At 40.1% G+C, this 57,671-nt stretch carries 46 protein-coding genes (2 of these 46 cut by a window edge); 39 read left to right on the forward strand and 7 right to left on the reverse strand.

Annotated elements, in window-relative coordinates; all coding sequences use genetic code 11:
- Positions 1 to 19, reverse strand: partial view of a hypothetical protein gene (locus E6139_RS09270; protein WP_316402781.1) — the 5' portion only. Its footprint begins 707 nt before the window's first position; the window shows 19 of its 726 coding nt (coding positions 1-19); it begins with the start codon at positions 17 to 19; its stop codon lies off the left edge, out of view.
- 562 nt (positions 20 to 581) lie between these two features.
- Here E6139_RS09270 and E6139_RS09275 point away from each other — a divergent pair.
- From E6139_RS09275 to E6139_RS09380, 22 genes are all read left to right on the forward strand, one after another.
- Positions 582 to 1,685, forward strand: coding sequence for a tyrosine-type recombinase/integrase (locus E6139_RS09275; protein ID WP_316402782.1), 1,104 nt, complete (start codon positions 582 to 584; stop codon positions 1,683 to 1,685).
- Positions 1,686 to 2,200: 515 nt separating this feature from the next.
- The gene (locus tag E6139_RS09280; protein WP_316402783.1) at positions 2,201 to 4,006 is read left to right on the forward strand and encodes a SpaH/EbpB family LPXTG-anchored major pilin; all 1,806 of its coding nucleotides are present in this window, start codon (positions 2,201 to 2,203) and stop codon (positions 4,004 to 4,006) included.
- 72 nt (positions 4,007 to 4,078) lie between these two features.
- The gene (locus E6139_RS09285) at positions 4,079 to 8,614 is read left to right on the forward strand and encodes a SpaA isopeptide-forming pilin-related protein (protein WP_316402784.1); all 4,536 of its coding nucleotides are present in this window, start codon (positions 4,079 to 4,081) and stop codon (positions 8,612 to 8,614) included.
- 1 nt (position 8,615) lies between these two features.
- Positions 8,616 to 9,323: a pilin N-terminal domain-containing protein gene (locus E6139_RS09290; protein ID WP_316402785.1), complete on the forward strand. Its 708-nt coding sequence runs from the start codon at positions 8,616 to 8,618 to the stop codon at positions 9,321 to 9,323.
- 109 nt (positions 9,324 to 9,432) lie between these two features.
- Positions 9,433 to 11,196, forward strand: coding sequence for a class C sortase (locus tag E6139_RS09295; protein ID WP_316402786.1), 1,764 nt, complete (start codon positions 9,433 to 9,435; stop codon positions 11,194 to 11,196).
- Positions 11,197 to 11,210: 14 nt separating this feature from the next.
- A complete protein-coding gene (locus E6139_RS09300; RefSeq protein WP_316402787.1) occupies positions 11,211 to 13,385 on the forward strand; it encodes a glucosaminidase domain-containing protein in 2,175 nt (724 codons plus the stop codon).
- A gap of 22 nt (positions 13,386 to 13,407) precedes the next feature.
- On the forward strand, positions 13,408 to 13,986 hold the full coding sequence (gene lepB, locus E6139_RS09305; RefSeq protein WP_316402788.1) for a signal peptidase I: 579 nt from the start codon (positions 13,408 to 13,410) through the stop codon (positions 13,984 to 13,986).
- 31 nt (positions 13,987 to 14,017) lie between these two features.
- On the forward strand, positions 14,018 to 14,791 hold the full coding sequence (locus E6139_RS09310; RefSeq protein WP_316402789.1) for a hypothetical protein: 774 nt from the start codon (positions 14,018 to 14,020) through the stop codon (positions 14,789 to 14,791).
- Positions 14,791 to 16,398: a hypothetical protein gene (locus tag E6139_RS09315; RefSeq protein ID WP_316402790.1), complete on the forward strand. Its 1,608-nt coding sequence runs from the start codon at positions 14,791 to 14,793 to the stop codon at positions 16,396 to 16,398. Before E6139_RS09310 ends, E6139_RS09315 begins: the two co-directional genes overlap by 1 nt.
- A 42-nt stretch (positions 16,399 to 16,440) precedes the next feature.
- Positions 16,441 to 17,181: a hypothetical protein gene (locus E6139_RS09320; RefSeq protein WP_316402791.1), complete on the forward strand. Its 741-nt coding sequence runs from the start codon at positions 16,441 to 16,443 to the stop codon at positions 17,179 to 17,181.
- A 109-nt stretch (positions 17,182 to 17,290) separates the two neighbouring features.
- Positions 17,291 to 18,397 carry a hypothetical protein gene (locus E6139_RS09325; RefSeq protein WP_316402792.1) on the forward strand — a complete coding sequence of 369 codons (1,107 nt, stop codon included), beginning with the start codon at positions 17,291 to 17,293 and terminating at the stop codon, positions 18,395 to 18,397.
- 117 nt (positions 18,398 to 18,514) lie between these two features.
- Entirely contained in the window at positions 18,515 to 19,309 is a 795-nt protein-coding gene (locus E6139_RS09330; protein WP_316402793.1) for a helix-turn-helix domain-containing protein, read from the forward strand.
- A 338-nt stretch (positions 19,310 to 19,647) separates the two neighbouring features.
- Positions 19,648 to 22,653 carry a 5'-nucleotidase C-terminal domain-containing protein gene (locus E6139_RS09335; protein WP_316402854.1) on the forward strand — a complete coding sequence of 1,002 codons (3,006 nt, stop codon included), beginning with the start codon at positions 19,648 to 19,650 and terminating at the stop codon, positions 22,651 to 22,653.
- 130 nt (positions 22,654 to 22,783) lie between these two features.
- Complete coding sequence (locus E6139_RS09340) at positions 22,784 to 23,989, forward strand: MFS transporter (RefSeq protein WP_316402794.1); 1,206 nt, start codon at positions 22,784 to 22,786, stop codon at positions 23,987 to 23,989.
- A gap of 127 nt (positions 23,990 to 24,116) precedes the next feature.
- The gene (locus tag E6139_RS09345) at positions 24,117 to 25,763 is read left to right on the forward strand and encodes a hypothetical protein (RefSeq protein WP_316402795.1); all 1,647 of its coding nucleotides are present in this window, start codon (positions 24,117 to 24,119) and stop codon (positions 25,761 to 25,763) included.
- A gap of 60 nt (positions 25,764 to 25,823) precedes the next feature.
- The gene (locus E6139_RS09350) at positions 25,824 to 26,090 is read left to right on the forward strand and encodes an rRNA processing protein (protein ID WP_316402796.1); all 267 of its coding nucleotides are present in this window, start codon (positions 25,824 to 25,826) and stop codon (positions 26,088 to 26,090) included.
- 14 nt (positions 26,091 to 26,104) lie between these two features.
- Complete coding sequence (locus E6139_RS09355) at positions 26,105 to 27,181, forward strand: hypothetical protein (RefSeq protein ID WP_316402797.1); 1,077 nt, start codon at positions 26,105 to 26,107, stop codon at positions 27,179 to 27,181.
- A gap of 214 nt (positions 27,182 to 27,395) precedes the next feature.
- Entirely contained in the window at positions 27,396 to 28,154 is a 759-nt protein-coding gene (locus E6139_RS09360; RefSeq protein WP_316402798.1) for a MurR/RpiR family transcriptional regulator, read from the forward strand.
- Positions 28,155 to 28,737: 583 nt separating this feature from the next.
- On the forward strand, positions 28,738 to 30,093 hold the full coding sequence (locus E6139_RS09365; RefSeq protein ID WP_316402799.1) for a PTS sugar transporter subunit IIC: 1,356 nt from the start codon (positions 28,738 to 28,740) through the stop codon (positions 30,091 to 30,093).
- A gap of 16 nt (positions 30,094 to 30,109) precedes the next feature.
- Positions 30,110 to 31,540, forward strand: a complete 1,431-nt coding sequence (locus tag E6139_RS09370) for a 6-phospho-beta-glucosidase (protein WP_316402800.1) — start codon at positions 30,110 to 30,112, stop codon at positions 31,538 to 31,540.
- Between the two features lie 31 nt (positions 31,541 to 31,571).
- Complete coding sequence (locus tag E6139_RS09375) at positions 31,572 to 31,892, forward strand: PTS sugar transporter subunit IIB (RefSeq protein ID WP_316402801.1); 321 nt, start codon at positions 31,572 to 31,574, stop codon at positions 31,890 to 31,892.
- A gap of 32 nt (positions 31,893 to 31,924) precedes the next feature.
- The gene (locus tag E6139_RS09380; protein WP_316402802.1) at positions 31,925 to 32,239 is read left to right on the forward strand and encodes a PTS lactose/cellobiose transporter subunit IIA; all 315 of its coding nucleotides are present in this window, start codon (positions 31,925 to 31,927) and stop codon (positions 32,237 to 32,239) included.
- A gap of 212 nt (positions 32,240 to 32,451) precedes the next feature.
- Here E6139_RS09380 and E6139_RS09385 read toward each other — a convergent pair whose 3' ends face one another.
- The 3 genes from E6139_RS09385 to E6139_RS09395 are packed head-to-tail and all read right to left on the reverse strand — an operon-like array spanning position 32,452 to position 33,287.
- Complete coding sequence (locus E6139_RS09385; protein WP_316402803.1) at positions 32,452 to 32,658, reverse strand: hypothetical protein; 207 nt, start codon at positions 32,656 to 32,658, stop codon at positions 32,452 to 32,454.
- A 44-nt stretch (positions 32,659 to 32,702) separates the two neighbouring features.
- Entirely contained in the window at positions 32,703 to 33,017 is a 315-nt protein-coding gene (locus E6139_RS09390; protein WP_316402804.1) for a DsrE family protein, read from the reverse strand.
- A 9-nt stretch (positions 33,018 to 33,026) separates the two neighbouring features.
- Positions 33,027 to 33,287 (reverse strand): metal-sensitive transcriptional regulator, encoded by a 261-nt coding sequence (locus E6139_RS09395; protein WP_316402805.1) that lies wholly within the window; start codon positions 33,285 to 33,287, stop codon positions 33,027 to 33,029.
- Positions 33,288 to 33,468: 181 nt separating this feature from the next.
- Between E6139_RS09395 and E6139_RS09400 the strand changes: the two genes are divergently transcribed.
- The 9 genes from E6139_RS09400 to E6139_RS09440 all read left to right on the forward strand — a co-directional run bounded on the left by E6139_RS09400 (position 33,469) and on the right by E6139_RS09440 (position 41,357).
- The gene (locus E6139_RS09400) at positions 33,469 to 33,780 is read left to right on the forward strand and encodes a rhodanese-like domain-containing protein (RefSeq protein WP_316402806.1); all 312 of its coding nucleotides are present in this window, start codon (positions 33,469 to 33,471) and stop codon (positions 33,778 to 33,780) included.
- Between the two features lies 1 nt (position 33,781).
- A complete protein-coding gene (locus tag E6139_RS09405; RefSeq protein ID WP_316402807.1) occupies positions 33,782 to 35,431 on the forward strand; it encodes an FAD-dependent oxidoreductase in 1,650 nt (549 codons plus the stop codon).
- Positions 35,424 to 35,723 carry a rhodanese-like domain-containing protein gene (locus tag E6139_RS09410; RefSeq protein WP_316402808.1) on the forward strand — a complete coding sequence of 100 codons (300 nt, stop codon included), beginning with the start codon at positions 35,424 to 35,426 and terminating at the stop codon, positions 35,721 to 35,723. The genes E6139_RS09405 and E6139_RS09410 overlap by 8 nt, the downstream gene beginning before the upstream one ends.
- Before the next feature lie 190 nt (positions 35,724 to 35,913).
- Positions 35,914 to 36,591: a deoxyribose-phosphate aldolase gene (deoC, locus tag E6139_RS09415; protein WP_316402809.1), complete on the forward strand. Its 678-nt coding sequence runs from the start codon at positions 35,914 to 35,916 to the stop codon at positions 36,589 to 36,591.
- Positions 36,592 to 36,595: 4 nt separating this feature from the next.
- Complete coding sequence (locus tag E6139_RS09420; RefSeq protein WP_316402810.1) at positions 36,596 to 37,042, forward strand: PTS sugar transporter subunit IIA; 447 nt, start codon at positions 36,596 to 36,598, stop codon at positions 37,040 to 37,042.
- A gap of 15 nt (positions 37,043 to 37,057) precedes the next feature.
- A complete protein-coding gene (locus tag E6139_RS09425; RefSeq protein ID WP_316402811.1) occupies positions 37,058 to 38,434 on the forward strand; it encodes a fructose-specific PTS transporter subunit EIIC in 1,377 nt (458 codons plus the stop codon).
- Between the two features lie 8 nt (positions 38,435 to 38,442).
- Entirely contained in the window at positions 38,443 to 39,465 is a 1,023-nt protein-coding gene (locus E6139_RS09430) for a Gfo/Idh/MocA family oxidoreductase (RefSeq protein ID WP_316402812.1), read from the forward strand.
- Positions 39,466 to 40,512, forward strand: coding sequence for an alcohol dehydrogenase catalytic domain-containing protein (locus E6139_RS09435; protein WP_316402813.1), 1,047 nt, complete (start codon positions 39,466 to 39,468; stop codon positions 40,510 to 40,512).
- A gap of 68 nt (positions 40,513 to 40,580) precedes the next feature.
- Positions 40,581 to 41,357, forward strand: coding sequence for a DeoR/GlpR family DNA-binding transcription regulator (locus tag E6139_RS09440; RefSeq protein WP_316402814.1), 777 nt, complete (start codon positions 40,581 to 40,583; stop codon positions 41,355 to 41,357).
- Positions 41,358 to 41,563: 206 nt separating this feature from the next.
- Here the strand turns inward: E6139_RS09440 and E6139_RS09445 are convergent, their stop codons facing one another.
- Entirely contained in the window at positions 41,564 to 42,475 is a 912-nt protein-coding gene (locus E6139_RS09445; RefSeq protein ID WP_316402815.1) for a UbiA family prenyltransferase, read from the reverse strand.
- 247 nt (positions 42,476 to 42,722) lie between these two features.
- Here E6139_RS09445 and E6139_RS09450 point away from each other — a divergent pair, with 247 nt between their 5' ends.
- From E6139_RS09450 to E6139_RS09475, 6 genes are all read left to right on the forward strand, one after another.
- On the forward strand, positions 42,723 to 44,036 hold the full coding sequence (locus tag E6139_RS09450; protein ID WP_316402816.1) for an NCS2 family permease: 1,314 nt from the start codon (positions 42,723 to 42,725) through the stop codon (positions 44,034 to 44,036).
- A gap of 445 nt (positions 44,037 to 44,481) precedes the next feature.
- On the forward strand, positions 44,482 to 45,186 hold the full coding sequence (locus E6139_RS09455) for a helix-turn-helix domain-containing protein (protein ID WP_316402817.1): 705 nt from the start codon (positions 44,482 to 44,484) through the stop codon (positions 45,184 to 45,186).
- Positions 45,187 to 46,554: 1,368 nt separating this feature from the next.
- Positions 46,555 to 47,202 carry a hypothetical protein gene (locus tag E6139_RS09460; protein ID WP_316402818.1) on the forward strand — a complete coding sequence of 216 codons (648 nt, stop codon included), beginning with the start codon at positions 46,555 to 46,557 and terminating at the stop codon, positions 47,200 to 47,202.
- Between the two features lie 68 nt (positions 47,203 to 47,270).
- The gene (locus E6139_RS09465; protein WP_316402819.1) at positions 47,271 to 47,969 is read left to right on the forward strand and encodes a helix-turn-helix domain-containing protein; all 699 of its coding nucleotides are present in this window, start codon (positions 47,271 to 47,273) and stop codon (positions 47,967 to 47,969) included.
- 253 nt (positions 47,970 to 48,222) lie between these two features.
- Complete coding sequence (gene gadC / locus E6139_RS09470; protein ID WP_316402820.1) at positions 48,223 to 49,734, forward strand: glutamate:gamma-aminobutyrate antiporter; 1,512 nt, start codon at positions 48,223 to 48,225, stop codon at positions 49,732 to 49,734.
- A 32-nt stretch (positions 49,735 to 49,766) separates the two neighbouring features.
- Positions 49,767 to 51,167, forward strand: coding sequence for a glutamate decarboxylase (locus tag E6139_RS09475; protein WP_316402821.1), 1,401 nt, complete (start codon positions 49,767 to 49,769; stop codon positions 51,165 to 51,167).
- Positions 51,168 to 51,186: 19 nt separating this feature from the next.
- On the opposite strand, the gene E6139_RS09480 is transcribed toward E6139_RS09475, so the two are convergent.
- On the reverse strand, positions 51,187 to 52,650 hold the full coding sequence (locus E6139_RS09480; protein ID WP_316402822.1) for a helix-turn-helix domain-containing protein: 1,464 nt from the start codon (positions 52,648 to 52,650) through the stop codon (positions 51,187 to 51,189).
- Between the two features lie 645 nt (positions 52,651 to 53,295).
- Here E6139_RS09480 and pflB point away from each other — a divergent pair.
- Positions 53,296 to 55,593, forward strand: a complete 2,298-nt coding sequence (gene pflB, locus E6139_RS09485; RefSeq protein WP_316402823.1) for a formate C-acetyltransferase — start codon at positions 53,296 to 53,298, stop codon at positions 55,591 to 55,593.
- A gap of 202 nt (positions 55,594 to 55,795) precedes the next feature.
- Positions 55,796 to 57,184, forward strand: a complete 1,389-nt coding sequence (locus tag E6139_RS09490; RefSeq protein WP_316402824.1) for a L,D-transpeptidase — start codon at positions 55,796 to 55,798, stop codon at positions 57,182 to 57,184.
- Positions 57,185 to 57,223: 39 nt separating this feature from the next.
- On the opposite strand, the gene E6139_RS09495 is transcribed toward E6139_RS09490, so the two are convergent.
- Positions 57,224 to 57,671 carry the 3' portion of a Crp/Fnr family transcriptional regulator gene (locus E6139_RS09495; protein WP_316402825.1) on the reverse strand. 209 nt of this gene lie beyond the right edge of the window, so the window shows 448 of its 657 coding nt (coding positions 210-657); its start codon lies beyond the right edge, outside the window — the gene reads right to left on this strand; it ends in the stop codon at positions 57,224 to 57,226.

Consider the following 57,671-nt stretch of genomic DNA (forward strand, 5'->3'; position numbering starts at 1 on the left):
TCGTGTTGATCGTTCTCATAAAAACTCCTCCTAAATGATTATAATTTTGTTTCTACGATAAAAGATACTCGAAAAACAACGAAAATAATTTTGGAGGATGGACGAAATGTAATAAAAGAACAACTATACTGGTTGTTTGTAAGTTAGATAAAAGAATTTAATTGCATTTTATTATTAAAGTATCATATTAAATGACATAATAATTGTCTGAATGTATAATATAAAGGCATCTTTTCCATTTAACGGAAAAGATGCCTTTATTAATACTTATCATAAAAGTGAGTAATTAGAGATTTGTGTGTAAAAAAGTTACTTAGTCTTATAAAAAACTAGAAATATCATACAACTAAACCAAATATATTAACTTATTTGTGTGATATATAAAAACGTTTTGTAAGATAATTATATATTATTAATTATTAATAGGCAATACGCTTCATAAAAATAATTATTTTTAAGTAATTGGATAACGTAAAAACTAAGATACACCTACATTTTATTGATTTTTAAATAAGAATTTAGTGGAAAACATAGAAATAAGTGCCGTCAGTTAAGCCGTCAAATTTAGGAGGAATCTACGTATGCGTAAAGGCGAAAATATCTATTTGCGAAAAGATGGTCGTTGGGAAGGTCGTTATCCCAAAGGCAGGAAAATAAACGGAAGAATTAAGTATGGGTATGTATATGGGAAAAGCTATACAGAAGTCAAACAGAAGCTTTACCCTTTACGAATTCGTTACCAATCTCTGCAGCAAATTCAAGGGGTTTCTGCTGAAACCTTTGAGGAATGGGCATCAGCGTGGCTCGATGAAGTACGTGAAGAGGTAAAACCTTCTACACTTTCTAGTTATTATTACAAACTGACGAAGTATATTTTTCCATTAATTCAAGATATTCCATTAAATGAGCTTTCATTTGAAACAGGAAAGAAAATACTAGAAGTACTTCAGAAAAAGCTCGCACGGTCAACTGTTCAGGTGGTATTTCGAGTACTAAATAAATGCCTGAACCGAGCAAAAAAACGTGGAAAGCTTCATGCTAATCCCTTTTCAGAATTAAAAATACCTAAAGCAAAAAAAAGAAAAGTTCGTGCATTGACGCTATCCGAACAGAAGAAAGTGATGAATATTGCTACCAAAGAAAAGAAAGGACGTGGTATTCCAGCTTTATTGGCCTTATATTCAGGTATGCGAATCGGGGAAATAGCCGCTTTAAGATGGACAGATATTGATTTCAATACAAATTTAATATCTGTTCATCAAACCTATCAAAGAATCCCAACGATCGAGACTACGAAAAGAACTCAGTTGATCTTGGCAGACTCTAAAACGGAAGCTTCTGTCCGAGTGATTCCAATCAGTAAAACACTGAAAAAGCTATTATTAAAACATCGAAAGCAATCAAAAGGAAACTTTGTCTTTTCAACCAATGGGCATCCTTGTGAACCACGTTTATTAACGTATCATTTTCATCGTATTCGAAAAAAAGCTGAACTCGTGAAAATTCATTTCCATCAATTAAGACATACATTTGCGACACGATGCTTAGAAGCGAATAAAGATATCTCCTCTGTAAGCGCACTTTTAGGTCATTCATCAACACAGATGACACTAGATACGTATGTCGACGCGATGTTGGAACAGCGTTATCAAGTCATTAATGAGCTAGACACACTAATTACTTGAATGAATATGTAAATGTTTTCAAAAAATCGTAAAACACATTTTGGACAACTCTTTTTTTACCTTTAGAGAAAGCGCTTACTTATAATGGTTTTTTATTTCCAGATTCGATTTATTTCATAAAATTAATTTCTTTTAAATAAAAAGAGTTGGGTTATTTAAAAATAATAAAATAAGCCGTCAGTAATCGTCAAAAAGCTCTAGAAACCTTTTTAAATAAAGGTTTCTAGAGCTTTTCTAGTTTTTTATAAGACTAAGAAGAAATTATGCTCAATTAATATTGAAAACTAGAGCTTTTAACTAAAATGATTAACTTATTACGGATTTTGAAGGGAGGTATGTTTATCGAAGGACAGACATACTAATTTTTTTATTAATTCCCAATACCCAAAAGAGACAAAGAGCTCTTAGATAGGTATTGGAAAAATAAATAATTGAGAAAATGGCGGCAACCTCTTCTCACTTATTTATTTTATCTGATTTGGGAGTAAAAAACAAAATGAGCAAAGGAGTTTATTATGAAAAATAAGAGAAAATGGATAAGTAAAGCGGCAGTTAGTTTAGGTTTACTGACGATGTTTGGCGGAGTGGCGTTAAGCGCAGGGAGTGCGGTCTATGCAGCGCCTCCAACACAAAATATTAGTGGGAATGCTGTGTCTGATAATACCTCTGATCGATCAATCACGATTTGGAAATATGAAATAAATAGTGCATCAGAATTAGGCGAACGTGGAGATGGAGAGTCACTAGATCCAGCTGTGGCACCTGACTTAGCAGGTAAAAAAGTCATGCAAGATGTTAATTTTGAAATTATCAAAGTCGAGGCAATTGGCAATGCCAACTTAACAGACCCGTTACAACAAGTTGAAGGTACTCATTGGCAAGTGGTTTCTTCGTTTACTAGACAAACAGGAAAAACGGCTGCAGATGGAAGTTTAACCTTTGATGTCGGAACTGGAAAGGCTGCAGATGGAATTTATTTAGTTCGAGAGATTACGGATACCAACGGAGAATATACGTATACAGACCCAACAACCGGAGAAACAGGAATTAAAATCAACAAACCAATGGATCCATTCTTCGTTCATTTGCCACAAACAAAACGTGATGATACATCTAAACTAATTTATGATGTACATGTTCATCCGAAAAATATTGTGACAGACACTGAGTTAGATAAGACAGTTGAAAGCGGGAAAGGCTACTCTATCAAAGCGGGTCAAGATTTCCAATGGGAAGCAACCACAGCGTTACCTTCTGGTTTGTTAAGTATCATCGACGAACCGATGACTATTACAGGAATGCATGATCCAGTAACTGGATTGCCAGCTGCTAACTTAGAGATTACTGGACCGTTCCCATATGAGTTGTATGCAGATTACTTCCGCATCACCGATGATTTGAACGCCAGTTTATTACTGAAAGACATCGTTGTACAAGTAACGGATGATGACGGTGCTACTTGGACAGATTTAACCATTGGGACTCATTTTGAAGTTGAGATGAATGGATCAGCAGTCACTGCACATCCAGTGGCGAATATGACAGCTGGAGCTGCAAAAGAGGTCATGGTTAGTTTGAAAGAAGTTGGGATGAAGAAAGTAACTGAAGATGAAGATACACATATTCGTGTGATTTATGAAACAACCGTAGAAGAAGATTTCAACGGAAAAATCACGAATAAATATGACATTGATTACTTGATTCCTGGTCAAGAACCATTCAGTGACACTAGTGACGAACCTGAATACTACAATGGCGGATTTGATATTAAAAAGACTGATAAAGCTGGGAATGATTTATCGGGAGCAGAATTCCATATCGCCTTAACAGAAGACGATGCAAAAGCGAAGAAATATCTAGCATCAGATGGTAATTCTTATACCTTGAATGATGATGGTACCTCGACACCAGTATTGCCAACTGGAGTGACTTATCTAACTTCAACTTCAAATGCTTCAGGTGAAGCACATTTTGATGGATTGAAATTAGATTGGTTTACTGATTCTAATGGAAATGGTAAACAAGAACCTAGCATTCCTTCAGAAGCAACATGGGATGAAGAAGATATTCAAAAAGATTACTGGGTAGTGGAAACGAAATCACCATCTGGGTATGAGTTATTGAAGACACCACAAAAAGTTACCGTTACATTAACAACACACAGCAATACCGATCCAGAAGTGACAGTAGTCAATGAACCAGAAACCAAACTACCATTCACCGGTGGCACTGGCACGATGTTACTAGTGATCATCGCAATCGGAGCAATCACTATTGGTACAGCAGCAATCGCAATTGATAAAAAACGTCGCGCCGTTTAAAAAAAGCACTATTGTAGAGAGGACGAGAATATGAAGCAGAGAAAGAGAATACTAAAGAGGCTAATCATAATCTTGCTTCCAGTCATATTCCTACTAGGTATCTTTTTTAAGATATCTAGTAGTAGCCCTTTACAAGCAAATGATACGGCAAAGCAGGAGAAAACTGGTGAAAAGAAAACCGCGATTGAAGTTGAAACCAAAGAAGTAGATGGCAAAACCGTTATGGTGGTACCGACAGAAAAGACGGACAAAGAGATTTCTCGATTAAATAAAGAGAACTATGGTCCAGATGAGAGTTTGATTACTCCCGTTGTCGCATTATCAGATAGCTCAGTAGAAAAATCTAAGGAAACTAGGCGTGTTCCGAAAGATGGTGATGTCCAAATCCCGAAAGCAAATGTTAAGGTGATGGACGGAGCTGCTACATTTGATAATGACAATAATCCTGGTCATGATAAAGATAATTCCAATAATATTGTTCGTTCTTTCGACCAGATTTCTTATCTACTTGATTTTTCTGTCCAAAATATGAATGTAGATGTAACTTATACGAATATCAAGTATCAGGTAACTGCAACATTGCCGGATGCAATCACACTGATGGCGGATGACAAGACACCGCAAATAAATGCCGAAGTTGCGAATGGCAAATACTATCATCCGAATGGCACTCTTATGACAGATGATGACACTGGCCCCGGTTATTCTGAAGGGATCGTTGAGTCCTCTATCTCTGATACAGGACAAGTCTTTATTCCAATTGTCATCAATGTCTTTGGAGCTCCCCATGGACAAAAGCTACAGCCGACCTTCAAGATAACGATTATCAGTGCGGATCGTGTAAATAGTGATGGAACTACCGAAACTGTAGAGATCGATGATACCTATGATCATACCTATGATGAAGACGAATCATTTAAAAGTCTGGCACCAGCAGAGACGACTGTTTCTTCGAAGCCGAATATCATGGTGCAATTAAAACAAGGGAAAATTCAAAATTCATCAGAGGTTTTTGACCAAAATCCATCAACGATCAAATCAGATACGTATAATATTGGAGCTGTTACTACTTTAAAACCATTGGATGAACATTCCGAATTTGCTAACCCTTATGTTGGAGTTTGTTATCCTAAAGGAACGATCAGTTATACATTTAACCATACAGGATCGTATAGCGGAAATAAAAACGGAACGTTGTCTGGTAGCTCCCAAATAACTCCACCAGGAATAGGAGCTTATGCTCCAGCCGTTTTGAATCGAACAATGCCGTTTACTGATAATCTCAATGAAGGCTTGGATTTATCTGGCCTATCAGTCCTAAAAGTTCCTAATGCCAATACTGGAAAAACCGCTATGACTGTACCAGAAACAGATTTTAATGAAAGAGGTGTTTATAACTCAGGTACATTCACTGCTTCAAAATCTGGATCAGTGACAAACAGTGGTTATATTCCACTTCAAAGCAATTATATCTATGATATGGAAGGAAACGCTGTTAAAAAGGATTGGACGAATGCTTTCTCAAGCCTAGAATTGTTGATGTATTGGGATAGAACAGCAACAGAGAATTTTTTAGGGACTACTTTTGCAGGGCAGTATTCAGTTGGTATTTCGGTCAATACTGTTACCTTTGATGGAATAACTGTCGATAATACAAAAGATAATACTGCGAGTAAATTGATTTTTACAACGGCTAAAAACGACACACCAGGTAGTGGTTTTGGTGGAGTGAATTTCTTTCGTCGTAATCCACCAGATGATTCCCAAGCATTCAAAATCGGTAACCAAACTGTTGTGGGATGGGGAGCTGTTTTTCCTGCCTCTTCTGAAACTGCTTCTGTTGCTGATCCGATAGGTAACGAAAGACTAAACGCAGGAGATGATAAGGCATATCTCGGTTCGACCTTCGCTTTGAATAATAAGGAATTAGACAAATACACTGTATTGGACCAGATATTCATGTTTGATCCATCTACATTTCAATTTGACGAATCACGTTATGTCCTACTTGCGAATACTCAACCTAAGCAGGTCCACTATATGGGACGTGATATTGCCTTTGAATATGGTGTCGCCAAAACGGCGGATACACCCTGGAAATCTGGGACAACTAAAGTTTCGTTACCAATACCCGGAACCAGCCCTACTCAATACACACAAGGCGTTAAGACGCAGATATCGAATTACTCTAAAACATATAACGATCAATTTGTTTGGTTCGATAACCCGAAGCAAGCTCGAACTTATGCACTTGCCAACTCTACTCATGCGGGAATAGGAGGTAAATATGGAGAAAGCGATGGAATATCAGCAGTAAGGATACGTTTCGAATTTATGCATGAACCGGATGCGCCACCAGGAGCGCTATACAATGCTATTCCATTGAAAGTTCTTCAGAAAACTGAAGGAGTGGTATCTCCAGCAGGAAATACTATAGGGGGACTTGTGGTCGAAAAGGTGACTGATCCAAAGACTGGTGAAACGTTGGAGCCGGGAATCCATTTTCCAGCGAGTTCCCAAGAGTACAATAATGGACAATATCAGTACACAAATTACAACACTAATGGCTCTGATCAGCGAATGATGAAATATTGGAACTGGCTTGGTACTTCAGCGTATATCCGACCGTTTAACATCACAACAACGACAGAAGTCAAAGAAGCGCAATATTTGACCGATCAAGAGATTGATATTTCTGTTAGAGGCTACCTCGATGGGTCAGATTCACCAAGCTATGATACGGCATTGAATACAACATTACCAAAAGGAATATCCTATAAGGAAGGATCTTCAACAGATATAAGAGGAGCCCCATTACCTGATCCTGCTACTAAAGAGAATCCAGATGGGTCGACGACTTTGCGTTGGGTCTTTCCAAACTCTGATTTTGACCAAGGAGTAGAAGTAAAATTCAAAGCGACATCTGATATTTCCAATTTAGACTTTGATGATACGGGATTGACATCATCCCTTAATGTGAAAACAGTCGGTGAGATGTGGATTACTGGAAATCCGTCTAATAAGGATGAATCTAGTGAAGTAGGTCGTTCTTCTTCAGATACCTTTAGAGAAAAGTTGGATCAACAACTGGTACTTACTAAAAAGATCGATAAAGAAGCCATCGAAGTTGGAATAATCGATCCAGCAGACTCTAAGGCGACCAGCAGTACCGACTTTACTTACACAGTTACAGGGGAGAACAATTCCATCCAAGACCTTCCAACGCTGAAACTATTAGATGTCCTTCCTTATAACGGAGATGATCGGAAGACGAGTTTTAACGGAAGTTATAACGTGCAATCCGTGAAAGTAACTTTGGTTGACTCAAAAGGAAAAACACTACCTGCTCCAGCATCATCAAAACTCTACTATACGACGACTGCACCAGGGGGAACTTATAATGAAAAATCAGATCCTAATAAGATTACGGGCTGGACAGAGGCAACTTCGAGTATACCTGTACCAGATAATGCTAGAGGTCTTTTAGTAGAGGCAAACAACATACCAACTGGTGGGAAGATTCTATTAAAGATTACTCTTCGGCCGGATGGGGAACAACTGGCGGGAGATGTGTATCGAAACAATGCACGAATGAACTCCGTAATCGATAATCCTGTCACCTCGCAGGTGGTAGAGACTAAAGTTTATGGTCGGGATCTCACCGGATACGTTTGGTATGACGATAACTATAATGGACTGATTGATTCTACTGAAGCTCCTGTGGGGAATATTCCGGTGAAGCTGTATCGTACAAGCTATAAGAATAGTAGCTATACAGACAAGCTAGTGGAAGAGAGCCTGACGGGTGAGAAATTTGTCGATTCAACAGGGGAATCAAAGGTCAAAACAGATTCTAATGGGGAATATAGCTTTTCGAATCTGCCAGAAGGTGAATATATCGCAAAATTTATAGTAGAAGATATTGTTGTTACTAAGAAGATAGCGATTGTTACGAAGAAGAAGGTAGGTAGTGATGATACTCTTAATTCTAAGGCTGATCCAACAACCTTCAAAACGGATGAATATGATCTGCCAGAAATAGAAGAGCTGCCGACGAAGGTCGTTTCAGGCGAATCAATCCACCATACTAAGGACGTCAATGCTGGATTAACTCGTCTATCAAAGATTCGTCTCTTCAAGTATGAAGAAGGCACAGTCATTGATGCTGATAATGATGGTCATTTAAGCGATGCGGAGATCGAGGCTAGCACCACCAATGCTCTAGAAGGTGCCGAGTTCCAACTGTACAAAGGAAAGAAAGACGATCCTGATACGATCAAGGATGAAAATAAAATCGGTAGTCCTGTGGCTACAGGCAGCGATGGCTGGCTAGAGTTCGCTAGTCTGCCACCTGGCTTTTACACGATTGTTGAAACCAAAGCACCCGCTGGATTTGAATTACTTAAGAATCCGATTGAAGTGGAAGTTCCAACGTATAACTATATCGCAATTGTCCATGTTCCTGACAAAGGTCAAACCAAACTGCCGTTTACTGGTAGTACGAAAGCAGCGAGAATCATCTTGATTGTTTCTGCCTGTCTCTTAGTCATTGGTATGACCGGAGTATTCCTACATTTTCGACCAATCAAAGTAAGGGGAGGAAACTAAAATGAAAAGAGTACGTCGTTTGTTGTTCTGTTTGTTTGTTTTCTCTCTAAGCTTTGGCGGTGTGATCTCTGCTCATGCCGAAGCAGAAGCCACGGAAAATACGGGATACAACATCTACATTCAAAAGTATAAGATTCTCGACTTCGCAAAAATCGAGAGTACGTTGCCATTGGATGGAACGAAGGTCGATCAAGTGAAGGATGCGGATGGGAAAAATTTGGATCCCTTACCGGGCATGTCGTACGAGATTACTCGTGTGACTCCGATTCAAGGGGCATCAGGTTTTGAACCTGTTCAAGGGGACGGCGCTTTTACTACGACCGTCACCACCGATGAAAAAGGGCTTGCCCATGCGGGCAATCTCGTTCAAGGGATGTATCAAATTGTGGAGAAGGAGCACGCGCAGCTAAAAGATGTGATGGAACCCGTGATCGTCGAGCTGCCGTTTCCTCAACAGACCGGTGAACCGTTGAATGAAGTGTATATCTATCCGAAGTCCAGTGTGGTTGGCGACACCCCTAAGTTGCCAGTAACCAAAGGACCGGATGGGACACCGATCGAAGTAGATGAAAAAGGGGAAATTAAGAAGCTGCCGCAAACCAGTGGAAACATTGGCACGGCGCAGGTTCTACTATGGATCTTGGCGATGATCGTGGCTATGGGCGGCTTCGGGATGTTAAGCATCCATCGGAAGAAAGATGTTTTTTAAGAATTGATTGATGCATCATGACTGAAGAAAGAATCTGGGATGCGGAGCTAAGTGTATCCTTGATTCTTTCTTTCAAATTGTGACTCTCTATTGGAAAGAAGGACCCGCCATGAAGAAGCTGAAAAAGAATACGAAACCAAAAAGAAAGCATTCCTTTTTGAAAATCTTCGCGATCATTATGATCGTTGGCGGAATCTTAACGCTTCTTTATCCAATTGTCGGAAACTACTTAGCCAATCGTGAGCGTAGTCAGGCAGTCTCTGAATACGATGACACGATGAAGAAAATGTCGCAAAAGGAAAAAGATGAACAGTGGGCTTTAGCGAAAGCCTATAACGAGTACATCTACAACAAGCAAGAAGGATTACCGAAGGGTGATCCAGTGGTCTACAACAAGATCATGAAACAAGGGGATGTCATGGGCACCGTAGACATTCCGTCGATTGATATCAAACAAATGCCTTTTTTTCACGGCACGTCCTTTAAAACATTGGAAAAGGGTTTAGGTCATTTTGAACCCACCTCGATCCCGATCGGTGGGAAAAATACCCACTCCGTAATTACAGGACACAGTGGGGTGAAGAACCAAGTCTTGTTTACGGATATCCGTAATCTAAAAGAAGGCGATTTGTTTTTTATCAATATTTTAGGCAAACGCTTAGCGTATGAGATCGATTCCTTTGAGGAAATTCTGCCAAGCGATGTCGATAAGGTCAAGATACATAAAGGCAAAGATAAAGTGACACTACTTACTTGTACGCCGCCCGGGATTAACACTTTCCGGTTACTGGTAACGGGGCACCGTATCAGTTATAAAGCCGCTGTTAAAAAGAAAGTGAACAAGCGGAATACCTGGAGTTATCAAAATATTGTTCTGGCAACACTGGGGCTAAATGTCGCAATCTTCGCCTTATTGATGGGCTTGTATCGCCGCTTCATCAAACGCTTCCGCTCCGATGATCCGATCATTGCGGCGAAGGCCCGTAAGAATCTGAAACGTTTGTTTACCGTTACGAAAACATTATTCATTATCTTGTTCATCACGATGACCGCGGTATTGATTACCGCAATCTATGGCTACTTGCATATGGAACAGGAACCCGCTTCTGCGGCAGTCAATGTCGGAGCGACAGAGGAATTGAGCTCTTACAATATTGATAAGGTCCAAAAGGCGAACTACGGCGAGAAACAAATCGCAAGTGTAAAGATATCTGATTATGCTAAGGCAAAGTCCGTTGTTCAAAACACGACGAATAATTGGGGGATCGGCAAGATTGTGATCCCTGATGTCTCGATTGACCTGCCGATCTTGGCAGGGATGGCCAATGAAAACTTGTTGACTGGAGCGGCGACCTACCGCTCCGATCAACAATTAGGCAGAGGAAATTACGTCGTTTTAGCCCACAATATTTTCGATAAAGATGTGCTATTGCATCGCATTCAAGATTTAAAAAAAGGTCAGCTAATTTACACGACAGATTTCAAAAACGTCTATGTCTACGAGGTTTCTTTGAACAAGATTATCGAAGAGACCGAGGTTTCTTATGTGGAAAAAGAACCGAAGAATGGGATCGCGAAGATCACCCTTCTGCGTTGTGAAGGAGATATTGGCACGATTTATCGGCGTCTTGTTCAAGGGAATCTCAAGAGTGTGGAGCCGCTGCATGATGCCGAAGACGAGCTATTCAAACAAATGAAACTGAAGCGCGACGATGGAAAGATCGACGGCACGATTTTGAAAAAAGATCCGGTGACTGAATCCGAACGAATCAGTATGACGTTGGCTGCCAAAATCATCTCTGACCCTATGCAGACGGTCGTGCCATTGTTCTTACTATTCCTGTTACCAATACTATTTTTTAGTTTGATCTAGAAAGGAACAAATTCATGAAAAAGATAATGATAGCTGTTTGTGGAATTCTAGTTTTTATTGGTGGATTAGCCGGCTTGCGCAGTAGCGCATTAAAGGCGGACGAACTGACGAAAGACTCCTCCTTAATAGTAGAAACAGGAACGGTGGAAAGCGCAGTCTCTATTCCAGAAAGTCAAGAACCTTCTATTAATGAAGGGATTGTTCCAGAGTCTGAAGTTGCGGCACCCGTACAGGAGCAAGTGGAAGAACCTGTTCCAGAAACGTCTGAACCACCAGTGCCACCAGTTAGCTCAGAATCGGAAGCTTCTAGTTCATCAGAGCCTGTCTCTTCTGAGAGCAGCACGACAGATTCGTCCACCAGTACCAGCTCGACAGCGTCAAGCTCAACGACAGCAAGTTCGACGAGCTCAACAAACAGTTCGTCTACTTCAAGTACGACGAAGCCCAGCAACACGACATCGAGCAGCACAAAACCTAGCCATACGAAACCAAGTACAACGACTCCAAGCAGTTCGATGCCTACTCAACCATCGACAAGTCAGAGTCAGAAAGAGCCAAGCACATCGAGGCAGCCGGCGGGTTCAACACCAGTGCCTGTAGCGCCAAATGCACCAGCAGCGGTAACGCCGAATACGACGAGTGTTCAGTCCAGTTCATTTGTCGCACCAACCGCTCCGGATGCATTTTCAGAGACAAGTAATTTGAATTTACCAGCTGAGTTGAAAACAACAGAAGTAACCCAGTCAGATTTGAAAGGCTTTGAGCTGCCGCTGTTAAGCAGTTTTGAAAACAAAAATCATGCAGCGCTGATCTATGAAGGGATCAAAATGCTAGGTATAGAACAAGAAACAGCCTATAGCACTGAACAAATGGCGACCGAACTCTACCACAACTTATTAAATGTAGAAATCACCGATAAACTTGAAAAGCTGCCAGAGAAAATCACTGTCGGCAGTCTGATTTACCAAAAGGAAGAGGATAAAAAGACCTTGTTAGGTGTCTACATCGGAGAGGATTACTACTTAACCGTTGAGGATGTGGAGCTCGAAAAAGAGGAAAAAACGTCCGATACGGAAGAGCCTACAGCAACTGAAACAATCAATGAAGAAATAGAGACTCAACGTCAAGTGACAATCGAGACCTTAGATTTGGAAGAAGATTTATTCGTAAAGGAATTCCCAGAAGCAGAATTAACTGAGTATGGGAAACAAGTTCTTGAGGAGTATCCCGCTTCGATGAACTTCACCGAAAACGAGAGCGCGAAGAACTTTATTGAAAAAGTTGGAGAGGATGCACGGAAGTTAGGGCAGGAATACGACGTCTTTGCCTCTGTGATGATTGCGCAAGCCTTAATTGAAAGTGGCTCGGGAACCAGCACGTTATCCTTGTCGCCAAACCATAATCTATTTGGGATCAAAGGAACCTATCAAGGGCAATCTGTTTCAATGGCAACTCAAGAAGACCGGGGGAATGGCGAGCTATACTCAATCAGCTCCGCTTTCAGAAAGTATCCAAATTACGCTTCTTCACTTGGGGATTATGTGCAATTAATCCGTGGTGGCATTTCTGGCAACGACTCCTATTACAAGCAAGCATGGCGATCTGAGGCGAAGAACTATTTACGCACGACGAATGCGTTAACAGGCACGTATGCGACAGATACCACCTATGGACAAAAGCTGAACTCAATAATCGCGTTGTACCACCTGACGCAATACGATCAGGTCGATACATCCGATGAGAATTCTGGTGTATTCATCAAAGGGAAAGACGAGATTCCAGAAGAATATCGGAGTCGTATGAAATATCCTGATTACAACGGTGTGAACTACAACAGCTCTGGTTCTTACCCAGTTGGTCAATGTACCTGGTATGCCTTCAATCGTGTGAAGCAATTAGGCAAATCGGTCGATGATTACATGGGGAACGGTGGCGAATGGGCAACCAAAGGCAAGGCACTTGGCTATGAAGTCAGTCAAAAACCAAAGGCCGGATGGCTGATATCCTTCAAACCGGGAGTGGCAGGTTCTGATCCCCGCTATGGCCATGTGGCGTTTGTCGAAGTCGTTCGACCTGATGGGATTTTGATCTCAGAGGGAAATGTTTATGGCGGGACAGTGATTTCGTACCGTGTCATCGACACCGCGTTAGCGACTTCTGATCAGGTTTCATATATCAAAGCGAAGTAAGAAAAAAGGAGCACTGTAACTTATGGCAACTGTTCGATCGCGTCAAACGAAAAATGAAGGAAGCGCTCCTCAGCGATCCATCGGGAAAAGTCTCGTACTTACGATCTTGACCCTTCTATTATTAGTAGTGCTGTTTATCTCGGGACAATTAGTAAGAAGAGAATATAGCTTTCATCCAATCTCGGGAACTTCTATGAGTCCGACGTTGACGGAAAAAGACATGGTGTTGGTAAAGAAGCGCGATCCGATCCATCGTTATGATGTGATTGCTTTTTCAGTCAAGGGAGAAACTGGGAAGTTCGTCAAACGCGTGATTGGGATGCCGGGGGACACGATGTTTATCCGCAATGATCGGATGGTCTTGAACATCGGCGAGCATGGAGACTTTGAAACAACCTATACGTTTCAATTGTCTCCGGCTGTTGCGGAAGAGTTCCAAGAATTAACCAAGATTCCCGCCGGTCTGTACTTCACCACCGGTGATCATATCGATGTGTCGAAGGACAGCCGAACCTTTGGCTTTGTCCAGAAAAAGCAAGTCGAGGGCAAGGTTCAATTCCACCTTCCATCCTTGATCAGAAAGCAGGAGGAGAGCGAATGAAAAATAAAATCCTGCTAGAGGAGAAGTCGCAATGGTCATACTAGGAATAATCAGTGCTGTTTTCGTTGGTTTAGCAATTATTTTCGTACTGATCAGGCTGATGTTTGACCTACGGCTGACAGCGATTGAACGAGAACCCGATCAGTCTCCGCTGTTTCGACGAAAGACGAACCATCTAAGGAGAATCGAACAAGCCAGACACATTCGCTATTTGCTAGTTACATGCCTAGTCATCGGAATTGGATTAATCCTTTCGATTGGTTCTTTTCTAGCGTTGGCGGAGGACCAACAAAAGATGAAAGCACAAAATCAAAAGACCAATGAACGGATCACACAGCTAGAACAGCAACAGGAACAAGTACTCGCAAGCATTCCCTTAAAGAGCTACCCAAAAGAAGGGATCGGACTTGCTGGGTATGAATGGGAGAAATTGGCTGCGGAAAATAAGGATTCTAAGCTAGAGAAGCAGCTTGAAACAGCTATTTCCCAAAGAACCGGACAATACTTTGGCTCTTCTGATACAAAGGTTTCGTTGTCTGTGCCGAAAACGATCTCACTGCAGCTGAAGGGCTGGGCAGATGATGAAGCCAGTCAAGAGACGATCAAAAGGAACCTTGATGCATTTGCGAAAGAGGCGGAGAAAATAGCTGAGTTGACCGATATCCATGTTCGAATGATCACCACTGTTGGTAAAGAAAAGAAAATTGTTTACAGCGTCAATTATTCTCGCCAGAAAGGTGAGGATGGTTTTAACAAACAGAATGTCTCTGAGCAGAATCTAAAGAATGATGGTGGGAAAGGCTAATGGCAGAAAATAAGAAAAAACGTAAGTGGCTATCGACGCAAGCATTGAAGGAATTTATCAATGAGATCACTGAAGAAGAACTGAATGCGGAGGAGCTTTACAACGAGAAAAATCGTATCCAAGATTCCTATCATTCGATTGATGATCAGGAAGTTTCTCAGCCGGAAATGGGGGAGTTGATTCAGGAGAAAGAGAACCTTTCTGAACAAGATTCAGAAAGCACAGAGTCAGACAAACAGCCAGAGACTGACTATGCTGAGCAACAATCAGAGCTCCAACAAATTTATGAAGAATTGGTCGCCTTGAAAAAAGAGGCAGAAGTTCGTGTTAATGAGTTGGAGCAGGAAAATAAAGAGCTAAAAGAACGATTATCGCTTGAACAAATCAGAGCGGAAGATGAGTTGTCGGAGCGAGACGAAGATTGGCAGGCAAAGCTTGATGAGATCGAAGAAGAGAAGAAAGCAACAGAAGCAACGCTCATACAGCTTCAGGAGAAATTAGAGGAAAAGCAGAAGGAACTGGATGAGATTGCAGACAAAATCGAGAAAGAACAGGCTGCCAAAGAAGCAGCAAATGAAGCTGCGGCTGTCAATCTAAAGGAACTGACTCGACAGCTGAAGGAATATCAGAAAAACTACGAAGCTGTCCAAGAGGAAAATCGAAAAAAAGAAAAAAAGTTGGCTCAGATCAATGGGGAACGTGAAGAAGAAGCCGCCCAATTTGATCAATTAAAAAGTCAATACCATGATTTGGAACAGGATTATCAGCAGCTTCATGCGGTTCACCAAAAGAACGAAATAAAAGTCAGCGAGCTGCTGGAGGAGAATGAGACGCTGCTGGAATTGCTGGAGGAGAAAGATCAAGAGGTTGAAGCAGAATTAATCCGTCTCAAGGAAGACAATGCGAACTATCGCTCAACGATCAAACAGTTAAAGGAGCAGGTAGCTCAAAAGCTAAAAAATGCATTGGAGGAATCAGACATGGCAATCGAGGGACAAGGACAACTACCAGAAGAACAGGTGCAAGAAGAAACGGTTGAAGATATGGAACAGCTCGCGGCTGAAAAAGAAGCTCTCAACAGTGCCTTGTTTGATGCCCATGAAGAAATCGCAAAGCTGGAGGAACAAACCAGCCATCTAGAGGAACTGGAAGCCGAAAAGGAACGACTGGCGAGCCGCTTAGCGGATGCTCAAATCGAGTTAAGCAAGTTGAGAGAACAGAAGGCGAACGAAGAAAGCCTTGAACTGATTCAAGCGAAAAAACAAGTCGACGAATTGATTGAAAAAAATGAACAACTGAAAAAAGAAGTAGTTCAGTCCCAGCAGGAGATTGGTGAAGTCTTAATCTCCGCTAAAAAACAGGCGAATCGTACGATTGAAGAGGCACAAACAGAAGCCAAGCATTTAATCAGCTCCGCCGAATTGGAATTAGAAAACATCAGTAACCGAGCGAAAAAAATTCTGATCGAGGTCTCAGAATCGCGGAAAAATGTACTCTCGATCTACGATGATCTTGAATTTAAGGTCGAGGCGCTTTCGAACGGGACGCTGTTAAAAGAGATAAAGAAAAAGAAACAGGACCAGAAGTTAGCGGATTATTTTGATTGATCGCAAAACGAAACGAAAGAGAGAAAAGGGGATAGAGACATTTTGATCATAAATTGGATTAGCGTCACGCTGGTCATTTTGATACTCATTATTTGGTTTCGGCGAATCATCATTAAGGTGCAATTGCAACGGCTCAATGTTCCACCGAACACGCCGCTATCCTTTCAAAGGAAATTAGAGTACGTCAAACAAGCAGAACAGGGAAAACACGTTTCTGCCTTACTCTACTTGACGATTCTCTTAGCATTAGGACTATTGCTCACGACCTATGGGTTATTTCAAATGGAAGACCAGCTGCATGTCGTCACCGAACGAACCAATCAGTTAAAAGATGAGCTGTACACGTTGAAAAAAGAACAAAAGCAAATTATCAATAAGCTTCCCATCAAAGCCTACCCTAACAAGGGCATTGGTTTGAAGGACTATCCATGGGACGAGTTATTTTCCGATGAAAATCGTGAAAAGCAATATGAGATCGAAAGCGACATCTCTACGAAGGTCAGTCCATACTTTGGACTATCCACGACATTAATTGTGTTGGACATTCCGACACAAACCTTGAATATCGCTATGGCAGGTGATTCCGGCAGCGAAGAGAATCGCCAACAGATCAAAGACAATATCAAGGCCTTTGCGAAGGAAGCGAAGGACATTTCGAAATTAACACAGATTACTTTCCAGATGAACTTGATGAACGACAAAAACAAGAAAAAAACCTATAGCTGCACCTTCTCACGGGAAAAAGCAGACGAAGAATTTTCATTGATCCAAGAAGACGAGTAAGAAATTAATCCCTTAAAACGAATAAGGATTTCAGTTCTACTTCTTGCTTTTGCAAGATTAGCAGAATGATATACGGCATGAGAATCAGACGAAGGAAAGAGGAGAAAAAATGACTGCACAACAAAAGAAGAATGGTTGGTTTTTTAACAAGAACATCATTGATGAGATCAATTCTGTTCCAGAAGAAGAGGTGATGCTCGCGGAGCAGCCACCTGTAAAGCCAGTAGACAAACCTGTCGCAGTTGAGAACAACGAGGTGGCAGAATTAAAACGTCAATTAGCTGAGAAAGAGGACCAGCTGGAGCAGACACGCACAGAGAATGTCCTTGAAAAGCAGCGTTTAACCAAAGAAAATGAAAAATACAAACAAGCGCTTCTGCGTACTGGAGAGGAAAAGGCGGAGAATCGCCGACACATTCAGGAATTAGAAACTGAGGTTCGAAGAAGTCGTCAAGAAATCCAACGTCTACAAGACAACAAAGAGACCGGTTATTTGAAAGAGCAATTGGATCAAGCCGAAGAAGAGGTCGCCTCGTTAAAAGACGCGTTGAAAAATTATGAAGTATTGGAAAACGACCTGAAGGAAGCCAAACAGCAGGTGCGTGAACTGACAATGAATCAAAAAGAGGAGGAGCTTCAGCAGAACGAAGAACTCCAAAAATATGAACGTCAGATGAATCGCCTAATGAATGATCTACAGGAAAAAGAAGAACTAGTGGTACAGCTGGATCAATTAATAGAGGAAAAGGATCGGGCAATCCAAGAAAAAGAAGAGCTTGTCCAGCAATTGATTGAAGGTCAAAAGCATCAAAATTCTGTCGTAGAGAGTGAAGTTATCTCTGATTTACAGCACCAGCTAACGATGATGCAAAAAGAGAACGAGCAGTTGAAGCAAGAAGCCGTTCAATCTCAACACGAAATCGGAGAAGTCTTGATCTCAGCTCGCCGACAAGCCAATCGAATGGTGGAAAAAGCGAAATTAGATGCGCAACGCATCGTCAAGGATTCAGAAGCCGAGCTGCAAACAATCCATGATCGGGCCAAAGAAATTTCTTGCGAAGTCGATGAATCACGCCAGACGATCCTAAGCATTTATGAAGAACTGAAAAGCCGTGTGGATCAATTGGCACAGAGCAATGTCCCCGATTTAGAAGAAATCAAGGGACGATATGAATATCCGAAAGTTTCTGTGATCTCTCGCAAAGAGCTTCAATAATCAATAGAGAGCAATGTAAAGAGCTTGTCACTTCATTGTTCTTCTTCATGCACATAGTGATTCACTAAATAGGATGAATCATTATTAGTAGGTTTTAAACAAAAAGGGGAGATTATCATGAATCAAGTCTTGATTCTGACTAAGAATATATTAGCCGAACAGGAAATCCAGCAGAAGCTGCAGGCTTTAAACTATGAAGTGTATTGTTCAGCCAAGGTGCTAGAAAGTTGTGTCCGAGGATCAGATTCTTCAGAGCTCTTCAACCATTTTCAGTTCATTATTTTGAGTGAAACGATTTGCGAATCCGAAGTAATGGAAATCATTCAGCTCATCGGCGATCATTCTATCCGAATTATTCGTAAGGTCGAAGAAAAAGTGACCGAAATGGATCATCAGTATTTAGAAGAGGAGGTCCTGCACGCGATCATCTCAAATGAAGATTCCGTGGATGAGCTGCGGGAATGCTTGTACGCATTGAAAAAAAATCAAGAATCAAAAGGACACACCTATGAAACTAAAAAATACGTTCAATTATCTGATAAAGTTTCGTTGATCAAGCCAAATGTGTCGCAAAATAATACTGCTTCGCCTGAAGATAATTATCAGTTTTTAGAGGTATTGCATCATTTGTCTCAGACAGAAACAAAAATTTTATTCATTTTAGTTCAAGCGGGCAATAAAGTAGTGACTCGAGAAGCAATTTGCCACCTAATTTGGAATGAGGATGTCAATAAATCTCATTTGGCTTCGTTATCCAGTACAATTACTCGTATCAAGACGAAGTTTGAACAAACCAATTTAACACATAAAGCCATTCAAACTTTGTGGGGAAAAGGGTATCGCATTAATCCTGAGCTGCTAGATCGCATAAGAAAAAATGAAATGCTCAATACAGTAGTTTCGAATGGGTAGGATAAGGTACTTGTTTCTGCAAAATGCTCTAACTATAGATGCATAGTAGTTTCCTAAGATAAGTAATAATGAAATCATAATACTCTCAAGAAATAGAATCAGGACTGGCAGAAAGCTCCTGATTCTATTTTTTGTTGTATCAAGACTTAAGGTGAATACTGTCGAATCTTTTTATTAACAACGAAGAAATAACGTTGAATTTAATTTTGGCAAAAATATTTATGAGAAATGGCGAAAAATAAAAAGAAAATACGAAAAAAGTTTGAATATTCCGTGAATAATTGCTACTATCTTCTTTGAAAGCGTTTAATTCAAAGGAGATGAAATTTTTGAAAAAAATGGGTTTGATTAGAAGTACAGTAACATTATTCACCGTATTGGGTCTTACTTTACCCGCTGGATTAGCGACAGCAGAGACCATTAACAGTGAAGCGATCAGTAATCAAGTTAGCAGTGTTAGCAGTACATCAGCTAGTGAAACGAGCGGTGTAGTAAGCGATCAGACAACAGAAACAACCTCATCTGAGGCGACAGTTGAGAGTAGTGTTGTTGAAAAGAAAGAACCGAAAAGTTCATCCATTGTTCCTATCCAAATGTTGGGAATCAATGACTTTCATGGCGCATTGAGTACGACGGGCAGTTACTATGATGCCGCTGGGAATAAGACTTCGAATGCAGGAACCGCAGCATTATTAGCCGGATATTTTAATCAAGCCGAGGCTTCATTCAAACAACAGAACACTGAAGGTAAAACGATTCGGGTTCAATCAGGCGATATGGTCGGCGCAAGTCCAGCCAATTCAGGTCTATTGCAGGATCAGCCAACGATGCGTATTTTAAATCAAATGAACTTTGCGGTTGGTACGTTGGGGAACCATGAATTTGACGAAGGGTTAGGCGAGTTCAATCGCATTCTAACCGGAGCGAAACCAGGTGCGGATTCTGGTTTCTTGCCAATCGTGACTGAATATAATAATGCTATTCCTCAAGACGAGCTAAAGGGTGGATTTGATTTAGTTATCGCTAATGTTCATGAGAAGGGGACTGACAATATTCCTTATGGTTGGAAGCCTTACACAATAGAAAATGTGGGAACTGCTGCTGAGCCAATTAACATCGGCGTAATTGGAGTTGTTACTACAGAAATTCCGAATCTTGTACTAGCTGAACATCATAAAGATTATGAGTTCTCAGATCCGGCAACAGAGATAGCTAAATACTCTAAGGAACTTGTCGAGAACGAAAAGGTCAATGCTATTGTCGTTCTTGGACATACACCTTCTGTACAGGGAAATGGTGACAGTGCAACTGGTGAGTCAGCTGATATTATGAATAAAGTTAACGAAATTTATCCAGACAATAGTGTGGATGCTTTCTTTGCGGGACACAACCACGTGTACACGAATGGTGTAGTTGGAAATACTCGGATTGTACAATCGACATCGCAAGGTAAGGGCTATGTTGATCTGCAAGGGGAATATGATACAACGACAAAGGATTTTGTTTCAACACCAAAAGCAACAGTCGCTCCAGTAGATCCAAATGGCGGTGTTACCAAGGATACTGCTATAGAAGCAATCGTTACAGATGCTGATGCTCGAGTGGCACAAGTTACAGAAGAAAAAATCGGAACAGCCGATAAAGCGGAGGATATTTCGCGAACAGTTAATGAAATGGGTGAGTCGCCTGTAGGGAATCTTGTAACAGATGCCCAGGTCTATATGGCGAATAAAAATGGTGTTCCTGTTGATTTTGCGATGACCAATAATGGTGGGATTCGCGATGACCTGAAGGTGAAGTCTGATGCCTCGATTACTTGGGGAGCGGCGCAAGCTGTACAGCCGTTTGGTAATATCATGCAGATCGTGGAGATGACTGGACAACAAATCGAGAATGTTTTGAATCAGCAAACGTTCAAATTTGATCCAAATGATGGTAGAGGTAGTGGATATTTCCTTCAAGTTTCCGGATTGAAGTATACAGTCATTGAAAATCCAGATAAAGCTGACACGGAACATCAATACGTTGTTAATGAAATGAAAAAAGCTGATGGCACACCGATAGAAGCAGATGAGACGTATAAGCTGATCATCAATGATTTCTTGTATGGTGGCGGTGATGGCTTCTCTGAATTTACCAAAGCAACGCTTACAGGTGCCTTGGATCCTGATACAGAGACATTTATCGGTTATATTAAGGATTTAGAAACGAAGAGTGAAAAAGTTTCGGCAAAAATCGAAGGTCGCAAAACATTAGCAGCGACTGATCCAGCAAAAGAAGAGACTGAGAAAATTAAAGCAGAGACAAAACTGGATAAATACCGTGAAGGTGACAAGAACATTACCGGAAAAACAATTCCTAATGGCACGATAACAATTACTCCAGCTAAAGCCCGGGCCGTAGCTCAAGGAAAAGCTGATAAAGATGGAAACATCAATATTGCCGTTGATCAGCTAGGCCTAAAAGAAGGTCAAGTGGCGACTGTGTCCATTGAAGGTGAAAACGGCGGAAAAGCAGAATTTTCAGTGACTGTCTTACCAATGGAAACAACCAGTACAACAACAGAACCAACTACCTCGATTGATCCAATAGACGCAGAAGCAAAACGAATCAAAGAAGAAACCGAAGTAGATGATCTTTATGAGGGCGATCAGTTTCTGACTGGAAAAACCATTCCGAATGCGACGGTTGAGGTTGCTGTTGAGGAAACCGCTACTGACGAAAAAGTTGAAACGAACTCAACAGGAGAACCGAAAAAATCTGGTGCAGATGGTGAATTCAAGATCGATATCCAATCTTTAAATTTACGTGAGGGTGATACAGTTCACCTAATCATTACTGGGGAAAACGGCGGCCGTGGAGAATTCATAGTAGATGTTTTGGGCAATGCAGCGCTAAAAGAAACAGATTTGATTAAAAAGGAAACAAAAATCGATAATCTTTACCAAGGTGACCCAGCCTTAACTGGGAAGACGATTGCAAATGCAACGATTGATGTTTCCGTTACTGATAGTGGAAAATTTGCATTAGGTAAATCTGATGAAAAAGGTAACATCAATGTTGATGTTAAAGAATTGAACTTGATTAAAGATCAAAAAGTGATTATTACGATCACTGGATCGAATGGTGGGCGAGCTGCATTTTCGTTGACTGTTCTGAAGCATGAGATTGTATCGGGGAATAACGACGGACTTACTGGTGGTAATTCGACCGATCAAAACTGGATAGATCAGGTATGGAATAAGGTCTATCCGAATACAGGTGAAGGACAACAACCAATCTTCGTACTTCTAGGTGTGGTTGCTTTAGGAGCCAGTGGGTTGCTTTATTTTAAGAGAAGATAAATAATGTATGATCATATAGTCAAGTCCAATTATGGGCTTGGCTATTTTGTTACAGAAATCCATGATTTTCTTCTGATTTCAACTTTTTTATCAGGTATAATGAGTGAACAATACATCTTTTGGAGGGGCTATGGAGAAGACGAATCAGATCAAATTGAATCTACAATATATCAGTATGCAGGTTCCTTACTGGATGGGCTACTCGGTGCTGGGAACCTTCACTTCGGTTTTCTTATTGTCTCGTGACTTTACGAATGGTCAGATTGGGACGGTTTTATCGCTAGCAAATTTATTCGCTACGATAGCCCAACCTTTCTTAGCATCATTTGCTGATCGGATGACACGGATTCGACTGTCTCAGTTGGCAGCGGGGATGGCTTTGCTGCTGGTCTTATTCTCGGGGATATTGCTTGTACTGCCAAAAGCGTTCTTAATCATCGCGTTGATCTATATCCTGCTCTATAGCAGTTTGGTGCTCTTGCAGCCGCTGACGATTGCGATTGGAACCTTTTTTATCAGCCGCGGCTATGCCCTGAATTTTGGGGTAGCGCGTGGAATGGGCTCATTGGCTTTTGCAGTAGCGGCCTCAATGACGGGCGTCCTGATTGAACGGTTTTCTGCGACGATCATTTTGTATCTCTTGATTGGCTTTTTTCTTTTGTTTGCACTTGTAACTTTATCCATTGATACCCGTAAGGATGGCGGAAAATATTCAGAATCGATCGTACCGGAGCATCTTCAAGAGGTTCACACGGGAGAGCCGATCGGGCTGGTGGAATTTGCTAAAAAATATAAAAGGTTTATGTTTTTACTCGTGGGCGTGTCCTTCTTGTTTGTTTTCCATACGATCACGAATAGCTACATGTACCAGATTATGCAGCCATTAGGCGGAACAGAAGCGAATGTGGGTTCTTCCTTGTCTGTCGCGGCGTTGAGTGAGCTGCCGACGATGTTTTTCTTTTCATTCTTGCTGCGGCGTTTTAAGATTCATTCATTGATGCGTTTTGCGGCAGTCTTCTTTTCAGTCAAAGCACTGCTGGTTTTATTTGCCGGAAATATCTTTTTGATCAATGCGGGGCAAAGTCTGCAAATGCTGGGATTTGCGATGCACACGATGGCTTCTGTTTACTATACGAATCAAATCATTCCCCAGAAGGATCTGGTCAAAGGGCAGACCTTGATGGCGACCGCGAATTCGATCGGTGGAATCATCGGCGCCTTTGCCGGTGGACACATACTGAGTATGTTCTCTGTTTCAGCGATGCTTTTAATCGGAACGATTATTTCGCTAGCAGGGACGTTGATCGTTTTGCTGTCAGTGGAAAAAACGGAATAATTTATGCGTCTATTCCTAGTTAGGGAATAGGCGTTTTATTTCGTTTTCTTTAAAAAAAGCGATAGAGTGGAGCTTGTAGTAACCGATGAAGGATGTCAGTTCAATAGTACGAATAAGGAGGTCGTTTATGAAACGCTATCGCTACTATCTGATCATTTTTTTGATCGCCGGACTCTTTGTTCTTCCACAACTATGGACGCAAAAAATGATTTTAGGCGCGGATGCGCTGTTTCACTACAATCGTTTTTATGAGACGGCAGAGCAGATCAGAACGGGAAATTTCAGCTACTTTATTTCGCTCTTCGGTTTCCAGCAATCTGGACGGATCGTGAATGCGGTGTATGGGCCGTTGTTTTCCTATATTCAAGGTGGCCTGGTTTTACTGGCGGGCACGTGGTTTCGTTATCAGGTGTTATCGAATTTCCTAGTTTATTTATTAGCCGGTTGCTCGCTGTTCAAATTACTGACCTATGACAAGGTTAAAGAAAGCACAGCTTTGTTTACGGCAATTATTTTTATGACTACCTATAGTGTTAATTATTGGGTCTTGAATCAAGGCTTCACCAGCTGGGGCACAAGTTTGTTACCTCTGTGCTTGATTCCGCTGGTGGATCTGAAAAATCAGCATTTTCCGATTGTCAAAGTTGCTTTAAGTATGGCGCTGATGACGCAGGTTCACACGTTGACGGCAATGATGCTGGGGTTGATTTATTTTCCCTTTTTTGTTGTCTATGCACGAAAACGCTGGGGTGTGGCACTCATTGAGCTAGCCAAAACAATCGGCTTATATGCGTGTTTGTCAATCAATGTGTGGATCAGCTTATTCTTGATCAACACGGGAGATCAATTAAAAATGCCCTTTACCAATCCGCAAATGAGTGAAAAGGCGATCGATTTGGGCGGAGCCTACTGGCTGCATTATCCTAGGATTTTACGTTTGTTGCTGATCGTGGGCTTTCTTTTGTGTTTGATCAACTGGCACAAGGTTCAGCGATTTACGAAGCAATTATTGATTTTTAGTGGCATCTTCTTTTTCCTTTCAACCAGTCTGATTCCGTGGGATTGGTTCGTTGCCCATCAGGTGCCCTTGGTTTCGTTGATCCAGTTTCCGTTTCGTTTCTTTGCACCATTTACCGTGTTGTTTCTATTCTTTCTGGCTTCGTTAATCAATGATTTAGCTGAGAAAAAAGCGGTATATGCTCTGCTGCTGATGACTATAATCACAGTCGGGCAAAATTTACAGGTTATGACCCATGATTTGAATCAATGGGATCAACGTTCCTTAGTAAGTAAGCATACATTTGTGCGTACTTCCGAAAAAGCAGCACGGCAAAGCTTTTATGACTCTGATCTGGAAAAGGCTTTGAAGGCTGTAGAAAAATCCAGTCCAGATTATTTACCGATCTATCATGACGATGCGAAAAATAAATATGTCAGTTATGAGAAGCAAATTCTCGCAAACCAAACGAATTTCGCAAGAACTGTTAAAAACAATCAATTAGAGCTTACGTGGAATGCAAAAAAAGCGGGGACTGTCCAGCTGCCTGTGATCGTCTATCAGAACACAAAAATAGTAGAAAATAATCGAGAAGTCACACCCTCTGCGCTATCGAATATCGGTGTACCGACTGTTAAACAAAAAAGTGGAAAAAATACGGTGCGTGTTCATTATGATCCGCCGAATTATATCGTAGCCGTTTTCGTTCTCTGTGCTTTAAGCTGGCTTACGACATTCTTATGGTGTCTTTATCATTTTTTCACTAAGTTAGGATAACTTTGGCTTTCTGAGAAGCTATCAGGTAAAATACAAAAATAGAAACGGGGATGAAGCACAATGACAAACTATAATAATGAAAAGGATCGTCGCTTGCGCGGCTCCATGGCACCAAAAACGGAAGACGATGTGGCTCTCGCAGGAACAAACTCTAGTGAGACGGAAGATAAATCAGAAGCGTTAGCCGGCAGTAATTCGGGCGAACCCAAAGAAGTTGCCCGCTCTGGCTCAAACGCGGTAGAGGAAGAAGAACCGCATTCATCATTGAAGGATGGAGCGAAAAAAATCATCAAAGAGATCGAAGACAAGATTGATCCGAAGAAATAACGAGTGAAAAGTACATGGATAATTATTTAGAGATTTATGAGCATTGGTATCCACGAAGTTATGGCTTGGATGATTATCCGACAGAATGTCATGTGACCTATTCGGGAGCAGAACGGAAGGCATTATTTGAACAATTGACCGAACCGCAGCAAGCCTTAGTCAATCAGCAAAGAAAGTATGAAGTTCGTTCACTGTTTTTGCAAAAGCAGTACTTAGAGACTTCTGACTGGGAATTTGTCGCGTTGAATATCGATGACGAATACGAACGGGGTGTTCACAGCGAGTTGAAATGTGCGTGTGGGCGCCCGCTAAAATATCAGTTTGTAATCGAGTCTAAAATCAAGCGACAGGAAATTCGCTTGGGCATCCAGCATTTCAAGGATCATTTGGGCATCTCGCAGCAGGTGGCTGAAGAAATCAAAAAAGGCGTCGCTCATGTGGATTTGGCTTTGGATGAGCTGCTGTGGTTGACGGAGAGGGGAATCTCATTTCCAGAGGACCTGTGGCATCGCTATGTTTTTGCGTATTATCGCAACAATACTCTGCGCCGTCCACTTTCCTTGAACCAAAAGCTAGCAGAACGGGTTGTTCGTTTTCGTGAAGCTGAGATGCCGCTGTTTATCGGTGATTATCTAAGTGTCGTGACGGAGATCAATCAAGTGGATCGAGCAGTTTTTGATCGGCAGGAGAAGAATTTTTTAGCGGATAAAACAGTTTTCGAAGCGTATTTAGATGATTTTCAGCAGGACATCCAAGCGCCGGTTTATTTGGAACGAAAGTTTTGGGGCCGAAAGCTGACGGATTTTATTCAATTAGAACGTTACGGGACTGAAACCTATGAAGAGGCCAAGGTGCGATACTTCGACGACTTGTTATCGTTCCTATTGGTGTTGAAGGATAAAAATCAAGCGGTACGAAAAATTCGCAGCTTTGAACTTTTCCATGAGAAAAAATATGGCAATGCAGAATTGATCGCCTTCATTATTGAAAAATACCAGCACTACCAATTTACACAGAATTTTTTCTTAGCGGTTCCGAAAGTTTATCGTGTCGGTATCCGCAAAGCAATCCAACGCAAACAGAAGAAATAAGGGGCTGCTTCCATTTTAGTATGGAACTAGACTCTTATTTATTTGTATGGAAGGGATTTTTTATTCATGATTTGGCTACCTTTTTGACAGCGAATAATTGTTACGAAGAATACTTTAATAAATAACGAAAAAAATACTCAATAAACTGTGTGATTTATATTTTTTATGGGATAATGGAAATGTAAAAAACAATAATTTTAGGAGCTGAAAGCCGATGTTTGATTCGCAAAAGGTGAAGGATTTAAATGAGTTGGAGTTGATCGTCTATACCTTTATTGTTGAAAACATGGAGCATGTAGGTGGAATGACAATCCGTGATCTTTCTGACAGCTGCCATGTGTCGACCTCGACTATTTTGCGCTGTTTAACTAAGCTCGGCTATTCTGGCTATACGGAATTCAAATACGCGTTGAAGGAGAATCTTTCACGACAAGGTCAATCCTTTGAAGCTTTTTATGACGCGAATGTCCACGTTGATGCCTTTTTAAAAAAAGTAAATAACGAAAGCTATCATACGGTGCTAGATCCGGCGATTGATATGATCGTTGGCAGCAAACACCTTGTTTTTTCAGGAATAGGAACAAGTGGTACCTTGGGAACTTACGGGGCGCGCTATTTTTCAAACATGCTATTTAACGCTTATGCCATTACCGATCCCTTTGTTCCGGCTCCAACGAGAGGATTAGAAACAACTTTATTAATCGCTTTGTCAGTCTCAGGTGAAACAACTGAGATTATCAAGCAAATCGAAAATTTCAAACGCTACGGAGCCAAAATTTTGAGCATCACGAATGATCAGCACTCGACAATCGCACAAATGGCTGATTTTAATATCTCTTATTATATGCCAGAGATAACAGGTCCTGATCCAGCAGAAGAATTCATAAACCTTACGACACAAGTTCCAGTCATCGCACTTTTAGAAATCTTAGCGCAACAATCCTATCAGCGAGAAAACAATGCTAAAGACTGATTACAACAGCCTTTAGCATATTTTTTTTGCGAGTTACGCTTTTCGCAGTTTATTAGAGAGTGAGTATTTATTAGATCTTTTACTGCATAAAGAACGGACCATTTAGTGGAATCGTATGCGTACGAAAATAAGCTCATTTTTCTGGGCTTTGAAAAATGAATACATCTGAAATGAGCTAGGTGCGAGTTACGCTTTTCGCAGTTTATTAGAGACTGAGTATTTATTAAATCTTTTACTACATAAAGAACGGACCATTTAGCGGAATCGTATGCGTACGAAAATAAGCTCATTTTTCTGGGCTTTGAAAAATGAATACCTCTGAAATGAGCTAGCTGCCAATTACGTGTTACATCTGTTTTATAGTCCATTAGCACAATATATTGTGGTTAATAAAGGAATTAATCGTTCAGAATAGCAAATCAAGCTTAAAAAAGGACCATTTTGTTTTTTTGTTTGGAACATGTTTCTGACTGTTCCAGAAGTATTCCAATCGATGAGATCATCGCTTATGATAAAACTGTAAACGGATACAACAACGCGAATGGCCATCGCAGTAAAAATTATTATTAAGGAGAATCAATTTATGAATAACTTTATTAACGAGAAATTATTGCCGCCGATTTTAAAATTTGTAAATACTAAAGCTATAACTGCTCTTCGTAACGGGATGTTATACACCATGCCATTTACAATTGTCGGCTCGGTCTTCTTACTATTAGCGAATTTTCCAATACCAGCCGTTTCTGAATGGGTTGCGAGCAGTGGGTTAGATTTTTATTTTAACGAAGCATTCGGTGCATCATTTGCTATTATGTCAATTTTTGCTGTAATGGGTATTGCAAATTCTTATGTAAAAGAAGAAGGTTTCGAAGGGTTACCCGCAGGAATGATAGCGGTTGTAGTCTTTCTACTAACAATGAAATCTAGTGCGACAAACGCAGAAACGAATACTATCGTAACCAATGTCATTGATAAAACTTGGACAGGTGGACAAGGAATGATCAGTGCGATCTTAGTCGGATTATTTGTCGGCTGGGCGTACTCTTGGTTCTTGAAACGTGATATCCGCATCAAATTACCTGAACAAGTACCCGCAAACGTAGCAAACTCATTTACTGCATTGATTCCAGCGGCAGTAATCACAACCGTAGCGTTAGTTGTCTATGTAGTCTTTGATAAATTCCTTAATACAACAGTGGTTGAATCAATCTATAAAGTTATTCAAAGTCCGATGCAAGGGGTTACAGATACTTTTGGCGGAGCAATGATGTTAGGCTTCTTGGTTCCATTCTTATGGTTCTTCGGGGTTCACGGTTCTACCTTAGTCGGCGGGATCATGGGTCCGATCTTGACTGCAAACTCATTGGAAAACACAGCAATCTTAAAAGCTGGTAAAGAGTTGACGGTTGCTAATGGGGGACACATTGTTACTCAACAATTCTTGGATCAATTCATGACAGTAACAGGTGCCGGGATGACGATCGGGATCGTGATGTACATGGTTATGTTCGCTCGTTCTGCTCAGTTCAAGCAATTAGGACGCTTAGCACTGCTACCAGCATTCTTTAATATCAACGAGCCAATTTTATTCGCAACACCAGTAGTAATGAATCCGATCATGGCGCTACCATTCATTTTAACACCAATGGTTTCTGGCGTGATTACGTACTTCTCACTGTATTCAGGACTAGTACCATTATTCACGGCTGTACAAGTACCTTGGACAACACCACCAATTATCTCTGGATTCTTAGTGGGTGGCTGGAGAACAGCGGTCTTGCAGGCGGTCGTATTAGCAGTCGGATTCTTCATCTATCTGCCATTCGTTCGTAAAGTGGATTCATTGAACTACTTGCAAGAACAAGGCGAAAGCATGGAAGAAATTGAAAAAGATTTAGCAAACGAAAATAAAAAAGCCGAAGGAAGCGCAACGGTTTAATTAAAGAGGTAAACAAATGAGTATTTTTAAAGAAAACTTTTTATGGGGCGGCGCTGTTGCCGCCCATCAACTAGAGGGCGGTTGGCAAGACGGTGGAAAAGGTGTCAGTGTTGCTGATGTAATGACTGTCGGTGCTCATGGCGTCCCACGTCGAATTACCAACGGAGTTTTAGAGGGCGAAAATTATCCGAATCATGAAGCGATTGATTTTTATGGACGCTACAAAGAAGATGTGAAACTATTCGCAGAACTTGGATTGAAATGCTTCCGTACTTCAATTGCATGGACACGTATCTTTCCTAATGGAGATGAGACGGAACCAAATGAAGCAGGACTGCAATTCTATGATGATCTGTTTGATGAATGTCTAAAATATGGGATTGAGCCTGTTATTACCTTGTCCCATTTTGAAATGCCTTATCATTTAGTCACCGAGTATGGTGGTTGGAAGAATCGCAAAATGATTGATTTCTTCGTTCGTTTTGCTGAAGCATGTTTCACTCGCTACAAAGACAAAGTTAAATATTGGATGACCTTCAATGAAATCAACAACCAAGCCAACTATAAAGAAGATTTTGCGCCATTTACCAATTCTGGTTTGAAATTTGAAGCTGGTGATGATCGTGAGAAAATCATGTATCAAGCGGCACATTATGAATTAGTTGCTAGTGCACAGGCTATCGAAATCGGTCATAAAATCAATCCTGATTTTGAGATTGGCTGTATGATCGCGATGGTTCCAATCTATCCGTATTCTTGCAGTCCGTCAGATATGATGGCAGCCACCGTGGCGATGCAACGTCGCTATTGGTTCACGGATGTCCATTGCAAAGGTCGCTACCCAAGCTATATGAAAGCCTATTTTGATCGTAAGCAGTTCAATCTGGATATCACTGCTGAAGATGAAGTGCAATTAACGAAAGGAACCGTTGATTATATCGGTTTCAGCTACTACATGTCCTTTGCAGTGAAGGATCATGATAAAGGACCAGCGTTTGATTATGATGAAGCGAACGATTTAGTGGAAAACCCATATGTTAAAGCTTCTGATTGGGGTTGGCAGATCGATCCAACAGGCTTGCGCTATGCTATGAACTGGTTCAATGATCGCTATGAATTACCATTGTTCATCGTAGAAAATGGTTTCGGTGCCATTGATGAGATCGACGCTGACGGCGAGATCCATGATGAATACCGCATCGATTACTTGCGGGAACACATCGAGGCGATGCAGGAAGCGGTAATCTATGACGGCATTGATCTAATGGGCTATACGCCATGGGGCTTTATCGATTTAGTTTCTGCTGGAACAGGGGAAATGAAAAAACGTTATGGCTTCATCTATGTCGATAAAGACAATGAAGGTGCGGGTACATTGGATCGCAGCAAGAAGGATTCCTTCTATTGGTTCCAAAAAGTGATCGCAAGCAACGGAGATAAGTTATAGATACTTCATTTGAAATAGGAGGCAAAATGGAATGAGTGAAAAAACAATTATGTTAGTTTGTAACGCTGGGATGAGTACCAGTATGTTAGTCACAAAAATGCAAAAAGCGGCCGAAACACAAGGGCTTGATGTAGAGATCTTTGCGACCGCCGCCGCAGATGCGACCAATAAACTAGAACAAAAAGAAATCAATACCGTTCTATTAGGACCGCAAGTCCGCTTTATGCAAAAGCAATTTGAAGAAAAATTAGCACCGTTGGGGATTCCTGTTGATGTGATTGACATGACCGATTACGGCATGATGAATGGTGAAAAAGTTCTTGGTCAAGCGGTAGCAATGATCAACGGCTAGTTATCAGGGATAAAAAATGAAGGAGACTTTACATGCAAGAAGAAAATTTAGAAGCAGTCATGGGACTGATTATTCATGGCGGAAATGCGAAAAGCAATGCCATGGAAGCTATTCAAGAAGCAAAAAGCGGCGACTTTCAGCTAGCCGATGAAAAAATCAAGGAAGCTGAAGAATCATTAGTCGAAGCGCACCATTCGCAAACAGGACTGCTAACCAAAGAAGCACAAGGTGAGCACCTTAATTTGAATTTACTGACTGTTCATAGTCAAGATCATCTGATGACTTCGATTGCTTTTACCGACTTAGCAAAAGAAATTATCGACGTTTATCGTAAAATGAGTGCATAAGAACTCCCCATCCATGATTCTCCTAAATCATGGATGGGGAGCTCTTCTTTGTCAGTTTTTCTTCCTGCTTTCAGCAGGTTAGAAAAATGATATGCGTACGAAAATAGAATCCTTTTTCCGTTCTTTGGAAAAATGAATTCATCTACAATGAGCTAGCTGTCAGTTATCACTTGCAATGAATCAACAGCTAGTAATGATTCACCTTCAACCAATCACATCTGTCGGATAAATCCGATTTTCTCCTGAATTGAATCGATCTCTTCTTCAATGGCATCAAGAAATTCAGCGATTTCTTGTTTTTCTTCTTCCGAGCAAATATCCATCGCGTTGATTTTTTCAAAGTGCTCTTGAATTGTTTTCAGATTAATTAGACTGCCTGTGACATGCATTTTTTTGTTGATGTTTTCAATAGTGTTCAAAACCCTACTCCCTTCCCCGAGTAGCATCCTGCGTGAATAGTTAATTATGGTTTGATATAGGCATAGCCCTGTGCTTGTAATTCAATCAAATCTAAAACTCCAGCAGGGACGACAACGACATCCTCTGGTAACTGCTCTTTCGTGATATTATTTGCTCGCATCGCATTATTGCAGGCGTGAAATGTTACTCCCTCTGTAGCGATAAATGCTTGATTTTCGGCGGCAAGATATCCTTTAATAGCTTTACCGTTAATTAAAACAATAATAGCTATTTTTTCTGGCTCTTTCAACAAGTTTTTAACATTATTAGCAGTTTCAGTCCATTTTTCTAATTCGTCGATATGGAAAACAACTTTCATTATTACACCTTATTTCTTAATAATCATATTTATAGCTTGTTCTAACTTTTGTGATTGTTCCTCTGGATTGCTATCGGGATTTTCAAAACAATTCTTCAAATTCTCAGCCATAATCATTCCCATAACTCGATCAATACTAGATCGGACCGCACTTAATTGGGTGATGATATCAATACATTCCTTTTCCTCGTCGATCATCTTTTGAACACCACGAATCTGTCCTTCTGTTCTTTTCAACCGATTAAGGATTTTCTTTTCTTCCAGTTCCATCTAGCTACACTTCCTTTAATAAATTAACTTACCAAGAATATACCTAGTGAGGGTATGTTTCGTCAAGTGGATCGCTTTTATCGATAATTTTTGCCAAACAGAATGGTTGACAGGTTTCATTTCGCTATGGTAAAAATACCCTATGAGGTATATTGGAATGAGAACATAAGGAGACCGAGAAATGTTTAGTTTATTTAAAAAAAATTCGACTATTTCTACAAATGAATTAGCTGATAAGCTTGGAAAATCAATCACTTTACTAGATGTTCGTACACCACAGGAATACCGTGGAGGGCATATTACAAAAGCGGTGAATGTACCCTTAGACAAAATCGATCGCTATCAAGGAAAAGAAAAAGAAGTGTATGTGATCTGTCAATCAGGGATGCGGAGCAAACAGGCTGTAAAGATTTTGAAGCAAAAAGGGTATGAAGCAACGAACGTTCAAGGCGGCATGAATCGCTGGAACGGTCCGATTCGAGGAGGAAAATAACATGAAAATTATTATTGTAGGTGGTGTCGCTGGTGGAATGTCTGCCGCTACACGTCTGCGCCGATTAATGGAAGATGCAGAGATTATTGTTCTAGAGAAGGGCCCTTTCGTTTCGTTTGCTAATTGCGGCTTGCCTTACTACGTTTCCGGTGAAATTGCTGATCGGGAGGCGCTTTTGGTTCAAACACCAGAGTCGCTACAAGCACGTTTCAATTTAGATGTTCGACCTTTCCATGAAGTGACGAATATCCATCCGGCAAAGAAAACTGTGACAATCAAAAATAAACAGGGAAGCTTTGAAGAAAACTACGACAAATTGATTTTATCACCAGGTGCAAAACCATTGATTCCAGAGATGGCAGGATTAGCTGAAGCGACGAATGTGTATAGTTTACGCAATGTGCCAGATTTAGATCAAATCATGGAGGCTTTAAAACATGAGCCAAAGAAGGCTACAGTAATCGGTGCGGGCTTTATTGGCTTGGAAATGGCAGAAAATTTGAAAGCACGGGGCTTAGATGTGACAGTGATCGAAAAAGCCCCCCATGTCTTACCGCCGTTAGATGAAGAGATGGCTGCTTTTGTCCAAAAGGAACTGATTGCTAATGGTGTTCGAGTGATCACTGGTGAGTCAGCTGAAAGCTTCAGTGAACAAGGGAGAAAAATCACCCTAACCAATGGGGAAGAAGTGGCCTCTGACCTGACAATTCTTTCTGTTGGTGTTCGTCCAGAGAACGCGCTTGCTGAAGAGGCGGGAATAGAAACAGGCTTGGGCGGAGGAATACTTGTTGATGAAAAATATCAAACGAGTGCCGCTGATATTTTTGCAGTCGGCGATGCGATCGTTGTGAAACAGCAGGTCAGTGGGGAAGACGCATTGATTTCGTTAGCTTCTCCAGCGAATCGCCAGGGTCGTCAAGTGGCTGATGTGATCGCAGGATTGAAACGGACCAATCGCGGAAGCATCGGAACAGCAATCGTACGGGTCTTTAATCTTGCTGCCGCATCGACCGGTCTAAGTGAACGTGTGGTCAAACAATTGGGACTGGACTATCAAGTAGTGCATGTTTCTGGAAAAGATCATGCCGGTTATTATCCTGGTGCGAGCGACTTAACATTGAAACTAGTGTTTGATCCAAATACTGGGAAAATCTATGGTGCCCAAGGCGTCGGCGGGAACAGTGTCGATAAGCGGATCGATATCTTGGCGACAGCAATCAAAGGCGGATTAACAATTTTTGATCTGCCGGAATTAGAATTTACGTATGCTCCGCCATTTGGTTCGGCCAAAGATCCGGTCAATATGCTGGGATACGCGGCAATTAATCTGTCTGAGGGAATCAGTGATTCGATCCAATGGCATCAATTAAAGGAAGAGCAGAAAAATGGCAGTCAATTATTAGATGTACGTAATCCCGAAGAATTAGCAAATGGTCGTTTCCCTGACGCTATCAATATTCCTCTGAACCAGTTAAGAGATCGACTTTCAGAATTGGATCCAGCAAAGAATTACATTGTTAGCTGTCACAGCGGTTTGAGAAGCTATGTTGCGGAGCGGCTGCTAAAACAAAAGGGCTTCACCGTTAAAAACTTAGATGGCGCCTTTGCTTTGTATAAAACGGTGAGACCGGAGGAATTAATCTATGAGTAAATCAATCAACATGAATGATTTTTATCATCTGACCAAACAAAAAGAAATAAAAATCATCGATGTTCGTGAAGCCTATGAGTATCAAGCTGGGCATGTTCCGAATGCGAAAAACTTGCCTTTGAGCAGTTTAGGAACATATAGGATTGATCTTAATCCGGAAGAAGAATACTACCTGATCTGCCAATCTGGTGCTCGTTCTGAAAATGCCTGTGCCTTTTTGAGCGGGCAAGGATATAATGTGGTCAATGTTTTAGGTGGAACCTCTGCTTGGCCTGACAAATTGACTCAATAATTTTCATTTGCTTTTAAAATGTTAATAGGAGAAACACCAGTTTATTCAGGTAAACTGGTGTTTTTTTACTTATCATCAAAACTAAAGGTATCATATTTGCTTTTATTTCAAAAAAACATTTTCAAGTATTGACAAAATGAAAGTAAATGATAATATAAGGGTGTAAATAAAAATAAAAAGGAGCAAGCGAATGATCGAGTTAAAAAAATTAGCAAATATGGTGGATCACACATTATTGAAGGCAGATGCAACGAAAGAGGGGTTCGAGCAGCTCTGCAAAGAAGCAGATGAATATGGGTTCAAAATGGTAGCGATCAATTCTTATCCAGTAGCGATGTGCCGGGATTTCTTGAAGGATAGCGAAGTTCACGTGGGAGCAGCGATCGGATTTCCGTTAGGGCAAACGACCATTGAAACGAAGGTATTTGAAGTACAGGATGCAATCAAAAATGGGGCAGATGAAATTGATTACGTGATCAATATCGGCAAATTGAAGGATGGCGACAGCGACTATATTCGTGAGGAAATGAAAGCAATTGTGAATGCTTCTCGTGAAGGCGGAATTATTAGTAAAGTCATTTTAGAAAATTGCTATTTAACGGATGCGGAAAAGGTCACTGTGTGTGAGATTGCCAAGGAAGTGAAACCCGATTTTGTAAAAACATCAACTGGATTTGGTACAGGCGGGGCTACTTTGGAAGATGTTGCATTGATGAAAAAAGTCGTAGGCGCTGATGTAAAAGTGAAAGCAGCCGGAGGTATTCGTGATTTAGACACAGCTTTGAAGATGGTGGAAGCAGGGGCGGAACGTTTAGGAACCAGTTCGGGAATCAAAATTGTCGAAGAATACAAGAAACAAGAGGGGTAAAACAATGACAGAAATTCGCGATGTATTGAAACCAGCCTTTATCAATTTTAATTTAACAGCAACAGAGAAACAGGCGGCGATCAGTGAACTAGCGAACACCTTCGTAGATGAAGGTGTTGTTACAAATGATAGCGTTTACTTGGGTGCTGTGCTGAAACGAGAGGAAGAAAGCACTACCGGGATCGGCTTTGGGGTCGCGATTCCGCATGGAAAAAGTGCGGCAGTGACCGAACCATCATTAGCTTTTGGGCGTAGTCAAGCAGGAATCCAGTATGATTCGATGGATGGCAAACCGGTTCATTTGATGTTCTTGATCGCGGTACCGGAAACGTCAAACGATGAACACTTGAGAATTCTAAGCAAATTGTCGCGGAAGCTAATGCATGATGATGTCCGTCAAAAGCTGATGACTTGTACTGCTGCAGAAGAAATCTATCAGATTTTTGAATAGGAAAGGGTGAAGAAAATGAAAATAGTGGGTATTACATCGTGTTCGACGGGGATCGCGCACACTTATATGGCGGCGGAAAACTTAGAGATCGCAGCGAAAAAACGCAATATCGAAATCAAGGTGGAAACACAAGGCTCAATCGGTGCTGAAAATGTCTTGACCGAGCAGGAGATTGCTGATGCAGATGCCGTGATTATCGCTGCTAGTACTTCGGTGAATAAGGATCGTTTTAATGGCAAACGTTTGTTGGAAGTGGATGTCACCGAGGCGATCGATCATCCAGATGATTTATTTGATCGTGCACCAAATGCAGCGATCTACAAAACTTCAGCAGATGTAAAATCAGAAGCAAAAGCGGAAAAGAGCGGTATTTATAGTCACTTGATGACGGGTGTTTCCTACATGATTCCTTTCGTTGTAGCAGGCGGCATTTGTATCGCGCTAGCCTTTGCATTTGGCGGAATCAACGCCAAGGGGGAGCTTGCTTCGGCAATAAATGAATTAGGCGGGATCGCGATGGGCTTGATGTGGCCGATCCTAGGTGGATATGTAGCCTTTTCGATCGCGGATCGACCAGGGCTTGTACCAGGGATGGTCGCAGGGATGATCGCTTCTTCAATGAATGCCGGATTTCTGGGTGCATTGTTAGGTGGTTTCTTAGCCGGTTATACTGTTCACTTTTTGAAGAAGGTTCTAAAATTACCGCCAGCATTTTCAGGTCTATTGCCAGTCTTGATCCTTCCAGTCGTATCCGTCTTATTCGTTGGACTTGTGATGAAATTTATTGTCGGGATTCCGATTACAGCATTGAATGAAGGAATTACCAACTGGTTGAATAGTTTATCAGGCATGAATTCTGTGTTGTTAGGATTGCTCTTGGGCGGGATGATGGCGATCGATTTAGCCGGCCCGATTGGCAAGGCAGCCTATTTCTTCGGTGTTGCATCGTTGACTAACTTAGGTGCCGGAGAAACAAGCATGGTCATGGCAGCAGTCATGGTTTCTGGGATGGTACCACCGTTAGCAATGGCCCTATCTTCAACGGTTTTAGGTAAAAACCTATACAGCAAGGAAGAACGGGAAGCAGGGAAATCAGCCTGGGTACTAGGATTATCCTTCATTTCTGAAGGGGCGATTCCTTTCGCGGCAGCAGATCCGATTCGTGTATTAGCGTCAGTAACAGTTGGCTCGGCGATCACAGGAGCTTTATCAATGATTTTCAAGTGTGGAATTGCGGTTCCTCATGGCGGCTTCTTTGTCTTCTTGATCCCAGGAGCAGTGGAAAATGTGCTGCTTTACGTGCTTGCCCTAGCAATCGGAACAGCAGTCAGTGGATTTTTGGTAACAGCAGTAAAAGTAATGTCGCAGAAAAAACAAGCGGCTAAGGAGTAATGATCGGCATGACAGATTTAATTAACGTTTGTTTGATAGGCACTGGCAGAGCGGGAATGATCCATGGTAAAAACTTTGCTCGTAGGATTGAAAATGCCAAATTAATCGCTTTGTGCGATCCGTCAAAAGAAAGTTTAGCAGCAGCCCAAAAAGAAGTGGATTGCCAATATATCTATGAGGATTACCATGAAGTCATGGAGAATCCCGAGATCGACGCAGTCGTAATCGTCACTCCGACGGTCTATCATAAAGAAATCGCGTTAGCGGCAACTGCGGCAAAAAAACACATTCTATGTGAGAAGCCACTAGCGATGGACGAGGCGGAATGTCTTGAAATGATCCAGGCGGCAGAGAAGAATCAAGTGAAGCTGCAGGTCGGATTTATGCGCCGCTTTGACGCTAGCTTTCAAGAAGCGAAAAAAATCGTGGAATCAGGAGCAATTGGTGATGTGGTGCTAGTAAAATCGCTGACCCACGGACCAAGTGAACCAAAGCCGTGGATGTTTGATATTCATAAAAGTAATGGACCAATCGGCGAGGTGAACAGTCATGATCTAGATACTTTACGTTGGTTAACTGGTAGTGAAGTGAGCAGCATTTATGCCAATGGCGGTAATTATCGTTCACCTGAAGTCAGAGAGGAGTTTCCTGATTATTACGATACTGTAGCGATGAATCTGCGGTTTGCAGACGGAAAATTAGGTCTGATTGACGGTGCTCAGTATGTTCAATACGGTTATGATGCACGTACGGAGATTCTTGGGACCAAAGGCAGTATCTTGGTTGGGGATCAAGGAAAGCATAATATTGTGGTTGCTACGAGTGATCAAAAACTGATCCAACCAACGATGCATAGCTGGATGTATTTATTCAGAGAAGCCTATGTGGCTGAGGATCAAGCGTTTGTTGATTGTATCTTGAAGGATACGGAACCTCAGTGTACGGGGAAAGATGGCTTGATGTCGGTTCGCTTAGTCAACGCGGGCTTGACCTCGCTGCTGGAAAATAGAATTGTTGAGGTGGAGGTATAAATGAAAGCAATCCAATTATTAGGAAAAGAAAAGATCCAATTAAGTGATTTGCCTAAACCAGAGATATCTGAAAAGGAAGTATTGATCAAAGTTAAAGCCGCTTCAATCTGCGGGACCGATGTTCGGATGTATAAAAATGGTTATCCGACAGCAAGTGAAGAGACGCCATTGACTTTAGGTCATGAGATTTCTGGTGATATTGTTGAGGTCGGAGCAGCCGTTAATTTCTACAAGGCAGGAATGCGGGTGGCGATCGCGCCAAATATGGGCTGCGGTATCTGTGATCAATGTGTCAGCGGAAATACCCATTTATGTGAAAGCTATGAAGCGTTTGGCATCAACTTACCAGGAGGATTCGCCGAATATCTGGTCATTCCAGAAAAAGCCGTGCGCCAAGGAAATATCTCGTTAATTCCGGATAAATTGTCCTATGAAGAAGCCGCTTTGATCGAACCTTTCAGCTGTGTATTCAATGGACAAGAAATTGCTGGAAATAACCCTGGAGATAATGTCTTGATTATCGGATCAGGTCCGATCGGAATCATGCATGCGATGCTGGCTCGAGCTAGAGGTGCCGGGAAGGTCATGATGAATGATCTGTCGGAAGCTCGTTTAGCAGATGCTAAGAAAATGATCCCAGATTTGATTACCTTAACTTCTGAAAACTTGAAGGACAAAATCTTTGCGGAAACAAATAATCAAGGAGTGGATCTATGCATTATCGCGGCACCAGCTCCGCAGGCGCAGGAAGCCAGCTTTAATTATATGGCGATGAATGGTCGCTGCCTCTTCTTCGGCGGATTGCCAAAAGAAAAAGAAGAAGTTCGTTTGAATACGAATATTCTTCATTATAAACAATTACGTGTGTTTGGCTGTACTCGGGCCAGCCTAATGGGCTATCGGACATCAGCACAGCTGGTTGCCAGCGGAAGGATCCCATTGCAGGACTTGATTACGAAGCGTTATTCGATCGATCAATTTGATGAAGCGCTGGAAAATGCTAAAAACGCCATTGGGCTGAAGAACGTGATTGTCTTCAAAGAATAATTTTAGTTTAATTGCTTACGTTTTCAGTTTCTTTTATAATGAAACAAAACACAAAAAGGTGATAAAAAATGGATGATCAATTGTATGCAGAAGAAAGAAAGCAATCAATCGTTAATATAGTCAATGAAAAAAATCGGATGCAAGTTGCCGAGTTAGCGGATCTGTTTAACGTGACCGGTTCTACGATTCGCAACGATTTGCGGGAGCTTGAGAATGAGGGCTTAGTGACGAGGACGCATGGCGGTGTGATCAAGCGGGACTTTCAGCGCAGTGTTGAGATTATTCCCAAAAGCCGCGAGTATACCAATGAGAAATACCGGATCGCGGAACGGGCAGTTCGCTTGATTGAAGAGAATGATATTTTGGCGATTGATACGGGAACTTCTTGCAGAGCTTTTGCCGAAAAATTGATCAATAGTCCATTAAAGCGTCTGACGATTTTGACCTATGATTTGGAGATTGCTTTATTGATCAGCGAAAAGACGAATTATCAAGTACAGGTCATTGGCGGAGCGATTCGTAATGGGTATCCCTATGTATCAGGAAGCTCTGTTGCACTAGGCTTAGCAGGTTTTTCAGTCGATAAGGTAATTTTTGGTACGACCTCCTTCGATAAGGATTACGGCTACTCTACACCAAATTACGAAACAGCAGAAATGAAGAAATGTTTGATGAATATCGGACGGATCAAAATCGTCTTATGCGAGTCCAGCAAAATTAATCAGCGCAGCTTCAAGCAATTTGCTAAGCCGGATGAATGTGATTATCTAATTACTGATTCTCAGATAACCAGCGAGCAGCAAATGGATATCAGCACACTAAATATTAATTTATTAATGGTATAAAATGAAGCCTGTGCAACTTTCTAAAGTAAAAGTCGCATAGGCTTTTTGCGAGTTTTGCTTTTCGCAGTTTGACGAGGAAGCGAGTTCTAGTCAAGTATTTTCTGCTAAAACAATAAACGGGTTCTTTAGAACAATCGTATGCGTACGAAAAAACCTCATTTTTCACTGTTTTGGAAAAGTGAGGCTTTTAATGTGAGTTCGCTATTCTATGCAAATAGCGAACCGATAAAATAAAGTACAGGATAGATCACCATAATCGCTGACATAGCTTTTAAGACGATCGGAAAAGTGGTCTTTTTGTCCTGTATTGCACGGTATTTTTTTAGGCTTTGCCAATTTTTCGGGAAAAGGAAAAGTAAAAATAGGACTGTCCATGGTGCCAAACCAGTGATAACTAAGACGAATAGCCAGATAAAGCTAAAAGCGTAAACAGCTAATAAAACCTTCACCGCAACCGGTTTGCCTAAATAATAAACCAGTGTTTTACGATGATTTTCAATGTCTTCTTCTAAATCGCAGGTATTGTTTGCCAGTAAATTATTAAACATCATCAATACCAGCGGCAAGCTGATCAGGAAAACTTTGCCAATCATCGGCAGAGTAATGACATGTGTTTGATAAACAGCTAAGTAATAGCTCACAACAGTAATAAAGAAACCGCTGGCAGTACCAGTTAATGCTTCAGCGATCGGCAGGCTATTCAATGGGCGACGACCGTATGAGTAGAACAGTCCGATGTAAAACCCGATCACACCTAAAACCCCAATCACCCAATTCGTCCGCCATACCAAAATTAATCCCAACAAGAAAGAAATGATCAAATTAAAGAGATAGAAATTCCGCACAAAACGCAGATCCAAATGATCGCGTCCGATAATATTGGTTTGCTGTTTGTAGTTTTCATCTGAGGCGTTGCGATAATCCATATAATGATTAAAGACATTGACGGTTATATGAAACATCACGATGATCAAAACAAATAGAAAAAATTCAGGACTTGGCAGACTATTTAGCTGGAATTTCGCGATTGCATAGCCTAATAAAATAATAAAAAGATTTAATGGAGCAGTATATATTTCTGATAGCTCCCAAAATTGTTTAAAAGTAAGGTGTCTCAAAGTAATTCTCCTTTGCAAGTATAATCCTTAATAAAATTAGCCAGTATCCTCGTATTTGTCCAATACTTTGTTTATAGGGAGGGAAAGGGTTTCAATCAGTCATGTATTTTAATCGGATAATGTTCGTGTTTTGATGCTGTTACATATAATTGTTTACATATTTTCTCCTTTATTATATGATTATCCTCGTTGTTTGGAAAAACAAGCTATTATTTTACGAACGTTTTTAGATTGTAGGGGGAGCATCATGAGAGGGAAAATAAATTCCTATTTTGAACTAGAAAAATTGAACACAACAGTTAAAAGAGAACTATTGGCGGGCTTTACCACCTTTATTTCGATGGCGTATATTTTGTTTGTTAACCCAAGTGTGTTGGGTGCGTCAGGAATGAACGAAGGGGCGGTCTTCACTGCAACCGCGTTAGCTAGCGCGTTGGGCTGTATCCTGATGGGGGTGTTGGCACGCTATCCGATCGCAACAGCTCCGGCTCTTGGGATCAATGCATTTTTCGCTTATTCTGTTTGTATCGGCATGGGAATTCGTTGGGAGACGGCTTTAGCAGGTGTATTTGTAGCGTCACTGATCTTTATCTTGATCACGATTTTCAAACTACGCGAGATGATCATCGATGCTATTCCAGCTGATTTGAAGTATGCGATCTCTGGCGGGATCGGCTTATTCATCGCCTTTTTAGGATTGAGTGAGGGTGGCATTATTGTTGCGAATAAGTCGACACTAGTCGGTCTAGGATCAATGGGTGTCGGGACAACGTGGTTAACTATTTTTGGCTTGATCATAACAGCGATCTTGACTGTTCGACGTGTACCTGGCGGAATATTTATTGGGATGGTCGCGACCACCCTGCTGGGATTGGTTACAGGTTTGATTCAAGCACCAACTCATATTGTTTCTGCTGCACCTAGTTTGAAGCCGACTTTCTTAGTTGCATTAAAGCACGTAAAGGATATCAACACTCTTCAGTTATGGGTCGTTGTATTAACGTTTTTATTAGTGACCTTCTTCGATACTGCTGGGACATTGGTTGGATTAGCCAATCAAGCGGGTTTCATGAAGGATAATAAAATGCCGCGGGTCGGAAAAGCGTTGGCATCAGATTCTACTGCAATGTTAGCTGGTTCGCTGTTAGGAACTTCTCCAGTAGGCGCGTACGTTGAGTCATCAGCGGGAATTGCAGTAGGTGGTCGTTCTGGCTTGACTGCGATTACGACAGGAATCTTCTTTATTTTTGGCTTATTTTTCTCACCATTATTGTCAGTCGTAACTTCACAAGTCACAGCACCAGCTTTGATCATCGTTGGCGTATTGATGGCTCAATCATTACGTCAAATCAAGTGGGATCAATTAGAAATCGCGATTCCGTCATTTTTAATCTTGATCGGGATGCCCTTGACCTATAGTATTTCTGATGGGATCGCCTTAGGGTTCATCTTCTATCCGATTACAATGATTGCTGCTAAACGCGGCAAAGAGGTCTCACCTATCATGTATGGATTATTCTTTGTATTCATCGGCTTCATGTGGATTTTGAACGCAAAATAAGGTTTTGAGTAAATGAACGGCTCATTTTCTATGACATATTGAAAATGAGCAGCATTTTTTTTACATTTTTTTAATAATTAAAAATTTTATTTTTGTACGTTTTTCTATGATGAAAGACTTAAATGATATTCGTTTTTCTCTTTTTAGTTTACTTAGAAGGAATAATTGATATCTAGCAAACGGCGAATGTGTTCTTTAGTTATAATACTCTTCATAAAAAGTGTCAACATATGTTTTTATTATTTACAAATTAAAAATTGACCTAAAATTAACGGTATAATATAATCGATCTATATAAATGTTTTTCTATTTTAAGACATTAAATGATATTTCGGGTTAATTTTCGAATTTTATTAATGTAGACTGTCTGTAGTCTTGTATAGACGTCGATAAATTAGAGAAAGAGTTTTAATGGGATTAAGCAATTTTGAAGGAGATGAACGGTATGCAATTATTACTTTTAACTAAAGTTCCATTGTACGAAGAAAGTTTTGAACGACAATTAAAGCAGCTAGGAAATGAGGTATACTGTTCCAGTAATATGATAACGACACTAAAAAGAAGTTCGCTTGATAAAACATTTCTTGCGCAATTTGAAGGGATCATTTTTAGTGAAACACTTTATGATGTAGAAGCCTATGAAGTAGTCAAGCATTTGCCTCAAGGAAATATTAAACTTTTCCGTCGTGCAACAGGAAGTAATGCAGAAGAAGCAGCGGCTTCTCCTTTTGATGCGTGGATTCCAATGAATGCAGATTTAGAACGCTTGCGAGAGATTTTATTGATTGCGGAGTTGTCAAGTTTGGCTACTAAAGACGCTGCTCATGTTCAACAAGTCACTGTCAAACAAAAATTATCTGAGTTAAATTTGAAATTGAAACAAAAAGAAATTGTTTATTATTTGATTCAAGCGGGCGATCGAACAGTACCGCGTGAAGAAATCAGTCGAGAAATTTGGGAGAAAGCACCGACTAAATCCGTTTTAGCAAGTCTTTCAAAGGTTGTTTCAAAAGTCAACGAAAAACTAGCGAATGAATTTGGTGATGAAGCGATTCAAACAGTTTGGGGACAGGGCTATCGTTTAAACAAAAAGTTTTTTGATTACTTAGAAAATGATCTTGCTGAAGAACATAAAGCGATGGTTCGATAATACTCTATCACTCGAACAAAATGTAAGAGGGAAACACTAGTTATAGGAGACAAATATGCTTCTTATAAAGGATCCCAATGTTGTTTTTCCGTCTGGCATTATTAAATAAGAATATAAGTGCTTCTCGTTTTGAGTATTTGAAACGAAAAGCGCTTTTTTGTTGTATACAGAACAGTAGTACAAAATAAATTGAATAGAAAGAAAACTTTATATTAATACATTGATAATAGTCGAATTACTATAAATAATTCACTCAGAATAATGGGAAATGACTATTTTGCTATTTACTTGTAACAGAAGGGGGAGGAGGAAATGACTGTTATAATAATTAAAGAATGATTCCTATTAAGGAATTAAGAAATGGTAACTTCAGAAAAATACGATGATTTAAGCCTTTTTTTTCGTACTACTATTGATTATTTATTTCTTATATTAGAATGGAATTCCTAGATTAGAATAAATATAAGTAATATTGAGAGCGCTTCAATTAAAAAAATAACGAATTGTAGAGAGAAAAATCAGAATGGTTGGTTGATAAATATTAGTGTGAAATGAATAAATATTTGTTTATGCGAAATTTTAAGCGCTGCAACAGTTATTATTTTCCTTAGATAAATATATTAAATATTAGTATATTAAATTTGCAGTTTAGGGACTTAAAATATCGTTTTTGGGTAGTCATAAATAAGAATGTAGTTTGGACATCAAGAGAATTAAACCTGTTATTACTTTTAGATAATTATTATCATGTAGCCATTTCTATTGGTTTTTCAGAAAATATGACGGTGTGTTTGAAACATTTGTATTAAATGTGTAAACGATTAAAAATTTCGATGAGCAAAAATGAATTTAAAAAAAAGGTTTCTCGAAAAGTTAATATACTGTTGATTTATTATAAAAAATATTTTATAATTTTTTAAAAATAGATGTATAATAAAACATAAAAATTATTTATTTAAAATAAAAATAATTTTTATTCTTTTTGGATTAGAGCGAGATTGAGAGTACTCAGCAGTTTATATAACTGATGTTCTTGTTGTTTGGTATTAATAGATTAATTGAATTTTCTCAAATGTCAGCCAATTCAAATTGATAACAATTAATTTGCCAATCGAAGTTCAGGAAAGATTATTGGGTATATCTATTTATTTTTATAAGTCATATCAGTTTTGGATTGAGGAGGTATCTTTAAAGGAAATAGCGCAAAAATCAATAGATAGTAAATAGAAGATAAGCTTCTGGAAAATTCGCTACAGGGTTATGGTTGCTCAGAAATGAAAGATCGTTTTTACATAATAAGTCAAAAATCATACATATGGAAGCAGATATCTTTTGATCTTAATCACAAAGAAGAGAGATGAGACCAGCATGGAAAATTTTGATGATTCCAATTTAAATGATAATTGCAGAGAACAGTTGTTGGAGAAAGTTGAAGTTTTGGAGGTTCAAAGTGAGGCACTTTTGAATCAAGTTGAGAAGTTGGAAGGTATTCGCGGGGCATTAGAAGAAAAAGTTTCAGCCTATAGCTTTCGCTTGAAGGAAGTAACAAAGAAATTAGAGGATATAGATGTATCTTCATCAAGAGACATCGTTGTTTACCATAACAAGGACAATCTGGAAAGGCGTCGCTTCATCCTTGGAAGCAGAGTAAATTACCAGCAGGAATGCAGCAATGATTCCGAAAAAGCTGCAGAAATCAATTACTTACAGGATAAGTATGAACGGCTTTTAGATCAATATATGCATGAGCGTGACAAAAATGAACAATTATTTAATTACCTATTTCAAAAAGAAGAGAACGTCGCCCTTGATTTGTTTGTAAAAGCAGACGCTGCAGACACTTTGTTAGATGCTACAACATTAAGTCGTAAGATTATTCAGCGGGCGGAGGATCAGGCAAAACATATTGGATCGAATCTGAAAGAACAGTTGAACAGGGTATTGAAACAGGAAAACGATTTGCCACAAGAACTTATTAACGATTTGAAATATGGCATTCGCTGTTTGGAGGAGTAAATGGAGATTCGATTTTGGAGTTAAAGGGTGTAAAAAGTGGACATGAGTAAAGACGGGAGTGAAGTAAGATGAAAAAAGTTATTATTTTAACTAGAAATATCATCATTGAACAAGAGTTTCAGAATGAATTGCAGCGATTAGATTATGAAGTGTTTGTCTTAAAAGAGTTTTTTGATGTTGATAAACCAAACTATTTTGAAGATATTTTATCCCTTTTTGATATTGTCATCTTTAGTGAAACATTGACGAATCAGGAGTTTAATGAAATTTTACCGATCGTTGTAGAGAAAGATTTACACTATTTGCGACGTACCGATGAACCAGTGCCAAATATTGATGAGAGTCATTGCTTGTCAATTGATTGCACATTGACTGAATTGAGAGAGTTCTTACTATTGAGTGATAAACGTGAAGGTCAGAAGGAATCGATCTCCAAAGGTTTAGTCAGACAATCGGAAATGAAAAAGCAAGATTTGGTTCTTTTTTACAGTTCGCTAAACAACATTGAGAAGAAGATTATCAGTGCTCTTGCTGAAGGCAGCGGAAAGATCATTTCAAGAGATGAGCTGTGTAATAAAGTTTGGAACAACGAAGTCAGCAAATCGCGTTTAGTTCAGATGTCGACGGCTGTCGGGAATATCCGAAAGAAAATTGCTCATGCTCATATTGATAACGTAAGAATTATTACTTATTGGGGAAATGGTTATCGCCTACATGATGTCCCTAATGGATTGATGAACGAGCACATTAAAGAATACAGTATGTAGCTATAGTGAATTAGTTCTAGCTTTCTCCTATATCAGGAGCGAGCTAGAACTTTTTTTGCGTTAAATTTTCTCTATTTTTTTAGATTACCGACAACGAAAAGAAAAAAATCGAGAAAAAAGAGTGTTGAATACTATTTATACTTCTCCTTGTAAGAAAAGAGGTGCTTGAAATGCTTTATCAGGATTATTCGATGTTTTTTCCCTGAAGCGTTTATTGATTAACTAATTAAGTAAAAGGGAAAGAAGCGTTTTTATGAATCAGAAAAAATTATCTTTATTTGGCTTTTTTGCTTTGACAGCTTCGATGGTATTAACGGTGTACGAATATCCAACCTTTGCGACATCGAAGCTCCATTTGGTTTTCTTTTTGCTGTTAGGGGGGGTTCTATGGTTCTTGCCGGTAGCCTTATGTGCGGCAGAAATGTCAACGGTAGAAGGCTGGCAAAACGGTGGAATTTTCAGTTGGGTGAGTCAAACCTTAGGTGAACGATTTGGTTTTGCTGCAATCTTTTTTCAGTGGTTCCAAATCACAGTTGGTTTTGTCACAATGATCTATTTCATTTTGGGAGCACTATCCTATGTGCTGAATTTTCACGCGTTAAACACAGATCCGCTATTAAAATTTATCGGCTTGCTGGTCATCTTCTGGGGACTGACCTTTTCTCAACTAGGCGGAACGCAACGCACGGCTAAAATTGCGAAAGCAGGGTTTGTGATTGGAATTTTAATTCCTTCTGTCATTTTATTCGGCTTAGCTGCGGCCTATTTCATCGGTGGAAACCCAATCGAGATTGCTATCAGCAAAAAAGCCTTTATTCCAGATTTTTCACAGTTATCAACATTGGTGGTTTTTGTTTCCTTCATTTTGGCTTATATGGGTGTTGAGGCATCTGCTTCCCATATCAATGAATTGGAAAATCCCAAGAAAAATTATCCGTTAGCAATGATTCTATTGGTCATTTTAGCGATTGGCTTAGATGCGATCGGTGGTTTTTCGGTTGCAGCGGTAATTCCCCAAAAAGATTTGTCATTAAGCGCTGGAGTGATTCAAACATTCCAATCATTGATTTTACATTTTAATAGTCATTTAGGTTGGCTAGTGAAGGTTATTGCGTTGATGATTGCTTTTGGTGTTATGGGAGAAGTTAGCTCTTGGGTAGTTGGCCCCTCTCGAGGAATGTTTGCTGCTGCCCAACGAGGATTATTGCCTAACTTTTTGCGTAAAACCAATGCGCATGGTGTACCAGTACCGTTGATTATGATTCAAGGGCTGATCGTAACAATTTGGGGTGCTGTATTAACCTTTGGCGGCGGCGGGAATAATTTATCCTTCTTGGTCGCAATTTCATTGACAGTGGTCATTTACTTAGTGGGTTATCTCTTGTTCTTTATTGGCTATTTTGTCTTAGTTTATAAAAAGAAGGACTTGAAGAGAACCTATAATGTTCCTGGAAAAACAATTGGAAAAACGATCATTGCCGGTGTCGGACTACTATTATCCGTATTTGCGTTGCTGATTTCTTTTGTTCCACCAGCATCAATCGCAAAAGCAGAGGATCGAACCTATCAAGTAATTCTATTGATAAGTTTTGTGATCACAGTGATCTTACCGTTTATTATTTATGAGTTACATGATAAGCACGGGCATAAAAAGATAGAAGAACCCGTTCATATGAAAGCAGGAGATATGAATGCGGCAGTCTATCCAGCAGCTCGTGGCGAACATCAAATTATTCAAAAAGAAGAACACACGTTGAAACATTAGATAAATAAATGCAATTTTAGGAGGATTTACACATGTTATATGGAAAAGAAAATCGCGATGAAGCAGAATATTTAGAACCTATTTTTGGATCAGCAAGTGAACAAGTTGATCTACCAAAATACAAATTGAATCAGGAATCAATTGAACCGCGAGTAGCCTATCAGTTAGTACAAGATGAAATGTTAGATGAAGGAAATGCTCGTTTGAACTTAGCAACCTTCTGTCAAACCTATATGGAGCCAGAAGCAGTGAAGTTAATGAGTCAGACACTAGAGAAAAATGCCATTGATAAATCAGAATATCCTCGCACAACCGAAATCGAAAACCGCTGTGTGAATATGATTGCCGATCTTTGGAATGCCAGTGAGCACGAAACATTTATGGGGACTTCTACAATTGGTTCGTCAGAAGCCTGTATGTTGGGAGGTATGGCAATGAAGTTTGCTTGGCGCAAACGAGCTGAAAAATTAGGATTGGATCTCAATGCCAAAAAACCAAATTTAGTCATTTCATCTGGCTACCAAGTTTGCTGGGAAAAATTCTGTGTGTATTGGGATATCGAAATGCGTGAAGTGCCATTGGATCAAGAACACATGTCGATCAATTTAGATAAAGTAATGGATTATGTTGATGAGTATACGATTGGAATTGTCGGTATTATGGGTATTACGTATACAGGTCGCTATGATGATATTAAAGGACTAAATGATTTGGTCGAAGAATACAATAATCAAACAGACTACAAGGTCTATATACACGTAGATGCTGCCTCTGGTGGATTCTACGCACCGTTCACTGAGCCTGATCTAGTGTGGGATTTCCGCTTGAAAAATGTTATCTCAATCAATTCATCGGGCCATAAATATGGATTGGTTTACCCTGGTGTTGGCTGGGTTTTATGGCGTGATCAACAATATTTGCCAAAAGAATTGATCTTTAAAGTCAGCTATCTAGGTGGTGAACTGCCAACAATGGCAATCAATTTTTCTCATAGTGCAGCACAATTGATTGGTCAATATTATAATTTTGTTCGTTATGGCTTTGATGGCTATAAGGCGATTCATGAACGTACCCACAAGGTCGCATTATATCTTGCTAAAGCAATTGAAGAAACTGGCTTGTTCGAAATTGTCAATGATGGCTCTCAATTACCAATTGTTTGCTATAAACTAAAAGAAGATGCTACGCGTGAATGGACTTTGTATGATTTGGCGGACCGTCTGTTGATGAAAGGATGGCAGGTACCGGCTTATCCGCTTCCTAAAAACTTAGATCAAGAAATCATTCAACGTTTGGTTATAAGAGCTGATTTTGGAATGAACATGGCCTGCGATTATGTTCAAGATATGCAAGAAGCAATCGAAGCTTTGAACAAAGCGCATGTAGTTTACCATAAAAAAGAAGAAATTAAGACCTACGGGTTCACACATTAAGAAGATGCCTGAAAGGGAATTATCCTTTCAGGCTTTTTTCGACTGAACGAGCGGTTTGATTGATTTTGAAGCAGGTCTCAGTGGTTGATTTGAGTGAAATGGGGAAAATCAATGTATTTTCGCTACCTAAATCTGCCTGATACAGAGCAGTATCGCAAACGATGATTCGTCTTGAGCAAAAGAAGGCATCGTCAACTACTTCATCCAACGAGTTATAAATCATGCTGCTAATAATAAAGCGATCATCAAGCAGCGTTTCAAGTTGTTGCCGATAATATAAAAAATTAAAGTCAGAAGGAGCCACAATATACAATTCGATTTTTTCATCAAAAGTATTTCTTCGCAGCAGGTCAAGCGTCAAAGTCATTTTGCGAATCAGGTTTTCATTCCAATGGATGTTTGTTTGATTAAGAGTAGACCACTGTTCTAAGATTTTCTGAATCTCTTGATACATTGTCCTTTGCTCTTTATCCACTAGATAAATCAAATCAGGTTGAAAAAGCTGCATATCTGCCCAAGTAGAGCGGATAAAAGGCAGGAATGCTTTTTTTAGCAGAAGTTCATTTTCAAATGGGATATTTAAAGAAGAACGTATTTCCTGCAGCAGATCCTCAATCTCGGGATAGCGTTTAATATGATTTTGATAGACAACCGCAAAATCCTTTTGAAGTAATTCCAAATTATTGCAGAGATAGTTCCTGGCATTAAAAAGGGAATAAATAAAAAATAATTCCTCTTCATTTACGCAAATAGTGGAGTCCAAAGTGTTCACCCCTTCACGTAACAATTTAAATAAGGGCGTTTCCTGAGCACAGCTTTTTTCCTTAGTAGTAAAAGTAATCGCAGCTTTCCTTGCGCGCTGACAGCTTAATTGGATTCCCAAAATAATGATTTCTCGCTCGCTTGTGGGATAGTCTCGTGCGAAAAAGTGTGCTTCGACGTAATTAATCAATTCCTCTGCAGATGAAGCAATCATTTTATTATAGGGAATAGCGGAGCGCTCGCCAGTATATTTAGCAATCGCTAATAATAAGTACCGAAGATCCTTCTCAGGAATTTTGATCTGATGCTCTGAATGCAAATACCCCAATTCCTCCGCAAAAGAAAAAATACTCGCTCGAATTTGATAGATTTTACTTGTAGAAAGAAATTCTTTCTCAGCGATCTCCGACCAGCGGGTATTCCCGATTAAATAATCGTTCAGTACACGTAAAAAATCAGATCGTCGATAAAGTCGTTGAGTTAGTTCTAGCAGAGAGTAGGCGGGATCAAAAAACAATTTGCAGCTATTCCTTGTTCGCTCAAAAGAAAGAATTTCTTGCTCAAAAGATTCTTTCAAAACATCAAGGTCATTATCAATCGTAATTGTACAGACGTTTAAGCGTTCCGCCATTACCTGCAAAGAGACTTCCTTCTTTTGATACAACTGTTGGCAAAGATAGACTTGGCGAAAAATATTTTTTTCAATATACCTTTCTAACATAAAATACCTCCCTAGCAATTACACTCACGTTAGCTATTCTATACCAATTTAACTAAATTGAATATTTTCAGTTGGAACAATTCGTCATTTTTTTAGACAAAGAAATAAAATAATTAAGATTAACAGGAAAAGATTATCCTGCTGTCGAGTTTAAAATAAATTTAATTACTTTAAAAAAAGAATATTCCAGCTGGCAGATCACATAAACTTGCGATAAATATCACTGTTTGCTGGATGTGTGTTTTATTTGATAACAGCGAGCGCGGTTTTTCGTCAAATTAAAATAAATTGCCAGAATAATGAGATAAAAAATTTTTTTGACAAAATTTTTTTCTATTATGAGAGTTTGAAGGGAGAAATATTTCACAATCTATGCTGTATCAGTCTACTGTTTTTCATTTTTTGTAACCTGCAAGAAATGTATTTCATTGAGCAAACTGTACTCTCAAATAGAAACTGTCATTATCAATTACATTTTCTGTTATAGTGAAAACTATAACAGTATCTGACCAAACATTAAATTATTATCATTATTTTAAAAGCTTTTGCGATGATGTGAAGTCAAAAAAGCCCTTTCTTAAAACAGATTCCTTTGTTATAATCATTTTAAATTAATTTGAAACTATTTAACAAGGGAGTGCAATTATGGAAACTACAACAATCAAAAAAACTGTAGAACAAACAAAAAATCCTTGGGAAGGTTTTAACGAAGGACGCTGGCAACATGAGGTTAACACGTTAGACTTTATCAAACGTAATTATACAGAATACAAAGGAGACGACAGCTTCTTAGAAGGGGCTGCACCAAGTACGGATAAGCTTTGGGATAAGTTGCAAGAACTTTTTGAAGTGCAGCACAAACAAAATGGCGTCTATGACATGGATACTGATATTCCTGCGACAATCACTTCTCATGCGCCAGGCTACTTGATTCAAGAAGAAGAAAAAATCGTTGGTTTACAAACAGATGTACCTTTAAAGCAAGCATTCATGCCTTTTGGCGGAATCAATATGGCCAACAAAGCACTGGAATCAAATGGCTACGAAACAGATGATGATATGTCATTTATCTTTAACAAATGGCGTAAGACGCATAACCAAGGTGTTTTTGACGCTTATACAGATGAAATGCGTTTAGCACGTAAAAATAAAATCATTACAGGACTACCTGATGCTTATGGACGTGGCCGTATTATTGGCGACTATCGTCGTGTAGCGTTATATGGAATTGATTTCTTAATGAAGGAAAAGAAAAAAGATTGGAAAAACGTCGGCAGTAAAGTAATGACCAATGACGTGATCCAACTGCGTGAAGAAGTTTCTGAGCAATTCCGCGCGTTAGCTGATATGAAAGAAATGGCAGCAAGCTATGGCTATGATATTTCAAAACCTGCCAGCAACGCACAAGAAGCGATCCAATGGTTATACTTTGGCTACCTTGCAGCGATCAAATCACAAAATGGTGCAGCAATGTCAATCGGACGTATTTCTGCGTTCCTAGATATTTATATCCAACGTGATTTGGATCGTGGATTGATCACTGAATTTGAAGCACAAGAAATGATCGATCACTTGATCATGAAATTACGTATGGTGAAATTCGCTCGTACACCAGAATACAACCAATTGTTCTCTGGTTACCCAATCTGGGCAACACTATCATTGGCAGGAATGAATATGGATGGCTCTTCATTAGTTACGAAGAATGATTTCCGTATCCTGCACACACTGACGAACATGGGTCCTTCACCAGAACCGAACTTAACTGTTTTATATTCATCTCATTTACCAGAAGGCTTCCGTACCTATGCAGCGAAAGTTGCAAAACAAAGCTCTTCAATCCAGTTAGAAAATGATGATTTATTACGTCAATACTGGGGATCAGACGATGCAGCGATCGCTTGCTGTGTATCTGCGACAGTTATCGGTAAAGATATGCAATTCTTTGGCGCTCGTGCCAACTTGGCCAAAGCTGTTCTTTATGCGATCAACGGTGGTGTGGATGAAATGACGAAGATGCAAGTTGCTCCACGCTTCCGCCCACTTGAAGGCGACAGCATTGATTTTGATCAATTTATGGATAGCTACAAAGATGTTTTAGACTGGTTAGCTGAGTTATATGTAAACACATTAAATGTGATTCATTACATGCATGATAAATATGCGTATGAAGCACCGCAATTAGCGTTGATGGATACTGATTTAAAACGTACATTTGCAACAGGAATTGCTGGTATCTCTCACGCAGCCGATTCATTGATGGCGATCAAACACGGAAATGTGAAAGTTATTCGTGATGAAGATGGTTTGGCGATCGACTATATTCCGCAAAATGAATTCCCAACTTACGGAAATGATAATGACGAAGCGGATGAAATGGCGAACTGGATTCTTGAGTACTTCATGACGCAAATCAAACGTCAACACACTTACCGTGATTCAACACCAACATTATCATTGTTGACAATCACTTCGAATGTTGTTTATGGTAAGAACACTGGGAATACACCAGATGGACGTCGTGCAGGTAAGCCGTTGGCTCCAGGGGCGAATCCAAGTTATCAAGATGGTAAATTCTTAGGTGAGAAAAATGGACTGTTAGCTTCATTGAACTCAACAGCGAAATTGAACTACTCATGTGCGCAAGATGGTATCTCTGATACGCAAACCATTAATCCAGGCGCATTAGGACGTACTGATGATGAAGCGATGCAAGTTGATAACTTGCGCCAAGTATTAGACGGCTACTTTGATAAAGGTGGTTACCACTTGAACGTCAATGTCTTTGGCCGTGAATTGTTAGAAGAGATGGATAAAGATATCGACAATCCGAAATATGCGAACTTTACAATTCGTGTATCTGGCTACGCAGTGAAATTCCGTGACTTAACACCTGAGCAACGTCGTGATGTTATTTCACGTACTGACCATACAAAAATGTAAAAATGATAATAATTTTAGCTTAATTGATTTTTTAAAAGATCTTGAAACTCAAAAATGAGTCTCAAGATCTTTTTTGTACCAAAAATGTTAAAAAATATTAATAATTATAATTTTAGCGTAAAAATATGTGCATTTGCTTTATAATATTGATAATTATTGGGCAAGTGGGTGATGGAGGTTGAAGGAGTCCGAAAATCAATGGGTGTTGAGGATTGTAGGTATCGTTGCGGGGGCAATGGTCTTTTTTATGCTGATTTACTTTTATTTCGGTTCACATTTTTATTTCGGTTCAACAGTGGCCAATGTCGAAGTTGGCGGCTTATCCGCTGCCGCAGCAGAAAAAAAAATTCGTGAGGAAACTAAACAAGTCGAGATCCAACTAAAAGGAGAAAATCAAACAGTCAAACTGCAGGTTGATTCGCCCTATGACGTTCAAGAAGAGTATTTGAAAGAAAATATCCGTTATGGAGAGTTTAGTCTCCCTTTGAAAAAGGGAGCAAAAGAGAAAGTAGCTGAAGCGGTTAATCGGGCGTCTTTTCTCGGGGGGAAAGAGGCTAAGGATGCTAAAATAATCTATGCAAATAATGAATTCAAGATCGAACCGGAAAAAAGCGGGACAGTGGTTGATTCAGCGCGTGTTCTCAAAGAGCTCTGCAAAGACTTTGAAGACGGAACGCTGCAAACGGAATATAACTTAGCTGATTATTATCGAGAGCCGGAGATTACGACGAAAGATTTATCGCAACAAAAGATCTCACAAAACTTAGAAGAGGTCAGAAAACGCGAAATCAAACTGAAATTGAATAAAAAATCGATTCCCCTGACCGAAGAAATGCTGGCTGCATCTGTGGACGATCAAGGAAATTTTGTTCAGGAACAGATTACGGAGTGGGTAACAGATTTAGAACGAGAATATTCGACAATCTACAAACCGGTTGATTTCACGAATGTACATGGACAACGCTTACGATATAAAAATGTTGGGAATTACGGCTGGTTTATTGATATTAAAGCTTCCGCAAAAAAAATCACAGAAAAACTAAAGGAACCGGATACCAAAACGATCCAGCTAGTTCTGAAGGGCGACACAAAAAGACAGCCGCTTCACGTTACAAAAAACTACATAGAAGTCGATTTGGACAACCAGAAAATGTATTGCTTTGACAGCAAGGGCAAGCTGGTTGTTGAGACCGATGTGATTACTGGTCGTTATAACAAGGGAACGGCAACTGTTCCTGGGTTTCATACGATTATGGATAAACGACGCAATGTTGATTTGAGCGGTGTTTTAACCAATGGAGATGGCACCTACAATGTGCCGGTCGATTATTGGCTGCCGTTGTTAAGTTATGGTCAGACGATCACTGAGATCGGTCTCCATGATACTGATCATAAGCTGCAGTACTTCGGACAACCAGGAGCCTTTCAAACAGACCTAGGGAGTTATGGTTGTGTGAATACACCAAAAGTCGAGGTAGCGAAAATCTACGACTACAGCTATATTGGAATGCCGGTTTTCATTTATGGACATGTCTATGACGATGCACCGGGAGAATGGGATAAACCCGTGGAATATGGAACAGAAATCTAAAACAACCAGTCAGTTTTTTTCCTGACTGGCTGTTTGTATTTAAAAGATGATATTGTCTTTGATCAGTTCGATATTTTTGATTAATATTTTATGGTCATGCATTTGAATTGCACCGCAGCTTTTCAGGTTGTGCATGATACGGCTGACACTGCTGGCAGCATTGATCCCGCAGAAATGGGCGATTTCTTCGTTGGTTACGACAAAATCGATCAACACCCCCTCTTGAAATTCTACACCAAATTTGTCATAAAGATCATAAATTTGCGTACAAACAGCTCCGAATTTACCGTTCATCAGCATTTGCTGGGTCCTTTTCATGGATTTCATCAGCCGCTCGCGGTAATAGTTTTTGACATAGATCTGCAGGTCGAAGTTCTGATTGATATCCTTCCAAAATTCCACCCGATCAATTTGATAGAGTTCGGCTCTTTCTGATTCCACACGAATATTAAATGGGGCATCGATAAATTGAGAATATTCATCCTTT

This window comes from Enterococcus sp., from assembly GCF_032555305.1.
GTDB lineage: Bacteria > Bacillota > Bacilli > Lactobacillales > Enterococcaceae > Enterococcus_A.

What these genes read in the sequence shown, in the direction of transcription:
- E6139_RS09275 (WP_316402782.1), top strand. Translation starts at nt 582, where the DNA reads ATGCGTAAAGGCGAAAATATCTATTTGCGAAAAGATGGTCGTTGGGAA.
- E6139_RS09280 (WP_316402783.1), top strand. Translation starts at nt 2,201, where the DNA reads ATGAAAAATAAGAGAAAATGGATAAGTAAAGCGGCAGTTAGTTTAGGT.
- E6139_RS09290 (WP_316402785.1), top strand. Translation starts at nt 8,616, where the DNA reads ATGAAAAGAGTACGTCGTTTGTTGTTCTGTTTGTTTGTTTTCTCTCTA.
- E6139_RS09295 (WP_316402786.1), top strand. Translation starts at nt 9,433, where the DNA reads ATGAAGAAGCTGAAAAAGAATACGAAACCAAAAAGAAAGCATTCCTTT.
- E6139_RS09300 (WP_316402787.1), top strand. Translation starts at nt 11,211, where the DNA reads ATGAAAAAGATAATGATAGCTGTTTGTGGAATTCTAGTTTTTATTGGT.
- lepB (WP_316402788.1), top strand. Translation starts at nt 13,408, where the DNA reads ATGGCAACTGTTCGATCGCGTCAAACGAAAAATGAAGGAAGCGCTCCT.
- E6139_RS09310 (WP_316402789.1), top strand. Translation starts at nt 14,018, where the DNA reads ATGGTCATACTAGGAATAATCAGTGCTGTTTTCGTTGGTTTAGCAATT.
- E6139_RS09315 (WP_316402790.1), top strand. Translation starts at nt 14,791, where the DNA reads ATGGCAGAAAATAAGAAAAAACGTAAGTGGCTATCGACGCAAGCATTG.
- E6139_RS09325 (WP_316402792.1), top strand. Translation starts at nt 17,291, where the DNA reads ATGACTGCACAACAAAAGAAGAATGGTTGGTTTTTTAACAAGAACATC.
- E6139_RS09330 (WP_316402793.1), top strand. Translation starts at nt 18,515, where the DNA reads ATGAATCAAGTCTTGATTCTGACTAAGAATATATTAGCCGAACAGGAA.
- E6139_RS09335 (WP_316402854.1), top strand. Translation starts at nt 19,648, where the DNA reads ATGGGTTTGATTAGAAGTACAGTAACATTATTCACCGTATTGGGTCTT.
- E6139_RS09340 (WP_316402794.1), top strand. Translation starts at nt 22,784, where the DNA reads ATGGAGAAGACGAATCAGATCAAATTGAATCTACAATATATCAGTATG.
- E6139_RS09345 (WP_316402795.1), top strand. Translation starts at nt 24,117, where the DNA reads ATGAAACGCTATCGCTACTATCTGATCATTTTTTTGATCGCCGGACTC.
- E6139_RS09350 (WP_316402796.1), top strand. Translation starts at nt 25,824, where the DNA reads ATGACAAACTATAATAATGAAAAGGATCGTCGCTTGCGCGGCTCCATG.
- E6139_RS09355 (WP_316402797.1), top strand. Translation starts at nt 26,105, where the DNA reads ATGGATAATTATTTAGAGATTTATGAGCATTGGTATCCACGAAGTTAT.
- E6139_RS09360 (WP_316402798.1), top strand. Translation starts at nt 27,396, where the DNA reads ATGTTTGATTCGCAAAAGGTGAAGGATTTAAATGAGTTGGAGTTGATC.
- E6139_RS09365 (WP_316402799.1), top strand. Translation starts at nt 28,738, where the DNA reads ATGAATAACTTTATTAACGAGAAATTATTGCCGCCGATTTTAAAATTT.
- E6139_RS09370 (WP_316402800.1), top strand. Translation starts at nt 30,110, where the DNA reads ATGAGTATTTTTAAAGAAAACTTTTTATGGGGCGGCGCTGTTGCCGCC.
- E6139_RS09375 (WP_316402801.1), top strand. Translation starts at nt 31,572, where the DNA reads ATGAGTGAAAAAACAATTATGTTAGTTTGTAACGCTGGGATGAGTACC.
- E6139_RS09380 (WP_316402802.1), top strand. Translation starts at nt 31,925, where the DNA reads ATGCAAGAAGAAAATTTAGAAGCAGTCATGGGACTGATTATTCATGGC.
- E6139_RS09390 (WP_316402804.1), bottom strand. Translation starts at nt 33,017, where the DNA reads ATGAAAGTTGTTTTCCATATCGACGAATTAGAAAAATGGACTGAAACT.
- E6139_RS09395 (WP_316402805.1), bottom strand. Translation starts at nt 33,287, where the DNA reads ATGGAACTGGAAGAAAAGAAAATCCTTAATCGGTTGAAAAGAACAGAA.
- E6139_RS09400 (WP_316402806.1), top strand. Translation starts at nt 33,469, where the DNA reads ATGTTTAGTTTATTTAAAAAAAATTCGACTATTTCTACAAATGAATTA.
- E6139_RS09405 (WP_316402807.1), top strand. Translation starts at nt 33,782, where the DNA reads ATGAAAATTATTATTGTAGGTGGTGTCGCTGGTGGAATGTCTGCCGCT.
- E6139_RS09410 (WP_316402808.1), top strand. Translation starts at nt 35,424, where the DNA reads ATGAGTAAATCAATCAACATGAATGATTTTTATCATCTGACCAAACAA.
- deoC (WP_316402809.1), top strand. Translation starts at nt 35,914, where the DNA reads ATGATCGAGTTAAAAAAATTAGCAAATATGGTGGATCACACATTATTG.
- E6139_RS09420 (WP_316402810.1), top strand. Translation starts at nt 36,596, where the DNA reads ATGACAGAAATTCGCGATGTATTGAAACCAGCCTTTATCAATTTTAAT.
- E6139_RS09425 (WP_316402811.1), top strand. Translation starts at nt 37,058, where the DNA reads ATGAAAATAGTGGGTATTACATCGTGTTCGACGGGGATCGCGCACACT.
- E6139_RS09430 (WP_316402812.1), top strand. Translation starts at nt 38,443, where the DNA reads ATGACAGATTTAATTAACGTTTGTTTGATAGGCACTGGCAGAGCGGGA.
- E6139_RS09435 (WP_316402813.1), top strand. Translation starts at nt 39,466, where the DNA reads ATGAAAGCAATCCAATTATTAGGAAAAGAAAAGATCCAATTAAGTGAT.
- E6139_RS09440 (WP_316402814.1), top strand. Translation starts at nt 40,581, where the DNA reads ATGGATGATCAATTGTATGCAGAAGAAAGAAAGCAATCAATCGTTAAT.
- E6139_RS09450 (WP_316402816.1), top strand. Translation starts at nt 42,723, where the DNA reads ATGAGAGGGAAAATAAATTCCTATTTTGAACTAGAAAAATTGAACACA.
- E6139_RS09455 (WP_316402817.1), top strand. Translation starts at nt 44,482, where the DNA reads ATGCAATTATTACTTTTAACTAAAGTTCCATTGTACGAAGAAAGTTTT.
- E6139_RS09460 (WP_316402818.1), top strand. Translation starts at nt 46,555, where the DNA reads ATGGAAAATTTTGATGATTCCAATTTAAATGATAATTGCAGAGAACAG.
- E6139_RS09465 (WP_316402819.1), top strand. Translation starts at nt 47,271, where the DNA reads ATGAAAAAAGTTATTATTTTAACTAGAAATATCATCATTGAACAAGAG.
- gadC (WP_316402820.1), top strand. Translation starts at nt 48,223, where the DNA reads ATGAATCAGAAAAAATTATCTTTATTTGGCTTTTTTGCTTTGACAGCT.
- E6139_RS09475 (WP_316402821.1), top strand. Translation starts at nt 49,767, where the DNA reads ATGTTATATGGAAAAGAAAATCGCGATGAAGCAGAATATTTAGAACCT.
- E6139_RS09480 (WP_316402822.1), bottom strand. Translation starts at nt 52,650, where the DNA reads ATGTTAGAAAGGTATATTGAAAAAAATATTTTTCGCCAAGTCTATCTT.
- pflB (WP_316402823.1), top strand. Translation starts at nt 53,296, where the DNA reads ATGGAAACTACAACAATCAAAAAAACTGTAGAACAAACAAAAAATCCT.